Here is a 57,671-nt window from a genome sequence, read left to right as displayed (position 1 = left end):
GTGCCATTTATAAAATACGCATTACACCCAAGCAAAATAAGCCAAATGCTTTTATGAATTTTTAAATACTATAAAATAAATTTAATTAAATAAGAATGATAACTAAATCAATTAACCTATTATGTATTGTTTTGGCAGTTTTAATAACAAGCTGTTCAAAAAATAGTGTCGGCAATACTTTCGAGTCAAATGAAACGTATAAAAACATTGAATTCAAAATGGCAAAAGTCAACGAGCCATCAATTCCGAACAATACTGTAAACATAAAAGATTTTGGTGCTACCAATGGAGGATATGTTTTAAATACTAAGGCTTTTGCCGATGCAATTGCTGCTGTGTCAAAAAAAGGAGGTGGAAAAGTGATAATTCCTCCCGGAATTTGGCTTACAGGTCCAATCATTCTAAAAAACAACATCGAATTGCATGCAGAAACCGGAGCGTTAATAAAATTCTCTACTAATAAAGATTTGTATCCAATTATCGAAACCAGTTTTGAAGGATTAAATACCTGGCGATGTATCTCTCCTATTTACGGTAAAAACGTTGAAAACGTAGCCTTCACCGGCAAAGGTGTTTGGGATGGTTCAGGCGAAGTTTGGCGTATGGTAAAAAAGAGTAAGGTAACAGAAAGCCAATGGAAAAAACTGATTGCTACAGGCGGAGTGCTTAACGATAAAAAAGAAAGTTGGTATCCATCTGAGCAATATGTAAAAGGGAACCAAAATGCCGACCAAAACGTACGCCCGGATTTAAAAACTAAAGAAGAATTTGAAGCAATTCGTGATTTTCTTCGTCCTGTAATGGTAAGCATTCAAAACAGTAAACGAGTATTGTTTGATGGTCCCGTGTTTCAAAACTCTCCTGCCTGGTGCATACATCCCTTAATGGTAGAAGATTTAATTGTCCGCAATGTGACGATTCGCAATCCTTGGTTTTCTCAAAATGGAGATGGGCTTGACGTAGAATCCTGTAAAAATGTCATCATTGAAAATTCAAGTTTTGATGTGGGTGATGATGCCATTTGTATTAAATCGGGAAAAGATAAAGATGGCCGGATAAGAGCTGTTCCATGCGAAAACATTGTTATAAGAAACAATATCGTTTATCATGGACACGGCGGCGTGACTGTGGGTAGCGAAATGTCCGGTGGCGTAAAGAATATGCACGTTTCTAATTGTACGTTTATGGGAACTGATGTTGGATTGCGTTTTAAAAGTACACGCGGTCGTGGCGGTATCGTAGAAAACATCTTTATTTCTGATATTTTTATGATTGATATTCCATCACAAGCCATTTCTTTCGACCTCTATTATGGCGGAAAATCCATTGCAGAAACTTTGGCTGAAGGAGGAAATAAAATTAGCACAAAAATGGTTCCCGTAAATGACCAAACGCCGCAGTTCAAAAATATTTCGATAAAAAATATAACAATCAATGGCGCTTATCAGGCAGTATTTCTACAGGGTTTACCTGAAATGAACCTTGAAAACATCCAGATTTCTAATTTGACTGCAAAAGCAGAAAAAGGCTTTTCGATTATTGATGCCAATGGAATCAAAATCAGTAATGTAAAATTAGATATACAGGACACTACTGTATTTGACATCTATAATGGTAAAAACATGTCCTTTAAAAATATTGAATTTAATTCGACATCCACCAAAGCAGTTGTCATTAATGGAGCAGCATGCGAAAATATTGAATTAGTCTCTTCTGCAAATTTGGATTATTCTAAAAAAACGAACATTGGCAATACCGTTCCTAAAGGAGCAATAAAATTATAAACAACTAAAAATTAATATACAATCAAACGCGCCGAGTGCTCCTGACTACAGCGTAGTTTTTAGAAAATCCAATACGATATTGCCAGAGAATCAATTAAACCCTAAAAAAAAACACATTACCCTTACTTTCTACTCTTTATAAAATTCACTATTTTTGCACTCTAAAATTTTAGTCATGCCAAACAAGAAATACAAAATAGCGGTCATTCAATTGAATCTTAATGATGTTGCCGAAAACAATTTGAAAAAATGTTTGAGTTGGGTGCGTGATGCTGCCAACCTTGGAGCCGAGGTCATTTCATTACCGGAATTATACAGCAGTCACTATTTTTGTCAGAGTGAAGATGTAGATAATTTTGCTTTGGCAGAGCCTTTATACAGCACTTCGTTTATCGCTTTTAGCGCTTTGGCAAAAGAATTAGGCGTGGTGATCATTGTTCCTTTCTTTGAAAAAAGAATGGCCGGAATTTACCACAATAGTGCTTACATCATTGACACTGACGGGTCAGAAGCAGGGTTGTATCGAAAAATGCACATTCCGGATGATCCGCATTTTTATGAAAAATTCTATTTTACACCTGGTGATTTAGGTTTCAAAACTATTCCCACCCAGAAAGGAAAAATCGGAACATTAATTTGTTGGGATCAATGGTATCCGGAAGCAGCTCGTTTGACTGCGCTACAAGGTGCTGAAGTTTTGTTCTACCCAACAGCAATTGGTTGGCATCCGCAAGAAAAAGAGCAATACGGTGAGAACCAACATGGTGCCTGGATGAGTGTGATGAAAGGACATGCAGTCGCCAATGGCGTATATGTCGCTGCAGCAAACCGAATCGGATTAGAACAATATTTGCCTGATACAGCAGGAATCCAGTTTTGGGGATCTTCATTTATAGCGGGACCACAAGGCGAAATTTTGGCACAAGCCTCCCATGATAAAGAAGAAATCCTGATTGCTGAAGTGGATCTGGACTTACAGGAAAATGTACGTCAGAACTGGCCATTCTTTAGAGATAGAAGAATAGACGCTTTTGGAGATATTACAAAAAGAGCGATTGACTAAATAGCTTTCCAAAATCAAAAATCCCTGCTGAGAAATAATTCTAAGCAGGGATTTTTATTTAAATAAACTTCCGGATCTAATTCAAATCAGGTTGAAATATTTTAACGACACCATCACCTTCGCTACTGACAACAACTAAGCTCCTTTTTGTAGGACTCTTGTGCGCTGGTATAAAAAGTAATCCTTCAGGAGCATCACCCGTTTTAAAAGTCTGTAAAAATTTTGGAGCCGCTGGATTGGTAACATCATATACCATAACGGCATCCACTCTTTCTAATCCAACAAAAAGAATCATTTTATCGCCCATTTTAGCAACAACAACTGATTCTGGCTCTACTGATTTATCATCACTTCGACTATCATCATAGATACCAAATTCATGTGCTTTCTTATCCAATTCATTTTTACTGTCAAATACCATTTCTCCTGTATTTCCATTCCAAATAGAAAAAGATCGGGCTCCAAAAGAAACTAATTCGTCAAAATCTCCATCTGCATCTGTATCACCCATTTTAGTATTGATATTCAACCTACCCATACTTGCCTCCGCTTTTAAAGCTGCAGCGTTAGGAAATGCTATTGGATCAAGAACAACCGAAGAACTACTGATTCTTTTTACATCTACAAAAGCAGTATATTCTCTTGCATCGCCCTCATTTGCTGTAACGAAATAAGGTGTTTTATTAATTTCGAAATTACTGATTGCGTCCGGCTGAAACATTCCTTTTGCTTTCCATGTATTGGCCAAAACACCACCATCTTTATCACTAATATCGATTGCATTTTCAGCAAGGTTGTAGTCTTTAAAACCCAATGGAAAAAGTGCTGTAATTTTTTTTGATGCCAAATCAATTTTAGCAACACCATTATTCTCCTGCAATGTTACCCAAGCCGTTTTAGAATCAGAAGAAATCGTTATGTACTCTGGTTCAATATCAGCGGTGAAATTATTGGTCGGACTTGCAATTCTAAACCCTTTGGTTTTTAGCGTAGTTAATTGGCTGCTAAAACTTCCGAAATTTAAAGTTGTCACTGCATAATTATTATTTACCGCAATAATGGATACGGAGCCGTCAGGATCTATCGAATAGTCGTCATTTGGCTCCCCTTCATTAGCGGTCATAATATAGTTCCCATCAGGAGAAAATGTAATCATATCGGGTAAAGCACCAACCGTAATTTCTTTTATCACACTGTAATTCGTCGCATCAAAAATCACTACTTTTCCAGCATCTTGCTTATTTGGTTTTGCTTCTAATGCAACTGCTAATTTGCCATTATAAGTTGCGACACTATTTGAAGCTCCATTAAAGGGGGTTAAATCTATACTTGCTATAAAAACCGGACTTGAAGGATTCGATAAATCGATAACGTCAATCCTATTTGTATTGCTGTTGTTAACGGTGAATAGTTTTTTAGAAACTTCATCATACGCACTTATTTCAGCAGCTCCGGCACCACCAATAGTAATTGACCCAATCTCTTTAAAAGTTGCTGCATTTTCATTTACAACCAATTCCGGCTCTTTATTAAAATCCTTTTCACAACTTGACAATACCATAATTGCCGCCAGTACTATACCATACTTTTTCATAACTGTATTTTTAAAATTTTATCAAAAATAACGCGCGCCAACTCGACATGAATTAACTTAATATTATGTAATCTTTACTAAAATTATCATCCCATAAATTAATGCTGTACTCAAAAATGAATCTTTACTATCTATTTTAAAATCCTCTTGAATGTTTATATTTGTACTCCTTTATAATTAGAAATACTGTATGACTACAAATAATAGAAGATTTCCTGCCGAATGGGAAAAACAACAAGCCATTTTACTTTGTTTTCCGCACAATGGAAAAGACTGGCCGGGAAAATACGAAGCAGTTCAATGGGCTTTTGTAGAATTTATTAAAAAAGTAGCCACTTTTGAACAAGTCATTTTGGTTGTTGCCGATGAAAACCAAAAAGAAAAAGTCAATACCATGCTGGAAACAGCTCATGTTGCGCTTGCAAATATTTCCTACATAATTCATAAAACCAATAGAAGCTGGATGCGTGATTCGGGTCCGATAATCGTAAAAAACGGCAACGAAAGAGAAGCCTTAAATTTTAATTTTAATGGATGGGCGAAGTATAAAAATATTCAATTAGACAAATTTGTTCCTGCTAAAGTGGGCGAATTCCTAAATATTCCAGTTACCCAAGTGGTCTATAAGGGCAAGCCGGTAATTGTTGAAGGTGGTGCTATCGATACCAATGGAAAAGGTACTTTGCTGACTTCAGAAGAATGTCTGATGCATCCTGATATTCAGGTTCGAAATCCTAATTTCACCAAAGCCGATTATGAAGCTGTCTTCAAGGAGTATCTTGGAATTACCAATGTGATTTGGTTAGGCGACGGAATTGAAGGTGATGACACGCACGGTCATATTGATGATTTATGCCGATTTATAAACGAAGACACAATTGTAACTATTGTAGAAACAGATTCTGAAGACAACAACTACAAACCGTTGCAGGATAATTTAAAAAGATTGCAAAATGCCAAACTGGAAAATGGCAAATCACCTGTAATTGTAGCTTTACCTATGCCTAAGCGTTTGGAATTTGACGGTTTGCGATTGCCAGCCAGTTATGCCAATTTCCTTATTTTAAATAATTGTGTTTTGGTTCCTACTTTTAATGACAGTAATGACAGAAAAGCCTTAAACATCCTTTCAGAATGTTTTCCTGACAGAGAAATAATAGGAATCAGCGCTACTGATTTCATATGGGGTTTTGGGACCTTGCATTGTTTGAGTCAGCAGATTCCAGAATAAAAAAATCAGGCTTTTGCCTATAAAAAAACACCAACATTGAAAAAATATGTTGGTGTTTTTTTTTACGACTAAACTCAGAAAAAATATAAATCACTCCTTAGTAAAAGGTATTTTTTGGCCATTTGGCCATATCATTTCTACACTGTTTTTACTTTCATTGAATTTAAATGTAATTCCTGCTTGTTTAGATTCAAATGTATCCTTTGCAATGCGTTCAACAGTAAACTTTGGATAATCCGTCATCGTAACATTTAGAACAGTATTCTTTTCTGAAAACACAATTTTTATCGGTACGTTTTTGTTGGAATAGGTCCCCAAATACTCATCCAATATAATGTCAACATCAATCATACCGACTGTTGATGTCCAAATATTATTGCTTTCGTTACTGTCTGGAAATACATGGTCAGGATCTAGTGTAATGCTTTCAATTTCCTCTGTAGAATTGTGCTTGAAGGACCAGTCTATGTTTCTCTGCCAGATTTCAACTGGTAATTTAACTCTGGTTATCTTCCCGCTTTTAGTTTTTATATCTAAAACTACCGGCATTGCCATTTTTTCTAGGTTTTCAATTGAAATTACAACTCCTTGTTTTGGATCATTTTTAATATATTTAATCGAGTTAACACCTTGGTCTAAACGCCAATTATATTGAAACCAACCTCTCCAAAACCAGCTTAAATCCTCACCGGCAACGTTTTCTATTGTTCTGAAGAAATCATCCGGTGCTGGATGTTTGTATGCCCAACGTTCTACATAAGTACGTAACGCTAAATCAAACCGTTCCGGCCCTAAAACCTGCTCGCGCAAAATGACTAACCCTGCACTAGGTTTGGAATAACATAATAGACCTATGTTGGCCTCTTTCATATTATCGGGTGAACTCATTATCGTTTCATTTTTTGGATTAGTATAATAATCCGCATATAAATGTGCATCCGAAGGCTTGGGTTTGTACTCACCATTATTAAAATCAACACCACTTAGTGAATTAATAAAAGTATTAAATCCTTCGTCCATCCAGGCGAACATACGCTCGTTTGAACCAACAATCATGGGGAACCAAATATGTCCAAATTCGTGATCTGTCACTCCCCATAAATCTTCTCCTTTGGATTCCCAACTGCAAAAAACGATTCCAGGATATTCCATTCCACCTTCATTACCTGCTACATTGGTAGCCGCTGGATAAGGATATTCCAACCATCTTTTAGAATAATTTTCTATACACCCTTTAGTATATTCTGTTGAACGTCCCCAAGCATCATTTCCTGCGCTTTCTACTGGATAAACGGAGATAGCCAATGATTTTTTTCCGCTTGGCAAATTAATTTTTGCAGCGTCTAATATAAATGCAGCCGAAGAAGACCAGGAAACATCACGAGCATTTTTGATTTTATAATTCCAAGTTTTAGTCGTCTTAGAAACTGTCTTTGCCAAATTGTTAACTTCTTCAGCAGTACGAATAAAAACAGTTTTGTCACTTAGTTTCGCTTGCGTCAAACGCTTTTGTTCTTCTGCTGTATAAACTGATGCAGGATTAAGTAATTCACCTGAACAAACCACAATATGATTGGAAGGCGCCGTGATATTCACTTCAAAATCGCCATATTCCAGGTAAAATTCCGAAGCTCCTAAATATGGACTTACGTTCCACCCTCTCAGATCATCATACACACACATGCGCGGGTACCATTGGGCTATAGTAAAAATTTTACCGTTTTTAGTCTCCAAAACCCCCATACGATCCGAACCTTCAAAAGGAGCAATAAATGAAAAATCTATTTTAATTTTCACAGTTCCCCCTTTGGCATTCAATCCTTGTGGAAGGAAAACCTGCATGCGAGTATCACTAATTAGGTATTTAGCCTCCGTTTCAGTTGATTTACCTTTATTTACCGAAATCACTTTCACCGATTTAATTTTATGCCCACCGTCAAAAATCTGACCTTGTGCCCCATTTCGGCTTCCTGTAATAGGTACAACTGCATTTCCACGGGAATCTGCCTTGAATAAATTTTGGTCCAGGTTCATCCAAACGAAAGTCATTTTATCTGGACTATTGTTAGTATAGGTGATAATTCCTGTTCCGGTGATTTCGTTATTATTTTCATCCAATTTAGCCGTTAATTTATAATCGGCTCTGTTTTGCCAGTATTCAGCGCCCGGCTGACCACTTGCTGAACGGGTACTTGTTCCGTTTTTTGTATAAAAAAATGGAGCAAAAGCATCATGGTAATCGTATTTTGAAATTGAGTTACCGGATGCGTTTACAGGAGTTTGCTGCGCCCAAATACAGGTAACTCCCAATAATAAAGTCAAAGATAGTATGACTCTGAAGCGAATGTTTTTCATTTTTTTACTATTTATATCACAAATAAATGAAAAAAAAGAGGATTTTAAACTATTTCAAAGGAATTGATTGCATTTTAAATGAATAAAATTAAGTGCAATCCCAATTATTATTAAAAATTATAAAATATATTTACCAATTAAAATTAATTTTTAAATCAACTGAAAAACCATTTTGACAACTACCATTAAAAACTCAAATCTAATTGCCGAAATAAAGCATTTAGGAGCTGAATTAATTTCTTTAAAAACGAATCTCAATAAAGAATATATTTGGGAAGGAAACCCTTATTTTTGGGGTAAACACTCTCCTATTTTATTTCCTATTGTTGGAACTTTAAAAAACAATTCCTTTCATTACGATGGAATCAAATACCATCTGTCCCGTCATGGCTTTGCCAGAGATATGGAGTTTAAACTAGTTGACAAAAAGGAAAACAGCGCTACTTTTTCGATTCAATCTTCTGAAGAAACTCTAAAAGCGTATCCATTTGCATTTGAATTGCAAATCATTTACACCCTAGAGGCAAGTACTTTACTAATTGAATATAAAGTCAGTAATAAAGGAAAATCGTCATTGCCGTTTTCTATTGGAGCACATCCCGCTTTTGCTTTACCGGGGAAATTCGAAAATTATTCCATTGCATTCGAAAAAGAAGAAGCTTTGGAATATTATCTTTTGGACAATGATTTGATTTCAAATAAAACAAAAAAAATAGAAGCTCAAAACAAACAAATTCCATTGACTTACGAATTATTCGAAAATGACGCCTTGATTTTCAAAACATTAGAATCCAATTCATTGACAATTTTGAAAAATGAAAACCCAGTTTTAAGAGTACAGTTCGAAGATTTTCCAAATTTAGGAATTTGGACAAAAAGGAATGCACCGTTTCTTTGCATCGAACCCTGGTTTGGCTATTCGGATACTAATGGAAGTTCCGGAGATCTATTTGAAAAAGAAGGTATCCAAATTTTGGAGGCAAATGCCGTTTTTACATCAAAATTTAGTATCGAAATCCTTTAATTTGTGAAAAAAATCAATAAAATATGTCAACCATAAATTTTAGTCCTTTTCCAAATCTGGAAACCGATCGTCTTTTATTGAGACGCGTTGATGAAAATGATGTAAACGAAATTTTCGCTTTACGTTCCAACCCTGAAACCATGAAATATATTCCCAGACCTTTAGTAAAAACTACTAAAGATGCGCTGGAACATATTGCCCTGATTGATTCTAAAATTGAAAGTAACGAAGGAATTAATTGGGCGATTACATTAAAAGGTAGTCCAAAACTGATTGGCCTTATTGGGCATTACAGAATACGACCGGAACATTTTCGTGCAGAGATTGGGTATATGCTATTGCCTGAATTTAATGGAAAAGGGATTATCTCTGAAGCTGTTAAAGAAGTGGTTAATTATGGTTTCAAAGTAATGAAACTTCATTCTATTGAAGCAGTACTTGACCCTGAAAATTTTGGCTCTGAGAAGGTTTTAGAAAAAAACGGTTTTATAAAAGAAGCCCATTTAAAAGAAAATGAATTTTTTGAAGGCCGCTTTTTAGATTCCGTTATTTATTCCATTTTGAATAAATACTAGTCTTTAAACACTACCAATTTTCTGTTTTTTTCAAATCACAAAAATTTCATAAAAAATAAAATAGGAAATTTCTCAAACCAAATATTTTTATATTTGCCGCCAAAACTAATTTTTTTAACGAAATAGAAATTAGTCAAAATTGCCATTATGAAACACCTACTTATAATTTGCATTCTTTTCTTCTCGATACATTCTCAAAGTCAAACCTTTGTAAAGATAAATGCCTTAACAACCCCTTTCACTATTCCTAATGTAGGTATTGAAACCAGTATTGGGAAAAAATTTACTTTTCAATTTGATATTTTGGCATCGCCTTGGAAATCAGTATATGGTAAACCAAGACAATTCTATACTTTCATACCAGAAGTCCGATACCATTTTACTGAAAAATACAACGGTTTTTACGTTGGTGGCCATATTGGAGCTAGTATATTTAATTTCCAGAAATGGAATTACTTAAATACGGATCTGTACGAAAAGGGATTTGGTTATCTTATGGGAGCAACTATTGGATATCAAACTAAAATAAATGATAAGTTTACATTAGATTGCTTTTTGGGTGGCGGATCCAGTCAGGGTTTTTATAGAGGATATTCTATAAGTACAGGTGAACGCTATGATAAAGCTACCAATTATAACAAAAGCGGAGAATGGATTCCCTATAGAGGCGGTGTTATGATTTCCTATCGCATCAATTAGATTCCGTTAGTACTTTTTACAACCGTTTTAATATACAATTCTTCCACTTGTTTTCTCGCCCAATCCGTTTTTCGTAAAAAAGTCAAGCTGGATTTTATACTAGGGTTATCTGTAAAACATTTCACTTTAATGAGTTCTCCCAAGGTATCAAATCCATAATATTCGACTAATTGCTCCACAATTTTTTGGAGCGTAATGCCATGAAGCGGGTCTTTTGATTTTGAATTTTCCATTTTGCAAATTTAAGTATTTATATAAAAACAATTGGTGTTTCGTAGATTTGTTTCTACCTTTGTATTCCTATGCTGAAAACAATAAATATCTACAATAAAAGAGCCAAATTCGACTATGAAATAATCGAGACATTTACTGCTGGAATCGTTTTGGCAGGAACTGAAATTAAATCCATTCGATTAGGAAAGGCTAACATTACAGAGAGTTTTTGCGAGTTTAGTAACAACGAACTGTTTGCAATCAATACTTATATTGAAGAATATACTTTTGGTAATCAATTCAACCACAAAGCCAGAAGCGAACGTAAATTACTTTTGAACAAAAGAGAATTGAAAGGATTAATCAAAAGCGTTCAAGCCAAAGGACTAACTATTATTCCTTTGAAATTGTTTACCAATGAAAAAGGAATGGCCAAACTACAAATCGGTCTTTGTAAAGGGAAGAAAACATATGACAAGCGCGAATCACTAAAAGAGCAAGATACCAAACGAGATCTTGACAGAATAAAAAAATCATTTTAAATTTATTTCTACAATAGAATCCGTTTTTTTACCGCTATAAAATGACTAAACTTGTCAAGACAATTTAAAACATTTTCCTTAAAATGAAAACACTACTCAAAAATGCAAGAGAGCAAAAAGGGCTTAAGACGAGAGAAGTGGCACAACTTTTAGGAATAGATCAAGCCTTAATCAGTAAATTTGAAAGTGGCACCAGAAAACCCACCAGAGATCAAGTCGTAAAACTAGCATCATTATTGGAAATAGATACCGAAACTATTATGGTAGCCTGGCTTAAAGAAAAAATTCTTTATGAAATAGGCCAAGATGAATTTGCATTAAAAGCGATACTGGTTGCGGAACAAGAAATAAGATACCAAAGTAAATCTGCTAAGAAAAAGCTACCTGAAACATTGCAAAAAACTTTAGATGAAATAGATGCGTTAAAGACAAAGCTGGCTGGATTTGGTCAGTTTGACAGCCATCGTATTACTAAAGCACTAGAACTAGAATACACTTTTGAAAGTAACCGTATTGAGGGAAACACCATGACACTTTATGAAACTGTTCTGGTTATCAATGAAGGCCAGACTATTTCCGGAAAAAGTATGCGGGAGCATCTTGAAGTGATTAATCATCAGGAAGCTATTGCTTATATTAAAGATCTGATGCAAAAAAACACTTCCATAAATGAACGAGAAGTGCTTTCTATTCACAATCTTATTTTAAGAGGTATCCATCCGCAAGATGCAGGTCATTATAGAAAAGTAGAGGTGATGATTCAGGGAAGTGCCCATATGCCTCCACAACCTTTTTTAGTTCCGAAAGAAATGGAAGATTTTTTCATTTGGTTCGAAACCAATAAAAACAACCTTCATCCTATTCTTTTAGCTGCCGAAATACACGAGCGCCTCGGCACCATTCATCCTTTTATTGACGGCAACGGCAGAACTTCACGTTTGGTTATGAACTTAGTATTATTGCAACATGGCTACGTCATTGCAAATATAAGAGGAGATTCTGACACTAGAATGCAGTACTACCAAGCACTGGAAACAGCTCAAAACAAAAATAATAAAGAAGATTTTTTCCTGTTTATCGCTCAAATGGAAAAAGAAAGCTTAGAACGTTACCTAAGTATTATTGGTCAGTAAAAAAGGATTGCTCTGGTTCATTTTAATTTCTATCTTCTAATAATGGAACAAATCGAAATTCACCAAACTCGTGTTTCTCGAATTGTGTTTCATTTTTTCGGATCAGTAAAGTCATAATTTGAACGTCCTCACCTAATGGAATAACCAGCCTTCCTCCTATTTTTAATTGTGCCATCAAAGGCTGCGGAATAAATGGAGCTCCTGCCGTAACAATAATACTATCAAAAGGCGCGTAGCTTGGCAATCCTTTGTAACCGTCTCCAAATGAAAGATGTTTGGGACGAATACCCAACTTTGGAAACAAAACAGATGTTTTTTTGAACAATTCATTTTGTCTTTCTACACTAAATACTTTTGCTCCCATGGTACACAAAACAGCCGTTTGGTACCCTGATCCTGTTCCAATTTCTAAAATTTTATGCTCTTTTTTTACTTCTAATAATTGTGACTGAAAAGCTACTGTATAAGGTTGTGAAATGGTTTGGCCTGCACCAATAGGAAATGCTTTGTCCTGATAGGCATAATCTTCAAAACTGGAATTTAAAAATAAGTGTCTGGGGATTTTCTTTATCGCATCCAAAACACTTTTATCAGTAATGCCTTTTTGTTCTAAAACGCTTACTAATTGATTCCGAAGTCCTTGATGTTTGGCTGTGTCTTTCAAAATTTGATATTTTATTTTGGTAAAAATAGAAAACAATTTCTAATTTCAAATATTGAAAATTGAATTTAAAATACATTAAATAATTGTTCATTATCAATAATAAATTAATCAATTAATTGCTATTTTTGTACAAATTACATAATTATGCTGAAAATTGGAGTATTAGGTGCTGGTCATCTTGGAAAAATACATTTGCGTTTATTACAACAATCAGAAAAATATGAATTGGTTGGTTTTTATGATGAAAATCTCGAAAACGGAGCAAAAATCGCTGCTGAATTTGGTTACAAACAATTTGACACTATAGCCAAATTAATTCATGCAGTTGACGTTATAGACATCGTTACTCCCACCCTTTCTCATTACAAATGTGCTAAAGTTTCTATCAAATCAGGAAAACACGTTTTCATTGAAAAACCCATCTCTACAACTGTTGCAGAAGCAGAAGAAATAATCGCTTTAGCAAAAGAGTATAATGTCAAAGGTCAGGTAGGTCATGTAGAGCGCTTCAATCCTGCATTTATTGCTACCAAAAACATGATTGAGAATCCCATGTTTATTGAAACGCATCGTTTAGCCGAATTCAATCCCCGTGGTACAGATGTTCCGGTAGTTCTGGATTTGATGATTCATGATATTGATGCTATTTTGAGTGTTGTAAAATCCAAAGTAAAAAACATTAATGCAAGTGGTGTCTCTGTTATTAGTGAGACTCCAGATATTGCCAATGCCCGCATCGAATTCGAAAATGGTTGCGTTGCTAATTTAACTGCCAGCAGAATTTCGATGAAGAACATGCGTAAATCCCGTTTCTTCCAGAAAGACGCTTACATATCTGTTGATTTCCTCGAAAAGAAATGTGAAGTGGTAAAAATGAAAGATGCTCCTGAGATTCCCGGTGACTTTGACATCATTTTACAAAATGCAGAAGGTGTAAAAAAACAAATCTACTTTTCAAATCCTGATGTGGAACAAAACAACGCTATCCTTGATGAGCTGGAATCATTTGCTGATGCTATTAACAATAACACTACTCCTGTTGTAACGTTAGAACAAGCAACAGAAGCTTTAAGAGTGGCGTATCAAATCATTGATTGTTTTAAAAAATAAATAATAATACTTTAAAGTTCAATAGTTATAGTTGCTCAAGGGTAACTCTAACTATTGAACTTTAAACTTTAAACCAAAATATAAATGAAAACAATAGCTGTAATCGGCGCTGGAACAATGGGTAACGGAATTGCCCATACTTTTGCCCAAAGCGGTTTTACCGTAAAATTAATTGATGTTTCAGAGCAATCTTTGGATAAAGGAATGGCAACTATTGCTGCTAATTTAGAGCGAATGCTCACAAAAGGAACGATCACTGAAGAAGACAAAGCAAAAACAATTACCAATATAATCACTTATACCGATATCAAAGATGGTGTTGTAGGGGTCGATTTAGTAATTGAGGCAGCTACAGAAAACGTTGAATTGAAACTCAATATTTTCAAGCAATTAAACGAAGCTTGTTCTCACAATACGATTTTAGCAACCAATACTTCTTCCATTTCCATTACACAAATTGGAGCGGTTGTCGCGCATCCGGAACGCGTTATTGGAATGCACTTTATGAATCCTGTGCCAATTATGAAATTGGTGGAAATCATTCGTGGTTACAATACAAGTGATGAAGTGACTGAAATCATTATGAACCTTTCCGAAAAATTAGGAAAAACACCAGTTGAAGTCAATGATTATCCAGGTTTTGTTGCCAATAGAATATTGATGCCCATGATCAATGAAGCGATCGAAACAGTATACAACAAGGTCGCTGGCGTTTATGAAATTGACACAGTGATGAAATTAGGAATGGGTCATCCGATGGGCCCCTTACAACTAGCTGATTTTATTGGTCTTGATGTCTGTTTAGCGATTCTAAATGTAATGTATGACGGATTCAAAAACCCAAAATATGCCCCTTGCCCACTATTGGTAAACATGGTTCGTGCAGGAAAAATGGGCGTAAAAACTGGTGAAGGTTTTTATGATTATTCTGAAAGTAAAAAAGCAGAAAAGATTGCTAAACAATTTATTTAAAAGTCACAGTTTCCACTCGCAGTTTTAAAATTTTGCGATCAATCAAAAACTGCCACTTTCACTGAAAACTAAATCAGATGGCTAAAATAGTTCCTTTTAAAGCAGTTCGTCCTACTCGTGATAAGGTTTGTCTTGTAACGTGCAGCTCGTACGATGAATATTCAGCCGCTGAACTGGCTGCACAATTGGATTTTAATCCATTATCTTTTTTACATATTTTAAAACCTGCTTACACGAATCAAGAAACGGTTTCTTATGAAAAAAGATACCGACAAGTGCATCAAAAATATCAGGAGTTTAAGAACGAAATTATTTTGGTTAAAGATAATAAACCTGCGATTTACATTCACAAAATCATAACCAAAACCCATTCGTTTACCGGAATTATTGTCGGAACAAGCATTGAAGATTATCGCAATAATGTGATCAAAAAGCACGAAGACATATTGGCTTTTAGAGTACGCCTGCTTAAAGATTATATGAAATATTCAGGATTCAATACCGAACCGGTTTTGATGACGTATCCCGATAATAAAACAATAGAAAACTGGATTTTTAACTGTACCCAAAAATTAGCCGATTTTGAGTTTTCGACTGCCAAAAAAGAAATTCATTACCTGTGGAAGATTGAAGATTCTTTAGAAATAGATTGGATTCAGAACCTATTTGCGAAAACAGAAAATCTTTATATCGCAGATGGTCATCATCGTACCGAAGCGTTGAAATTATTATCTGAAGAAAATGAAAATCCGGAAAATACTGCGAAAGATTCTATTCTAAGTTATCTGATCTCCGAAAATAATGTCAAAATATACGAATTCAATCGTTTGGTAAAAGATTTAAATGGTTTATCGAAAGAGGATTTCATGAATGAATTGCGCAAGGATTTCATCATAGAAAATAAAAACCAGCAACCTTTTAGGCCAGGGCAAAAACATCAGTTTGGAATGTATCTTGACAATGAATTTTACAGCTTAATTTTGCGAAAAGAAAATGAAGATTTCGAAACTGCTTTAGATAGTTTAGACACACAAATTTTATATAAAAAAGTCCTTTTACCGCTGCTAGCAATCAAAGATTTACGCAATGATGAGCGCATTGAATATCTGTCAGGCAAACATTCTGTTTTAGAATTAAAACAAAAAATTGATCAGGGAGAATTTGAAATTGGTTTTATTCTCTTTCCGTCTAATATAACAGAAATTAAAGCTTTGGCAGATGCTAATTTGATTATGCCTCCAAAAAGTACGTATATCGAACCAAAGTTCAGAAGTGGTTTAGTGATTTATGAATTATAATCTCCTTTTTTTAAAATAAATTAAAAGATTAAAAATGGCAATAGCTAAAAATTTACGCTCCATAAAATCGACATTACCCGAGCATGTCACTCTTGTTGCGGTTTCGAAGACCAAGCCCGTTGCTGATTTAATGGAAGCATACCAAGCCGGCCAACGTATTTTTGGAGAAAACAAAATCCAAGAAATGGCTGAGAAATGGGAGCAAATGCCCAAAGACATCCAATGGCATATGATTGGTCATGTTCAAACCAATAAGGTCAAATTTATGGCACAATTTGTGCGCTTGATTCATGGAGTGGACAGTTTGAAATTATTACAAGAAATCAACAAACAAGCACAAAAAAACAATCGAATTATAGATTGTTTATTGCAAATTCATATTGCCGAAGAAGAAACTAAATTTGGTCTTGATAAAGAAGAACTTGTTGCTCTGTTAGCTTCAGGTGAATTTCAAGAAATGAAAAACATTCAAATCGTTGGACTTATGGGAATGGCTACTTTTACCAATAATAAAGAACAAATCAAGAAAGAATTCATGCAACTGAAATCGATTTTTGACACTTTGCAACCACAGCAAACGGAAAACTGCAAGCTAAAAACGATTTCCATGGGAATGTCTGGGGATTATCAACTTGCAATTGAATGCGGAAGCACAATGGTTCGAATAGGAAGTAGTATCTTTGGAGGAAGATAATTTTTCTTTAGATAGATTATTAACCCTTTTTTGATTTCAAATTGGACAACTGTTACTAAAAACTGATTACTGAACACTGAACACTTATTTTGTACGCAATACTCGACATAGAAACCACTGGGGGACAATTCAACGAAGAAGGAATCACTGAAATCGCTATCTATAAATTTGATGGTCACGAAGTTGTGGATCAATTCATCAGTTTAGTCAATCCTGAAATTCCAATTCAGCCTTTTGTAGTAAAACTGACTGGCATTAATAATGCTATGTTGCGTTCCGCCCCCAAGTTTTTTGAAGTAGCCAAGCGCATTATCGAAATGACAAATGATTGCGTAATTGTAGCACATAATGCTTCCTTTGATTATCGAATATTAAGAACTGAATTCAGACGATTAGGATACGATTTTGAAGCAAGAACCCTTTGTACCGTCGAACTATCAAAAAAATTACTACCAGAGCAGCCCTCTCACAGTTTAGGAAAACTGGTTCGTGCTCTTGGCATACCAATGGCCGACAGACACAGAGCTAGTGGGGACGCTTTGGCGACTGTAAAATTATTTAAGATCCTTTTGGAAAAAGATTTAGAAAAAGAAATTGTAAAAGATTTCATAAAGCTGGAAATTGAAAAAGGAATCGCTCCAAAACTACTGGATATTGTTACTAGCTTACCCGCTAAAACAGGTACCTATTACATCCATAATGAAAAAGGAAATCTAATCTATATCGGTAAGAGCCGAAACATAAAAAAACGCATCAACCAACATTTTACGGGGACTTCCACTAAATGCAAGAAAATCCAGGCCGAAGTTTTCACAGTTACTTATGATGAAACCGGAAGCGAATTGATTGCACTATTGAAAGAAAGCGAAGAAATAAAAATCAATAAGCCGATCCACAATCGGGCACAAAGGAAAAGCATTTTCCAATTGGCTTTGTATGCCGAAAAAGATGAAAAGGGGTATCTCAACTTAAAACTTCAAAAAGCGGACGGTCGAAAAAAAGAAATCACTTCATTTACATCGTTACAAGAAGGAAAAAATACATTGTTTAGAATCACTGCCCAGTATAATTTATGTCAAAAATTAACAGGCTTATATACTTCAAAAACAAACTGTTTTCAATATAGCATAAAAGAGTGTGACGGCGCATGTATTGGCGAGGTTTCTGTTGAGGAATATAACGCAAGAGTTCAGGCCTTTATTGACCAAAACAGTTTTGAGCATCAAAATATGGTACTTATTGACAGGGGTCGGACTATTCATGAGCGCTCCGCTATTTTGATAGAAAATGGGATTTATAAAGGATATGCTTTTTATGATTTAAATTACCAAATCAACAATATCGATATCCTTAAAAACATTATAATACCGATGCAAAATAATCGGGACACCCGAAATATTATTCAAGGTCATGTTCGAAAAAGCAAAACATTAAAAATCATAAGATTTTAATCCTATTTTTAGCTACCAAACAAATATGCAAAGCATAAAATCAAAAATTGACCGTTTCAGACAAAAAACCAATGTAGTAATCTACGGGACAAATACGGCTTCAGGAAGATTATTTGACCTTATTCTTTTAGGAATTATAGTTCTTAGTGTTATCATTGTTATGCTCGAAACAGTCAAAGGTTTTGATACAAAGTACCACTATGAACTTATTGTACTGGAATGGATTATTACAATTTTCTTTACTTTAGAATACATTCTTAGAATTATTTCCATAAAAAGACCCCTAAAATACATTTTCAGTTTCTATGGTATAATTGATTTGATAGCCATATTACCGATGTATTTATCATTCTTTTTTGTAGGAGCAAGTGTTTTAACACTCATCCGAACCCTTAGATTATTGCGATTATTCAAAATTTTAAAACATCCTAAATTTTCACGCCAGTCCGTTCATTTAAAAGAAGCCTTGATTGCCAGTAGAGGAAAAATACTTGTTTTCATTTACTTCATGTTAATCAGTAGCGTAATAATAGGCTCAATAATGTATCTCGTTGAAGGAAAAGAGGGTGGTTTCACCAGTATTCCGATCAGCATCTATTGGACAATTGTAACACTAACAACAGTTGGATACGGAGATATTTCTCCAATCACACCTCTTGGACAAGCCATCGCTTCAATAGTGATGATAATGGGTTACGGGATCATTGCCGTTCCGACGGGAATTGTTTCTGCTGAACTTGCTAATAGCAATCGAAAAAAAGATAACGCTGATAAAATTGACCCATGTCCCAGCTGCGGTGTTGAAGGACATGAATCCAATGCAAAATACTGCTACCACTGTGGCAAAAATTTAAAATAACATTAATTTGAAGCTAATTCCGGTTGTACCTTGCAACTCGAAGTTTCTTTTGCGCTAAAAAACATGAAATACCTAATAACCATTATCGGACCTACAGCCATAGGGAAAACGTCCCTGAGTATTGTTTTAGCCAATTATTTTAAATGCGACATTGTTTCCTGTGACAGCCGTCAATTTTTCAAGGAAATGACCATCGGAACAGCTGTACCAAACAAAGCAGAATTAGAAGCAGCACCCCATCATTTTATCCAGAATAAATCCATATTTGAAAATTATACGGTAGGTGATTTCGAGAAAGAAGCCATTGCCAAACTCAATGAATTATTCTTGGATAACGATTATGCGATTCTTGTTGGAGGTTCGGGTTTATATGTTGATGCTATTCTAAAAGGTTTTGATGAATTTCCTGAAATCGACGCAGCAGTGCGTACTGAAATAACTAGCAATTACGAAAAATTAGGAATTGGATACCTGCAGCAAAAACTAGAAAAACTAGATCCCGATTATTATAAAAGCTTGTCAATTGAAAATCCCCAAACTTTGCAAAACCCACAGCGAATGATGCGTTTTGTAGAGGTATGCCTAGGAGCTGGAAAACCGTATTCTTCTTTTTTAAACCAGAAACAAAACACCCGTAGCTTTACACCTATTTTGATAGGTTTAGAGGCTGATAGAAAGATAATTTACAACCGAATTAATCAACGTGTTGATATAATGATAAACGAAGGACTACTGGCGGAAGCCAAAACTTTATTTCCAAACAAGGAATTGAATGCCTTACAAACTGTGGGGTACCGAGAATTATTTAGTTATTTTGACAGAGAAATATCATTAGAATTCGCCATTGAAGAAATAAAGAAAAATACCCGACGATTCTCGAAACGACAACTGACCTGGTTTAAAAGAAATGAAGCTACAAATTGGTTTGATTTTGAAACTCCATATGAAGTTATTGTCGATTACATCAATTCAAAAAAATAAAACTTAAAAACGAGTACAATTTAATTCTGTTTCTCAAAAATTTTAATTCACAACTATGCCAATAGCTCCACATTTCACTTCTATTTTAACGAAAGACTGGGAAATCAATTTTACGCAATGTGCGCCAAACGGATATTTAAAATATACTGATTTGTGCAATATTTTGCAGTTAACAGCTGCAGCACATTCAGAAATTGGCGGGATTAGTTTTTTGGATATGCAGGAATTCAATCAGGCTTGGGTTTTAAGTAGAATGCGCGTTGAAATCGATAAATTGCCGAAATGGGGCGCTGTTGTAACGGTGAAAACGTGGATTAATTCTTTAGAAAACTCACGTTCTGTACGTGCTTTGGAAATGCATGTGAATGGAGAAAAAATAGTAGGTTGTGAAACTTTTTGGGCAGTTTTCAATACGAAAACCCGTCGACCGGAAGCATTGGCTTTACCGTTTGAACATTTTGACTTGTATCCCGAAAAGAGGGCCACCAACGAAGGATTTTCTAAGATTAATTTCAATCATGAAAAAGAAATTGTTTTTGAAAAAACAGTATTCTTGTCGGATCTGGATATTGTAAATCACGTCAATAATGTAAAATACCTGGAATGGTGTCTGGATTTGGTTGATGAAAGTTTAATTCTGAATCAAGCTGTTAAAAGCTTTGAAATGAATTTCCTCAAAGAATTATCTTTAAAAGATAAAGTAACGATTCATGAAAATATTTCTGAAAATGAAACGGTTTTTAGTATTACCAAAGAAGACAAAACCAGCTTCGCATTACAATTGAATTGGAAGTAATCAACTATCTTCACATTACAGCGGATTGCAACCTTTAAGAATACCCTTAATCGAAGTGAAAAACATTTTTAAACAAGTAATATTTCCTGTACAGGAAAAGTATTTCTACCTGAAAAATTCTAGGGACGCAAGCCCGCAAAAAAAAAGCTTCGATTTCTCGAAGCCTTTTTGTCTATACTGCTGTTTTGTTTTTCACAACTAATCTAAATCCTTCACCGTGAATATTTAAGATTTCGACATCTTCATCCAGTTTCAGATATTTTCTTAATTTAGCGATGTAAACGTCCATACTTCTTGATGTAAAATAGTTATCATCTCTCCATATTTTTGTCAAGGCTAATTCTCTTGGCATCAAATCATTTTCGTGCAGAATCAGCATTTTCAATAATTCATTCTCTTTTGGAGACAATTTTATTGGCTCTTCATCATCATACGTTAAAAAACGAAGTTTTGAATTCAAATGGAATTTACCAATATTAAATTCAAACTGAACCTGTTCTGCTTTTGTATCAGAAGATTTTCTTTGAATAATCGCTTTAATTTTCATCAACAATACTTCGGAATCAAAAGGTTTATTCAAATAATCATCAGCTCCTGCTTTATATCCTTTCAATACATCTTCTTTCATAGATTTAGCAGTCAGGAAAATAATAGGCACTTCATTGTTCTTTTCTCTGATTTCTTTTGCCAGTGTATAGCCATCTTTATACGGCATCATTACATCCAGAATACACAAGTCGTAAGTATCTTTTTTGAATTTTTCAAATCCTTCCATTCCATTTTTTGCCAAAGTGACGTCAAAATCATTTAGCATCAAATAATCTTTTAGTACTGCGCCAAAATTAAGGTCATCTTCAACCAAAAGTATTTTTTTATTTACATTTTCCATGTTCTAATTTATTAATGGTAATTTTATTATGAAGGTACTTCCTTTTCCCTTTTCACTTTCTACATAAATTTGACCGTTATGGTCTTCAACTATTCTTTTTACATACGCTAAACCTAATCCGTGGCCTTTAACATTATGTATATCTCCTGTATGTTCTCTGTAAAATTTTTCAAAAATTCTTTTTTGAGCCACTTTACTCATTCCCAAACCATTATCCTTTACTTTAATAATAACCATATCTTTAACATTTTCAGTAAAAACATCAATCTCCGGAACATTTGGCGAATATTTTATTGCATTTTCTAAAATATTAACAAGCACATTCGTAAAATGCACATCATTAATTAAGACTGTAGTTCTATTAGCGTCATAATGACTCGTAATTGTTCCTTGTCTGTCTTCTAAAATTAAATTCACATGCTCTATTGCATCATTAATAACATCATGAATGTTATTGGAATCCTTATTAATGTCTAATTCTTTTTTCTCTAGTTTAGAGATCCTTAAAACATTTTCAACCTGAGCATGCATTCGCTTATTTTCATCTCTAATCATTTGAAGGTACCTAAACACCTTTTCTTTGTCATCAATAATCTTTGGGTTCTTAATTGCATCCAAAGCCAAATTAATAGTGGCTATAGGCGTCTTAAACTCATGCGTCATATTGTTGATGAAATCTGTTTTTATTTCTGATATGTGACGTTGCCGAATCAATTGGTTCAATGCACTTGAATAAGCAATAATAATGATAAGCGTAAATATGATTGAAAGTACAGTTATACTAACGAGATCCGACAATAAAAATTTCTTTTTATGAGGAAAAGTCACTAACAACTGATACTTACTATTCCCTTCATTGTCCGAAAATATTGGAATCGAATACGTGCCTTCTTTATCATATTTAAAATCATTTGATTTTATTTTTGTAGCCAAATTACTACTATATATACCAAACTCAAATTTTGTATTTACACCATATTCCTCTAATTCTTTTTTTATCAGTTTCCGTAATAATTCTTTTGAAACTCTTTCTTCAAGAGGCATTGCACCTGCAATATCTTTAAAGAAAATTTCAAATTGTGCATTATCTAAAACGTCTAAATTTCCGGATTTTTCAATTCTAACATCTGGTATTAAACTTTGTTGAACTCCTGAATTATCTATGTTATTGTTATTATAAACTTCAGTAACACGTTTAGAATTAAAATTCTTAAATCTATCGCTGTCAAATTTCTTATCAAAGAACGTTGAAGATATATTGTAATCTTCTGATATAATGCTATTTGAATATATTATGGTTTTATTTGTTCTGGGATTCTTTTGAACGTAATAAAACTCTAACAGATCATTCTTTTTTGGAATCTTCCCTGTGCTGTCTTTGTAATGATTGTATTTATCATAAAAACTGTATGCTTCCTGCTGCTGAAGCTTATCCGCTACATTGCCTATAACTTGCTTAACATGAAATTTAAATTGTTCATCATTGTTTTTAAATGAGGTATTAAACCAATACACCTGAACAAGAATTATTCCTATCAGGGACAAACTCATCAACAACACAAGCAATCTAAAAAAAAGTTTATTCATCGTGACAAAATTAGTATTTTAACAATATATTAAATAATACATTAACCAAAGATTAACATCTAAGACTCGTTTTGTTTAATCTTTAAAATTTTAAGAATTTTAACAACTTCTGTTTTTGCCTTTTCAATTGAAGTATTTTCTATGACAAAATCACTTTTTGAGATGCGTTGTTCGTCAGTCCATTGTGCATTTATTCGCTTTAAAACAAGCTCACGAGTAGTTTCATCTCGCTTCATAACCCTTTCAACCCTTGATTCTATTGGGGCGGTGACGGTTATAATCAGATCACATCTTTTGTAGCCACCGCTTTCAAATAAAATGGCAGCTTCATAAATAATATAGGGCGCTGTTGCGTGCTCCACCAGCCATTGATCAAAATGTTTTTTTACGGCAGGGTGAACAATTGTATTGAGTACTTCTAATTTTTCAGGGTTACCGAATACAATTTCTGCCAATTTTTCCCTATTCAGTATATCATTTTCAAAAATAGACTTTCCAAATGCGTCTTTTATTGCAGTAATAATTTCTGAAGATTGCATAATCTTCCTGGCTTGGTCATCAGCAATGTAAACCGGAATCCCAAATGATTGAAAATAATTTGCAATGGTTGTTTTTCCACTTCCGATACCGCCTGTTAAACCAATTATTTTTGTCATATTAATTTTTGAAAAATAACTCGGGAAAAGCCTCTTGTGGCTTTTGTTTCAGAATGATGATTTTTATAAATGATTCTAAAAATCCTGTCCCATAACCATAAAATTGTTTCCAAACGGCTATTAGTGATAGATATCCAATTTTAACACTCTTGTTCTGATACGTTGACAACAAAAACAGTACCACAAAATAAACAAAATACAACTGAAGCAGCTGATCGAAATTGAAAATCAATAATAGTAAGGAAGTAAAAAATCCTATTATAAAAACAGAAGGAAAGAAAAAAGTAAGCTTGCTGTACTGTGGATACCAACTATTAAGAATAGGTCTTGCTTTACCGAACTTATTCACCTGAACAGAAAACTTATCCCAATCGATTCTTCTTTTGTGATACACATAAGCCTTTGGAAAAAGTTTGGTTTGAAAACCCAGATTCCATAAACGGATCGATAAATCAGGATCTTCTCCCGGGTGTATATTTCCGAAACCTTTTGATGCCTCAAAAGCTTTTCGAGACAATCCCATATTAAAGCTTCGGGGCTGAAACTTGTCAATTTTTTCTGAACCTCCTCTGATTCCACCTGTGGTAAGAAACGAAGTCATCGCAAAATTGATTGCTTTTTGAATATCTGAAAAACTATCTAAAGCTTTGTCCGGACCTCCAAAACAGTCCACATAATTTTGCTTTAACGCCTTGTCTACTTCACTTAAATATGGTTCAGGAATAATACAATCAGAGTCGAAAATTATAAAATAGTCTCCTCTGGCCTTTTTCATTCCATAATTCCTAGAGTCACCTGGACCAGAATTATCCTTGTAATAATAGGAAATATCAAGGCTGCTGCCATATTTTTGGGCAACATCTTTGCATGGTAAAGTTGATCCGTCTTCAATAATAACAATTTCAAAAATTTCGTTGTACGTTGTACGTAAAAGACTTTCCAAAAGTTCGTCAACTTCGTCCGGGCGATTGTACACTGGTATGATTAGGGAAAATAACATAAGTTAAGAATGTGGTATTAAAGATACTTTTTAGACTCAAAAAATTTTAACAAATATAATCTTTATCCCTAAAAAAAGCAGCAACTATTACGTGTGGTTTTATAAATGTTTTTTTGTTTTTTATTCAAACATTTCCATCACTTGCTGACTTACTCCCATATTTGAGAATCCACCATCGTGCAATAGATTTTGTAAAGTCACTTTTCTTGTCAAATCAGAAAAGAGTGTTATCGTATAATTAGCGCAATCTAAAGCAGAAGCATTTCCCAAGGGTGACATTTTTTCCGCAAAGTTTATAAAACCACCAAACCCCTTTACACCCGTAAGTTGTAAACTATACAATAAATTTAAGCCTGTTTTATAAATAAAATAATGCATCTTAATTTCGAAATGAATAAAACCATTGTGAAATTAAGATGCATTACGGAAACTAAATAACTAATTTAGTAAATTAGGATTAAGCGATACTTTCAATATTTACCACTTCGTTTGCTTCAGCTTTATAATCGACTCCTGCAACGTCAAAGCCAAACAGATTGTAAAAATCTTTTCTGTACCCTTCTAAATCACCTATTTCAGATAAGTTTTCAGTTACAGCCTCAATCCATAATTTTGCTACTTTTTCCTGAACATCAGCGCGCATTTCTAAATCGTCGATACGAATTCTGCCCTTTTCATCTACAGGAACTTCAGCTCCAGTGTATAATCTTTCTTGGTACAAACGCTGAATTTGCTCAATACAACCTTCATGAATTCCTTCTTCTTTCATTATTTTGTATAACAAAGAAATATACAAAGGAATAACAGGAATAGCAGAACTTGCTTGAGTTACCAATGCTTTATTTACAGAAACAAATGCTTTTCCGCCAATAGCAGCTAAACTGTCAGTGATTGCAAATGCAGTCGCTTCAAGATGATCTTTAGCACGACCTATTGTTCCTTTTCTATAAACTGCTTCAGTTAATGATGGCCCTATGTAAGAATAAGCAACAGTTGTTGCACCCGGAGCCAATAAATTTTCTGCTTTTAAAGCATCCATCCACATTGACCAATCTTCACCACCCATTACAGCAATCGTATTTTCAATATCATCACCACTACATGGCTCAATAGAAATTTCAGAGACTTTTCCAGAATGAAAATCAACCGTTTTGTTTGTAAAAGTACTTCCAATTGGTTTCAAAACAGAACGATGCAATACTCCTGTTGTAGGATGCATACGAACTGGCGAAGCCAAACTATAGATTACTAAATCTATCTGACCTAAATCAGCTTTGATAATATCTAATGTTTGCTTTTTTACTTCATTCGAAAATGCATCTCCATTAATACTTTTCGCATATAAACCTGCTTTATGAGCTTCATTTTCAAAAGCAGCAGAATTATACCATCCTGGTGAAGCTGTTTTTCCTTCAGAAGGTGCTTTTTCAAAAAACACACCAATGGTCGCTGCATCAGAACCAAAAGCACTTGTAATTCTGGAAGCCAAACCAAAACCGGTTGAAGCTCCAATTACTAAGACTTTTTTAGCCCCATTAATAGGCCCTTTTGATTTTATATATTCTATCTGATTTTTAACATTTTGTTCGCATCCTTTTGGGTGAGATGTCGTACAAATAAATCCTCTCATTCTAGGTTCTATAATCATATTTGGTTATTCTTTAATTTAATTTTTCGTATAATGGTTCGTAAGCTATTACAAAATGCTTCCTAAAAGGGAACAAATATAAAGCAAAATATTAGTTCAGCAAGGCTTTTGCGTGATTTAAGGCTGATTCAGAAACGATTGTTCCGGATAGCATTTGTGCAATTTCCACTACTCTGTCTTGCTCGTTTAACAACTTTAATTCGGATTGTGTATCGTCACCAACAGTTGATTTAAACACTTTGAAATGGGCATTCCCTTTTGCAGCGATTTGCGGTAAATGGGTAATAGCAAAAATTTGCATCTGCTGACTCATTTCTTTCATGATTTCTCCCATCCGAATTGCAATCTCTCCGGAAACTCCTGTGTCAATCTCATCAAAAATTAATGTTGGTAATTTTGAATACTGCGCCAATATTGCCTTAACGGCCAACATAATTCGGGACATTTCTCCCCCGGAGGCGACTTTTTTTAACAATCCAAAATCAGTTCCTTTATTGGCAGAAAATAAAAACTGAAGTTCATCCTTTCCGTTTTGAAAATAGGTTTCTGCAGTACTAATATCGATTTTAAAGCGGACATTAGGCATCCCCAAAGTTTCTAAAATCGCAATCAATTTTTGAGACAAAACCGGAATCGATTCCAATCGATTATCATGAATTATAATCGACATTGCATCTAATGTCGTTGTTTTTTGTTCAATAGAATGGGTCAATGCTATAATTTCTTCTTCGATACTCCCTAATTCTAAAACTGCATTTTCCAGTTTAGTCTGGATTTCCAGTAATTCATCTACCGTAGTAACCTGATGTTTCTTTTGCAAATTAAAAATACCCTGTAGCTTTTGGCTAACTAAATCCAATTGCTCCGGATCATTTACCAGTTTTTCTGAACAGCGATTCATCTCATCTGAAATATCATCAAATTCAATCGTCAAGCTTGAAATTCTTTCTAATAAAGAATGATAATCCGCTGAAAATGGTGCTATTTTTTGCAATGAAATTTTAATTTCCTTCAAATTATTAAGTACTCCCATCTGCTCTTCATTGGCTATAGCCAAAGCTTTATCGATAGCTTCTTTAATAATCTCAACATTGTTCAACTTCTCAAAATCAGCTTCAAGAACTTCTTGTTCTCCTGATTTTAACTGAGCTGCAACTAATTCGTCCAACAAAAAAGTATTGTATTCCTGTTCTTTCGTAGCTTCACTTTGTCTTTTCAGTACCGAATTCAATTTGGTTTTATCTGATTTGTAACTTTTCAAAAGTGATTGGTAATCCAGAATCGTTTCTTTATTATTGGCAATAGCATCTATAATATCGAACTGTACGTTTTCATCCGAAAGTTCCTGAGTTTGCTGTTGCGAATGAATGTCGATTAAGAACAAACTCAATTCCTGAAGTTCCTGAAGATTTACAGGACTATCATTGATAAATGCTCTTGATTTCCCTGAAGGCAGGATTTCACGTCTAATAATAGTTTCATTTTCATAATCCAGATCATTGGCATCAAAAAATGGCAACAAATTATACTTTGAGATTTCAAAATGAGCTTCAATGATGCATTTCTCTTCCTTATTTTTTAAAGAAGTCAAGTCAGCTCTTTTTCCTAAAACCAGCCCTAAAGCTCCTAAAATTATTGATTTCCCAGCACCGGTTTCCCCTGTGATTGTCGAAAAACCTTTTGAAAAATCGATAGCCAATTTTTCTATTAGAGCATAGTTTTTTATCGAAAGTGACGTTATCATTTATATATTTGTTTTGTGATGTAGGGCTAGGTTAAATTACTAATTGAAAATCAATTAATATTTTATTTGTACCCATTTACTTGAATTCAAAGGAGAAATTTTATTCAGATTATCGACTAAATCTGATATAGTTATACTTGGTCCACCAGAAAATATAGAAACTATTTCATCTGATTTGGCATCAAAAAAAACACGCGTTAAAAAGGCATTCGGTCTTGAAGAATTTAATTTTGCAAGATCAATTAACGACCCTTTTATTTTTTCTTTTGAAGCTTTTAAATCCTGACTCATAAGATCCATTCCGGTATGGTAGTCATACATGGTTTGTCTGACCTGTTTAAATGTTGGCGACAAAATATCGTTTATCAAAAAATAACGATTTTGATTCCCATCCGTTTGTCCCCATCCCTTAGAACCTCCTTGCTGTGCTACATTGGAGATATTTTGGGCTATTTCAAAATTTGGATTTCCAGATTCCAAAACAAAAGTATCCAAATCCATTCCTAAAATTACATAACTGTAAAAAGCAAGTACAGAAACTAAATTAGAATCAAAAGTAGTTGGATTAAAAATTAAATTTTCAAATTCCGTATATCTAAAACTAAAGTCTTTGTCATTGTAATTTAATACCGGTGAGGCATAAGAGGAATTAAAAACAGGCCTTGATGATTGTACCTGAATAGTGGCTGTAAATTGGTCCGCACTATTTGATGAAACGGTAATATACATCGAACAGTTAATCTTTTCATTTTGCTTAAAATTCTGCCCCGTCCAATCTGTTTTATTTACAAATTCACTTACGGATGTTTCTAATGTTTTAAAAACTTGCTGATTTGCATTACTTAATTTTTGTGCATTTACTGTCACGGTACAATTTAACTGTTGTGCCTGTGAAAGCCCAAAAGTCAGTAATACAAGAAAAGTAATTATTTTATTCATCTGTAGCTTTCTATTGTTTCGTATCCTATGTAAATCGCACACCATCATTGCCGTTTGAATTGCAATCTGTTAGCCCATTTGATAAAAATGTGCAATTACTTTGTTTAGTATATCATCCGCAACTGCTTCTTTCGATTTCAATTCCATGGCTTCGATAGTAAAAAACTTATCTATGAAAGTAACTTTATTTGTTGCCTTTCCAAAACCTGCTCCTTTATCTTGCAATGAATTTAGAACTATCAAATCTAAGTTTTTTTTCTGAATTTTCAACTTAGCATTTTCAATTTCATTTTCTGTTTCTAATGCAAAACCAATTAAAAATTGATTTCCCTTACTTTGACCTAAAGAAGCTAAGATATCTTTTGTTTTCTCCAGTTCAATAGTGAACTCTTCTGCATTCTTCTTTATCTTTTGCGAAGCTACTTTCTTAGGTTTATAATCTGCTACTGCAGCAGCTGCAATTGCAACATCTACATCAGCATAATACAGATGACAGGCATCGTACATTTCCTCTGCAGAAACTACAGGAATCACTTTTATCAATGGATTAGTTGCCTTACAATGCGTAGGACCAGTAACTATTATTACTGAAGCTCCCAGATTTGCAGCACTTAAGGCAATATCAAAACCCATTTTTCCAGAAGAATGATTTCCTATAAAACGCACAGGATCGATTGCTTCGTATGTGGGACCGGCAGTAATTAATATTTTTTTTCCTTTTAAGGGTAATCTGCTTTCTAAATCAGCTTCTATAAACGCAACAATATGTTCCGGTTCAGCCATTCTGCCTTCTCCTGAAAGTCCACTGGCTAATTCTCCACTTTCAGCAGGAATTATCGTATCACCAAATTGAGTCAGAGCGAAAAAATTAGCAATGGTAGACGGGTGCTTGTACATATCTAAATCCATTGCAGGAGCATAATAGACAGGGCATTTCGCTGATAAGTATGCCGCAATCAAAAGATTATCACAAGTACCATTTGCCATTTTTGACAAGGTATTTGCTGTTGCAGGAGCAATCACCATTAAATCAGCCCAAAGTGCCAATTCAACATGATTATTCCATTTTTCGTTTTCGTCGTCTTGATTGTAAAAGCTGGAAAATACAGGATTTTTAGATAACGTAGATAACGTTAATGGAGTTATAAAATCCTTAGAAGCAGGTGTCATTATCACTTGGACATGTGCACCTGCTTTTATGAAAAGTCGTACTAATGAAGCTGTTTTATAGGCTGCAATTCCACCAGAAATACCTAGTAAAATTTTCTTACCGTTTAAAACTGACATTACTACTATTACTTATTTGAATCTCTGTGGTAAATTTTACCATCTAACCATTCTTGTACTGCTAAAGCATGAGGCTTAGGCAATTTTTCGTAAAATTTTGAAACCTCAATTTGTTCTTTGTTTTCAAAAACTTCTTCAAGACTGTCATTATATGTAGCAAATTCTTCCAATTTCTCAGTCAATTCTTTTTTGATTTCAGAATTGATTTGGTTTGCTCTTTTAGCCATAATGGTTATCGCTTCATACACGTTCCCAGTAGGTTCTTCAATAACATTCTTGTTGTATGTTATTGTATTTACCGGAGCATTCGTCTTTTTTAAATCCATGACTTTATTTATTTAGTAAATTTTTGTAAATCTTTTTCAATTCTGGCTAACATTTCATCAGCTTTCTTTTTGTATTGTGTATTAGCATCAAATTTAATTAAATTTGAGTGTGACACTAATGCAACATTTAATCGCTCTTCCATTTTTGCAGGAACACTATTGATTGCTAGTTGATAAGCAGAATCAAATTTGTAAAACAAAGCACTTTCTTTGAATGTTGTTCCCGGGTAATCAGCTATAAAGTTATCAAAAGCTACTATTGCCGATTTATAATCTGAAATAGTATTATATCCTTTTGCATTTTCATATACCTTTTTCTCTATTTTTTCACTTAGCACTTTTACAGTTGCATTTGCCTCCGTTAAATATTCAGAGTTAGGATAATTGTCAATAAATGTTTGTAATTTATCTATCGCTTTCACTGTATCTGCCTGATCAAGACTGTACACCGGTGATAACATAGAATAACTTTTTGCCCCCAGATAAGCTGCTTCCTGTATTTTTTCGCTTTTTGGATAACCCGAAACAAAACTTTCAAATTGATATCCCGCTAAATAATACTGTTTGGTTTTGTAATACGATTGTGCAAACATGTAAAACAATTTTTCCGCCTGAGGTTTACCTCTGTATGCCGGAGCAATTTGTTCAAAAAGACGAATCGCTTTTGAATAGTTACCGCTATCATACAATTTAGTAGCTATGTCAAATTTTACAGCAACATCTTCGGTTTTCAATGCTTTTTGATATTCGTTACAAGAATAAAAAAGGGTAACAAGAAGCAATAGAGATATTATTTTTTTCATTTTTTTACTTTTTTTACAATTCCTGTATTGTGTTTAGTCAACAGAAAATCATACCGAAGTTTCGGTGGCAAATTTAGTTATTAATTTAGCTACTACAAAATATATTTTTGCATAAAAAAAGACACTGCTTTTTATGCTTGTTTATTCATTTTTTCAACAAATTTTCCAATTCTTCCAGCCAATGATTCATCTACTTTTACCAATGGCAAACGAACTGTATTTTCAGCGATTCCCAATGATAGAAACACTTGTTTGATCCCCGCAGGATTTCCTTGCTCAAAAATCATATCGATACAATCTGATAAAAGGTATTGTGATTTGAACGCTTCCTCCACTTTTTTATTTAAACCCAATCGGATCATTTCAGAAAATTCTTTTGGAAAACCTTGTCCAATTACTGATATAACACCAGAGCCACCTGCCAAAACCATCGGCAAAGCAATCATATCATCACCAGAAATTACAAGAAAATCCTTTGGTTTGTTCTTCAATATCTGCATCGCCTGAACAATATCTCCAGCCGCCTCCTTGATGGCAACCACATTTTCAAAATCAGCAGCTAAACGCAAAACAGTTGATGGCAGCATATTGCTTGCCGTCCTTCCAGGAACATTATATAAAATTACAGGAATCGGCGAAGCTTCAGCAACAGCTTTAAAGTGTTGGTAAATTCCTTCCTGAGTTGGTTTATTATAATAGGGAGAAACGGAAAGTATTGCAGCAAACTGAGACAAATCTCTTGTTTTAAGCTCTTCTACAACTTTCATTGTATTATTCCCTCCAACACCTAATACCAATGGCAATCTTCCATTATTAGTGTCTATTACCGTCTTGATAACTACTTCTTTTTCGTCTTGAGACAATGTTGCATTTTCAGCAGTCGTACCAAGTACTACAAGATACTCAATTCCATTATCGATCGAGAAATTCACAATTCTGATTAATGCTTCGATATCAATTGAAAAATCCTCGTTAAATGGCGTCACAAGGGCAACACCTGTTCCTATTAATGATTGCATATTGGATTATAATTTGTTTAAAATTTTTAAATATCTAAATAATTCGTGCGTGAAAACTTCATAATTTTCACAATTGGTATTAATAATCAAGTGATTTAATCTTTTGTCTATTGCTGAAAATCCAGCTTTAAATTGTGCTTTTGAATTGTGGGTAACAACCATTAAAATTGCTTTTTCAACATCATAATAACTAATCAGCAAATCAAACTTTTCGTTAACAAAATCAGTAACCTGCGGATCTGAAATCTCTCCTTTCCAATTGAGATGCTTTGCTTCAAAAGCAGGATAACTATGTGTATCACTTTTTTTAAATTTGTCTTTATAAACAATAACTTTAATATTACTTTCCGAAATTCCGTTTGCTATTAACGCCTTAATCAAAGCCTCTCTTTTCGAAAAAGAACTAGCATCTACCAGTAAGCCAACAGTTTGTATCGAAGTTGAAAGCGAACTGCTTTTAACATTATGCAAGCTGTTTTTTAATATTTTTTTTACAGAAAAATCCTTTATGTAATTTAAAAACATATTACTTTTACTTGATTACAAAATTAATTAATTAAGTCGCATTTAAAATGGTAAATCTAAAAAAGTATAACGATGTTTTAAAACTTTTTGTTATATTCTTAACATTTATTTTTATTACTTCCTGTAGTACACAAAATTATTACATTACGAAGATAGAGGGTAAAAGAATACCAATTACAGAAAAGGAAAACCAACTTCCTGAAATTGAAAACTTTATTAAACCATATCGCGAACACATTAATAAAGATTTAGATAGCGTTCTGGCCTATTGTCCGGTCACTTTAGATAAAAGTTCCGGCAAGTGGCAGACTACTATTGGTAATCTGTTAGCGGATATTACTTTGAGACAAGGAAATTTAGTTTTTAATGTCAGAGAAAAAAAGAATATCGATATCTGCTTACTGAATCATGGTGGTATTCGTTCTATTCTTCCAAAAGGAAATGTTACGAGCAGAAACGCTTTTGAAATTATGCCGTTTGAAAATAGCATGGTTGTAATTGCTTTAAAGGGAGAACAAATTTTTGAATTAGTTGCTTATTTTATCGCTGAAAAAAAACCACATCCTTTATCAGGAATAACCTTCACAATTGACAAAAACAATGCAGCCAGGAAGATCTTAGTTCAAGGAAAACCAATTGAAAAAGAAAAAGTTTATTACGTGGGCACTAATGATTATTTATCCAATGGTGGTGACAATATGAATTTCTTTAAAAAAGGCATTCAGAAGTACGTTTTAGATTACAAATTACGAAATATTTTAATTGATTACTTTAAAGAGGTGGATACAATTGCTGTTGTAAATGATATCCGAATTACTGTTGAATAAAAAAGATATTCAGCCCATACTCGTTAAAAAATAAAACAGTGCCCAGAATGTGTAGCCTAGCCCGCATGCTCAAAAAAAATAAAAATGAAAAGAAGAGATTTTATAGAGAAAACCGCTGCGAGTACAGCGCTATTGAGTTTAGGATTGCCTTTAACCAGCTTTACAACAGCGCAGACAAAACACTTGACGATTCTGCATACCAATGATGTGCACAGCTATATTGATCCTTTTCCTGCTGACCATCCCAGAAATGCTAATATGGGCGGTGTTGTAAGAAGAGCGGCACTTATACAATCAATCAGAAAAGAAAATCCGAATGTACTGTTGCTTGATGCCGGTGATATTTTTCAGGGCACACCCTATTTTAACTATTATGGCGGAGAATTAGAATTTAAATTGATGAGCATGATGCAATATGATGCTTCAACGATAGGCAATCATGATTTCGATAATGGTGTAGCAGGCTTGCATGCACAAATGCCCCACGCCAAGTTTGAATTCTTATCAGCAAACTATGATTTTAAAAATACGGTGTTGGATGGTTTTGTAAAACCGTACAAAATATTTAATAAAAACGGAATCAAAGTTGGTGTTTTTGGTCTTGGAATTGAGCTTGACGGACTAGTAGACAAAGCAATGTACATAGAGACTGTTTATAATAACCCTATCGAGAAGACGCAGGATATGGTTCGGATTTTGAAAAAAGAACAAAACTGTGATTTAGTGATTTGTTTGTCTCATTTGGGGTATAAATACAAAGATGATCCTACTAAAATTTGCGATTTAAAACTGGCTGAACTGACCCAGGATATTGACTTGATAATAGGCGGTCATACACATACCTTTCTGGATAAACCAACCGTTTCAAAAAATCTTATTGGCAAAGAAGTTTTGGTAAACCAAGTAGGTTGTTACGGAATTAATTTGGGAAGAATTGATTTTTATTTGGATAATAATAAACAGAATTCATCCATAGGGACATCAATTATTGTTTAATTTTTTGGGTATTTGAAATCAAATTTGAATTTTCAACATCGATGACAAATCGATAAAAAGCATAATACACTGTTATGTTTAATAGCATTGCCAGCGGTCTAAAAACAGTTGGTGCTAAATTAGAAAGATAGTATTTTTCAATAAAAACTATAAAATATTGCATCACTGAAAACAATCCAAAGATTAACAACCATGGATTTTTTTTGCTGTCATTCATCACATAATCAGATAGAGAGATACCGCCAAGAATGGAAATTAATATGTTTTGAAGTATTAGAATACCATAACTTTTTGATGTTAGTCCCTCCGTAATGGATAATAAATAAAAGAAAACAAACAGAAAAGGAACTATTGCAATCAGCAAAGGAATGTAATCCTTAAGTTTTGCCAATTTAACTATATAATAAATCATCAGTAATCGATGTATCAAAAGCACTATCAGTCCTAAAAAAAGCATCTTTTCCGTATTTGGAATAAAAAAGACACTCGTGATTAATGAAAAAAATATTGTTACAAAAAACAACTTATTCCTTTGGTTTGAAATGTTCCAATACAAAATCATTATCAATACCGTGAGAAGTGGCTTTAACAGAAAAAGTAACGGTTTATATCTAAATAACTCAGCGGTAACTTCTAGCAACGCAAGTGCAAAATAAAAACCTGTAATTAGATTTTCAAGAGTCTTTTTATTTTTTAAAATTACCATTTATCCTCTTTAATTATCATTCAACAATTCCATAAAATCATCTTCAGAAATTATCGGAATCTTTAGCGTATTGGCTTTTTCAAGTTTTGCCGGTCCCATATTGTCTCCTGCAACAACATAATCCGTTTTGGCAGAAATGGAACTTCCAACTTTCCCTCCATTATCTTCAATCGATTTTTTTAAATCGTCTCTGGAAAATTTCTCAAAAACACCTGAAACTACAAAAGTTTTTCCAGAAAGTTTATTTGTAGCATTTGGATTTATTTTTTCAACCACCTCAAATTGCACACCATACTTTTTCAATCTTTCGATTATAGTGCTATTTTCCTGATTTTTGAAAAAATCAATCACGCTTTGCGCAATTCGTTCTCCTATTTCATCCACCAAAATCAAATCCATCAATGTGGCCTGACGCAATGCATCAATATTTTTATAATGTTTCGCCAATTTCTTAGCTACCGTTTCACCGACAAATCGAATTCCAATAGCAAACAAAACACGCTCAAAAGGAATGTTTTTTGAAGCCTCTACACCTTTTACCAAATTTTCAGCAGATTTCTTAGCCATTCTTTCCAAAGGAAGAATCTGTTCCACGGTCAATTCATATAAATCTGCATAATTATGAACTAATCCGTTATTGAAAAGTAAGGCTACAGTTTCTCCACCAAGACCTTCAATATCCATAGCTTTTCGAGAAATATAATGCTGAATTCTCCCTATAATCTGTGGAGGGCAACCATAAAAATTAGGGCAATAGTGATTTGCTTCGCCTTCACTTCGCACTAACTCAGTATTGCATTCCGGACAATGTGTGATGTATTCTGTAGGCTGCGTATTTTCCGGACGTTTGTTCAAATCAACAGCAATAATCTTAGGGATTATCTCGCCCCCTTTTTCCACAAAAACAGTGTCTCCTACGCGAATATCCAATTTCTCAATCTGGTCAGCATTGTGTAAAGAAGCACGCTTGACAATGGTACCTGCCAACTGCACTGGCTCTAAATTTGCCACCGGGGTAATTGCACCCGTTCTTCCTACCTGATAGGAAATAGAGTTTAATTTCGTGGAAACTTGTTCTGATTTAAACTTATACGCAATTGCCCAACGTGGAGACTTCGCTGTAAAACCTAACTCATCCTGATAGTGAAAAGAATTTACTTTTACCACCACACCATCTGTTTCATAAGGAAGCTTATGCCTGTGCGCATCCCAATACTCTATGTATTGAAAAACCTCTTCCAAATTATGAGCTAATTTTGCTTCTTTTGGCGCTTTGAAGCCCCATTGTCTAGCTGTTTCTAATCCCTCAAATTGAGATTTGAAAGGCAGATTGTTTCCAATTAGAAAATACAACAAGCAATCTAGTGGTCTTTTTGCAACTTCGGCACTGTCTTGTAATTTCAAACTTCCTGAAGCTGTATTTCTAGGATTTGAGTAGGGTAATTCACCTATTTCTATTAAATCCTGATTCATTTTTTCGAAACCGGCAAAAGGTAAAATAATCTCACCACGCACTTCAAATTTATCGGGGAAATGTCCCTTTAACTGTAACGGAATTGATTTTATGGTTTTGATATTATTAGTCACATCATCCCCTTGAAAACCATCACCACGAGTTACTGCCCGTTTTAATTTTCCGTTTTCGTAGGTAATACTGATTGATGCACCATCATATTTTAATTCACAGGTATATTCTAATGGCACATTACCTAAAACTTTTTGAATGCGTTTTTCCCATTCTATTAATTCTTCTTTGGAATAGGAATTATCAAGAGAATACATTCTATGTTGGTGCGCTACAGTTTGGAAGTTTTTTGTAATCGTACCTCCTACGCGTTGCGTCGGAGAATTTTCATCAAAATATTCAGGATATTTATCTTCTAAATCTTGAAGTTGTTTTAATTTCAAATCAAATTCATAATCAGAAATTACTGGTTTATCCAACACATAGTAATTGTAATTGTGTTGATTTAATTCCTCTCTTAAAGTTTGAATTGTATTTTGAATATCCATAGAAAATAAAAATTGGCTATTTTAGTTTTTGAAAAAGTGTACTAAAATAACCAATTTAAAAGAAACTGCAATACAATTACGACTCTATAATTGAATTTATTTGCTTGTATAAAAGCCCATCACTTAAAAAAGAACCTTGTTGTATTAATGCAAAAATTGAAGTGTTACGAGGATCGGTAAACTCTTTTTTTCCAATTTTCATTTCAATCGTTTCGGTAAACATGTTATCGCTAAGCCATTGCAATCCTTCCTTGGTCAGGAAATCAGTTTCTGGAACCAATGATTTCAAAACAATCGATTGAACATAAGTATCAAAACAATGAAAAAGGAAAATGTGATTTTTAGAAAAATGTTCTAAATACACCGCTTTTTCCAGCACTCCTTCCCAAATCAAATCAGAAAAAACATCCAGTTCCTGCTCTGCTACTTCAGGTTTTTCAGTTTTAATCTTATCCCATTCCGCTTTATCTATTGCTTGTGTAGCTAAAAAATTAGTAAATTCAGGTGTTAACTCTTCAAATTGTTCTTTTGTTAATCTTGAGTATTTCATTATTATTTTGATTTTAACTTTGACATTTTATTCTCATTTGGATTCGATAGTTACTAAAAAAGCCCTCTCGAATGAGAGGGCAAATTTAATCTATTTTTTATCTTTTTTAGAAAATATATCTAATACCAAACTGTGCTTGCCATCTTGACAATAAACTTGCATCATAGTTGAACGTTTTAGTTTGAGTTCCATTAAAAGTATACGTCGGTATTTTTGTAGTTTGATTTACAGAAACTCCAATTGGCTGTACACTTGTAGGTACCTGAACTAATCCCCAATCAGAATTAATTAAGTTTCCTAAGTTTAACACATCAATGCTAAACTGAATTGTATTGGTCTTCTCAGAAGCAGAAGAAACTTTAAAGTTGTAATCTTGCATTACTTTAATATCCCACTTTCCTCTCCATGGAGATAAAGCTCCGTAACGCTCTGCATACTGACCTCTTCTTTCATTAAGATAATCATCCTGACCTATAAATGCATCAAATGCTGCGCCTTGTCCTGCACCAGAAAAAACCATAGCATTGATTTCTGCGGTAGTTGGTATATAAATTAAATCATTTGTTCCTGAACCATCATTATTGATGTCTCCCCCATAGATATAATTAAAACGGCCTCCTTGAGCATATTCAAAGAAAGTAGATACAGTGGTAGCCCATTTGTCATTACCATATTTCCATTTTTTGGAACCTACACCAATAAAACGGTGTGTATCCCCATATTTAGAATTGGATAAAACGGCATTATTCACATTACCTAAAGCAGGGTTAAAAGCGAAAGCATCACCGGTTATTTCTGCCTCAATTGAATTTACATCTTTAGATTTTAAATAGTTGTACGCTAAACTGGCAAACAATCCATTGTCAAAATTCTTTTGCACTTTAACCGAAGAATTAAACGCGCTTCCTTTATCAGAATTTGTCATTACATAAGCATTGTTGCTTTGCTTATCGGTAGCATTCTCATAGATTACTCTATTATCAACACCTGCCAAAGTCCCTGATGGTGTTCTTAAGCCCCAGTTTTGAACATGAACTCCATTAATATCTTTGTTGTAAGACATGTCAATCGTCACAATATAGTTGCTTTCCAATTTATGATCAACACCTAAACTTGTTCTCCAAACTTGTGGCCATTTATAGTCCGGATCCATAATTTGGAAAAAAGAATCATCAGCACCACTTACTTGATTTCCTAACCAAACAAAAGGAATTCTTCCTGTAAAAATCCCAGTCCCTCCACGAAGTTGTGTTGTTTTGTTTCCATTTACATCCCAGTTAAATCCAAGTCTTGGAGACCATAGTAATTTATCACTAGGCAATTTTGTTGATATCAAAGGAACTTGATTTCCTGTTTCCGGATCATAATACTGTGTAGCGTTATTTCTTGTCGCCCCGTTTTCTGTATCAATATACTTCTGAATCAATTCCGATGTATTAAAATATAACGGCTTATCAGCTCTCAAACCAAATGACAATTTAAAATTATCATTTACACTCCAGTCATCCTGAGCATAAAATGCAACTTGACCAACATTTAATTCAGATAATTTCCATCCATTATCCTCCCCTACACCAAAAGAATTTTTGGCAGCAAACTGATTTTGCGCATATAATAGATTCTGTGCTATTATACTTGTTGCAAAAGGCTTAGCAGCATCAGCTAAAAAAGCGTTAACATCTGAATAAGGGGTAAAGAAAGTTCCTGCGTAACCATTCGGATTTCCAAAATTATCATAACCCGCTAAATTAAATGAATTCTCAAACTGGAATTTTTCAAATGAAACACCAAAGGTAAATGAATGATTACCTACAGTATAATTTAAATTATCGGTAATTTGAAAAACCTTTTGATCTAAAGTATTGTTTATAGAAAATGGCTCGTGACCGGCAATAATATAATTTGACCCCGCACCATCCTGAATATTGATTACTGGAGCTGGCGAAGAAAATGGATTTCTAAAATCATCAAAATGAGTATAACCAGCCTGTAACTTATTAGATACTTTTTCATTAATCTTAGAATTCAACTCCACCAGGAAAGAACTCAATTTATTATTGATTTGATATCCAGAATTTTGAAATTGCAGCGTAGAAGCGTTAGGACCTCTAAATCCCAAAGCTGACGGGTGCGCCGGCTTATCTTTGGAAGCATCCAAAAAATTATATATAATCGCTAATTTATTATTGTCATCAATATTCCAATCTAATTTTATAATCCCTTTTCTAGAATTTGAATTATGAGAGAATCCTTGATAAGCGCCAGTGTTATAGCCTAATAAAGATAAAGCATTCGAAACATTCACCAAATCCGTTTCCAAAACCCTGGACTCGTTTACACCTGCTACACCATCGCCATTATTAGCAATAAAATTTGATCCTAAATCGCTTCTTTCATCAATTTCAAAATTGGTGAAGAAGAATAATTTATTTTTAATAATTGGTCCACCAATACTAAAACCAGCTTGTGTTTGCTCTAATGACGGTACAAATATTTTTTCTCCTTTTATTTTATTACCCGTCATATCCTGATTTCTGTAGAAAGCATAGGCGGTTCCATGAAACTCATTTGTACCTGATTTTGTAACTGCATTTACAGAAGCTCCTGTAAAACCAGACAATGTAACATCATATGGAGCTGTCGCTACCTGAATCTGGTCAATTGCATCCAATGATATTGGTTGTGAACCAGTTTGCCCACCTGGAGTTGCGGCATCTAATCCGAAAGGATTATTGAAAATCGCACCATTTAGCGAATAATTATTATACTGATCGTTTCTACCACCAAAAGAACCTCCACTAGCGGTTGGCTCTAAACGTGTAAAATCATCTGCTGATCTCGAAATAGAAGGTAATGCTGATAATTCTCTTCTACCTATTGTTGTCTCTGCACCAGTTCTTCCACTTTGAAAAACTTTATTTTTCGCCCCAACAACTTTTACTTCTTCTAACTTTTGACTTTCATCTTTCAAAACAACATCTAAACTAAACACTTTACCTAAATCAAGGTAAACATCATTAAATTCTTCTGTTTGAAATCCAATAAAAGTTACCACAATTTTATAGGGACCTCCAATTCTCATATTCAACATACTGAATCTTCCATCGGCATTTGACAATCCAGAATATTTAGATCCTGTAGGAGTATGAATAGCAAGAACTGTTGCTCCCGGGAGCAATTCTGCGCTGGTGCTTTTCACAATTCCTTTAATGCTGGACGTTGTAGTCTGGCCTAAAGCTACATGAAGGCCACATACGAAAAACAATAAAGTAATAATTTTTTTCATTTATCTGAAGATTAGTTATTTTCGACAAAATTAGCCAAAAAAAAATCACTCCTAAGAGTGATTTTAATATTTTATTAACAAAATGTTAACCGAATGTTATTTTTCAGCAACGATTTCGTAAGGCAATTCGATTATTACATCTCTGTGTAATCTAACGCTAGCAGCATATTTTCCTGTACGTTTAACGATTCCACTAGTGATAAATTTTCTGTCAATTACTTGACCACCTTTTGCTAATGCGTCAGCGATATCAATATTCGTGATTGAACCGAATAATTTTTCACCACCTGCTTTTGCGAAAATTTTAATTTCAATAGCTTTTAAAGTTTCAGCCAATGCTTTAGCATCGTTTACTACTTTTTCTTCTTTATGAGCTCTTTGTTTTAGGTTTTCAGCTAACACTTTCTTTGCAGAAGAAGTTGCCAAATGTGCATGTCCTTGTGGGATTAAAAAGTTACGACCGTAACCATTTTTCACAGATACAACATCATCTTTAAAGCCTAAATTTTGTACGTCTTTTTTAAGTATAAGTTCCATAATTTCGCTTCTTTATTATTTTAGTAAATCAGCCACATATGGCATTAATGCTAAGTGACGTGCTCTTTTTACAGCAACAGACACTTTTCTTTGGTATTTCAATGAAGTTCCTGTTAAACGACGAGGAAGAATTTTTCCTTGTTCGTTTACAAATTTCAATAAGAAATCAGCATCTTTATAATCAATATATTTGATACCTGATTTTTTGAAACGACAGTACTTTTTAGTTTTGTTTGTTTCTATGTTCAAAGGCGTAAGATATCTGATATCCCCGTCTTTTTTTCCTGAAGCCGATTGTTGTAATGTTGCCATGATAATTAAGCTTTTGTAGATTTTAATTTAGTTCTTCTTCTTTCAGCCCAAGAAATAGCGTGTTTATCTAAACTTACAGTTAAGAAACGCATTACTCTTTCGTCACGTCTAAATTCAGTTTCAAAAGCAATAAGAACTTCTCCTGCTACTTTAAATTCGAACAAATGGTAAAAACCACTTTTTTTGTTTTGAATTTCGTAAGCCATTTTTTTAAGGCCCCAGTCTTCTTTCGATACCATCTCTGCTCCTCTAGTAGTAAGAAAATCTTCAAATTTGCTTACTGTTTCCTTTACCTGAACTTCAGATAAAACGGGATTTAAAATGAAAACAGTTTCATAATGATTCATAAATATTTTATTTATTTGTTAATTTGGCTGCAAAAGTAGTCAATTATTTTAAATAAACAATGATAATTTTACTTTATTCGTTGTATGGTAAAAAAAATCGATAAAGATTAGTTTTTTTAATAAAATGTTGTTAAATTTACTATTCCAAATCTTAAAATTCAAAAATTATGAAACTTAATTGTGTAGTAGTTGATGACAGTTCCATTCAGAGGATGATCATCGCAAAGTTAGTGAATAATCATCCAAATTTGCATTTAATTGGAGATTTTTCTAATGCAATTGAAGCTAGAAGTTGTATGTCTGTACATAACGTAGATTTAATATTTCTAGATATTGAGATGCCCGTGATAAGTGGTTTTGATTTTTTAGATGGTTTAAAAATAAAACCACAAATAATCTTCATTACTTCTAAAGCGGAGTATGCTATGAAAGCATTTGATTATGATGCTACCGACTATCTGCAAAAACCTATTGCTATAGATCGTTTTAATGCATCAGTAAGAAGAGCACTTGATTTATATTCACTTAAAAAAGAAAATAAAGAAGAAGAAGGCGAACACATTTTCATTAAGAGTAATCTGAAAAAATTAAAAGTTTTCACTGCTAAGATAAAATGGATTGAAGCTTTTGGGGATTACGTAAGAGTCGTAACTGAAGAAGATAGTAACTTGGTACTTTCCACTATGAAATCTTTCGAAAATGATTTATCTAAAGAAAAATTCATAAGAGTTCACAAGTCATACATCATAAATATCGACAAAGTAGAGCGTTTCAACAGCAAGTTTGCCGAAATTGGAATTACAAAAATACCATTGAGTAGAAATAAAAAAGAAGACCTAGTAAAAGCCCTATCATTTGCATAAAAAATTACTTTTAATAAAAATCGACGTTTAGCGCAACTTTTATAGCTCTGTATTGAGCAACCGCCTCAAAACTATTCAACATTTTTTGAATAGTTTTTTTTGTGCTTACTATTGACACGTTTTGTGGAATTTTGATTATAATCGTTCGTATGTATTCATTCCTGATCCTATTTATACCTGGCTCCTCAGGACCCAATACCGGCATCTCTAGATTTTGACTCATTACTTGATACAACCACATTGACCCTTCCTTTAGTTTATCAAAATCGCGTTGTTTTAGCGTCAGTTTTATGATTCTGAAATAGGGCGGATATTTATAAATCTGCCTGTCGTACAACTGCTCCTTATACATTGCCTGATAATCATTGTTTGTTACCTGCTGTATCGTATTGTGATTGGGATTATAGGTTTGAATAATTACTTTTCCCTGCTTCTCAGAACGTCCGGCGCGACCTGCTACCTGAGTCATCATTTGAAAACTTCTCTCAAATGCTCTAAAATCAGGATGATACAACATATTATCCGCATTCATAATTCCTACTAAACTTACATTGTCAAAATCCAATCCTTTGGCAAGCATTTGCGTTCCAACTAAAATATCAATTTCTCTATTCTTGAAACTATCGATAATTTTCTCAAAACCGAATTTACCACGTGTAGTATCCTGATCCATTCTTCCCATTTTTGAATTTGGAAAAATAGAAATCAACTCCTGTTCAATCTGTTCTGTCCCAAAGCCTTTTGTAGTCAAATCAACACTGAAACAGGTATGACAATGCGTAGGTTTTGCCATAGTGTACCCACAGTAATGACACCGCAACTGGTTTTTATGTTTGTGATACGTCAAACTCACATCACATTGCTGGCATTGTGGTACATGACCACAAGTAATACATTCCACTATAGGAGAATACCCCCTTCTGTTTTGAAACAAAATCACTTGCTCCCCTAATGATAATGCCGTATTAATTTCAGTAATTAAAACATCACTGAAATGTCCCGTCATTTTTTTGCGAAAATATTTATCTTTCAAATCCACCAATTCAATATTTGGCATCATTACGTTTCCAAATCGTTTCGAGATTTCAACTAAACCATATTTTTCTGATTGTGCATTAAAATAAGTCTCTATACTGGGTGTTGCCGAACCTAACAAAACTTTTGCTTTATGCGAATTGGCCAAAACAATTGCTGCATCACGCGCATGATACCGCGGTGCCGGATCTACTTGTTTGAAAGTCTGTTCGTGTTCCTCATCTACAATTATGAATCCCAGATTTTGAAAGGGCAAGAACAAAGCCGACCTCGCTCCTATCAGCACCTGCGCTTTCTCAGAATTTGCCAAAACCTGATTCCAAACCTCTATCCGTTCATTATTGCTATATTTCGAATGAAAAACAGCTACTTTATTTCCAAAATAAGTTCGCAATCTTCCTACTAATTGAGTTGTCAAAGCAATTTCGGGCAATAAATACAATACTTGCCTTCCCGTTTCCAGATACTCTTCAATGAGTTTAATATAAATTTCGGTTTTTCCACTTGAAGTCACCCCATGCAGCAAGCAGACTTCTTTTTGCGTAAAACTGACTTTAATTTCCTCAAAAGCAGATTGTTGCGCCTGACTTAATTGAAGTTGGTCTTCTCTTATTTTTCCATTGAAATTGACGCGATCTTCCTGAAGAAAATAATCTTCGAATACTCCTTTTTCGATTAATGCCTTTATAATTGCAGCAGAAGAATTAGCAGCTTCGACCAGTTTTTTGACGGTTATGGGTTTCTTTTCGGTAGCGATCAATTGAAAATAACTCAGGACTACCTCCTTTTGTTTGTTCGCACTTTTCAAAGTTTCCAATAACCCACCTAAACCTTCATTCGAATCATATTTGGAATGCAGAGACACATAACGAACTAATTTCGGCTTGTAATTTTCTGAAATTTCTTCTTGAAGTACCAGTATCTTTTTATCAATCAATTTTTGAATAACGGGAAAGATATTTTTCTTATTTAAAATTGAGATAATGTCCTGAACTTTAAGTGAACTTTGCTGTTGCAAGGCTTGGTAAACCAAATATTCATCATCTGAAAGCTGACTTTCATCCACAAACAAATCTTCTTTTTGAGAAATTACAGTTTCACTTTCCAGCAAAAGCGCGCTTGGCATAGCACCACGATATACATCACCAATAGCACACATATAATACGAAGCAATCCATTGCCAATGTGCGATTTGGATTTCAGTAACAATCGGATTTTCATCCAGAATTTGGTGAATTTCCTTGGCCTCGTACAAAGTGGGTTTATTTTGATGTATCTCAATAACCAGTGCAGTATAAATTTTACTTTTACCAAAAGGTACCGCTACGCGCATTCCTTTTCTGATATAATGATATTCAGCTTCAGAAACACTGTAAGTAAATGTTTTAGCAAGAGAAAGGGGTAAAATTACTTCGACGAAATGCATTTATATATTTTTAGCTTTATTAGTATTGGACAGGTCTCAGGTTCATTTTATTCAAAAACATTAATTTTCCACTCTGTACCAATATTGTGTTCGTCCAAACAATGAAATTCCAATAAAACCACGCACTTTAAGTTTATCTTTTGATTCTAAGGCAATATAACATTTATAAAGTTTTCCGTTTTTAGGATCCAAAATTTTACCTCTTTTATATTCGTTTCCGTCTTTTCTTAATCCTTTTATTACTATCATTCCAAGAATAGGTTTGTTTTTATCCTCGCCTGTACAATTGCTGCAAACTTTATTTTTGTGCTCTTCTTCCAAAATCTCAATCACTTTCCCATAAATTTTTCCAGATTCCTCATAGATTTCAACAATAGATTTAGCGTTACCCGTTTCATCATCAATGGTTTTCCATTTACCAACAACAGCTCCGTTTTGACCATAAAAAATGGATACAAAAAACAGTACTATAGTAACAAATTTACTTTTTTTCATGACGCTCGTTTTTTTGCTCTCGCAAGTTACAGATCTCCTATAAAATCATTGTAAAATTAAACATTAAAAAGGAAAAGATCGTAATGAATAGCAGGAAATAGCTTCATAACTTCACCGGATTAAATCCTGATAATTATTTTTTTGAAATTGATCGGCACGTTATTCCGAAAACGTTTGAAACTTTAAACTTTGCGCTCCACATCTTTGCCACCCGAAATAAAATCAATAAATTAGCCACTTCAAATCCTTTACAAAATAACAATGAAAAATACTGCGCTTACGCACATACACGAGAGTTTGGGAGCTAAAATGCTTCCGTTTGCCGGATACAATATGCCTATTCTATATGAAGGGGTGAATGCAGAACATGAAACGGTTCGAAATGCCGTAGGTGTTTTTGATGTTTCTCACATGGGTGAATTCTTATTAACCGGACCAAATGCGTTGGCTTTGATACAAAAAGTAACCTCTAATGACGCGTCTACTTTGACCATCGGAAGGGCACAGTATTCTTGTTTACCTAACAATGACGGGGGAATTGTAGATGATTTGATCGTTTACAAAATGAAAGAAGAACAGTATTTATTAGTAGTGAATGCTTCGAATATCGATAAAGACTGGGATTGGATTTCTGCACATAATGATCTGGGTGTGGTAATGAAAAATTTATCTGATGACTATTCCCTACTGGCAATTCAAGGTCCAAAAGCTGTTGAAGCCATGCAATCTTTGTCGGCTATTGATTTATCGGCTATTCCGTATTACCATTTTGAAGTAGGTGATTTTGCAGGAATTGACAACGTAATTATTTCAGCTACAGGTTACACTGGTTCCGGAGGATTCGAGATCTATTGCAAAAATTCAGAAGTAGAACAAATTTGGAATGCCGTTTTTGAAGCCGGTGCTCCTTTTGGAATTAAACCAATTGGTCTTGCCGCTCGTGATACCTTACGATTGGAAATGGGTTTCTGTTTGTACGGAAATGACATTAACGACACCACTTCTCCACTTGAAGCTGGCTTGGGATGGATTACTAAATTCACAAAAGAATTCACCAATTCAGAAAATCTGAAAAAACAAAAAGAAGCGGGAGTTTCTAAAAAATTAGTGGCTTTTGAAATGCAGGAACGTGCTGTCCCAAGACATGATTATGAAATCGTGGATGCGTCAGGGAATTCAATAGGAATTGTAACCTCAGGAACAATGTCCCCTTCAATGAATAAAGGAATCGGCTTAGGCTACGTTACAACTGAAAACAGCGCCTTAGACAAAGACATATTCATTAGAATCCGTAAAAATGATGTTCCTGCCAAAGTAGTAAAATTACCTTTTTACAAGAAATAAAAATAAATGAAGAAAATTTCACTCGTATTATTCTTGACTACATTTTCACTATTTGGTCAAAATGATGCCAAAACTTGTGAAATACTTTCTAAAATAAATGCGTTAATTCAGCGCGAACATATTAATCCAAAACCGGTAGACGACAGTTTATCGGTTTTTGTTTTTGATCGCTTTATTGATGAGCTTGATCCTTCGAGAAATGTTTTTCTGAAATCAGAATATGATATTTTATCGCAAAAATACCGTTTGAATATTGACAATTTTATCAAGGATAGAGACTGTACTTTCCTAACCGCCATTTCTTCTGTTTACAAAAAAGATATTTTACGAAATAAGGCTATTTTAGAAAAAATTGACAAAGAAACCATCGACTACCATCTGAAAGACACGATTCGGTTTTATAAAAAAGCATTTCCAATCTATTTACAGGACAATCAAGCTGAAAAAGTTTGGCGAAAAAAAATTCGTTATGAAATTCTGGATGCTATTGTTCAGGTAAGCAAAAATCTGGATTCCATTAAAACTAATTTTAATACATTAGCACTACATTCTAAAAGCACCATTATTCAAAATGAACTGTGCAGAATAAATAGCATTTTACAAAATGAATCTGGTTTACAGGAAAGTCTTTACAATCACTTTTGCAGTTACTTTGACCCACACACCGCTTATTTTAGTGATGATTCTAAGTCCAGTTTTGTAGCTTCGTTATCAAAAGAGCATTTATCATTAGGACTGAATGTAAGCTTAAATGAAAAAAGTGAAATTATTGTAGCTGAACTGGATCCAAACGGTCCCGCATTCCTTACCGGAAAAATTAAAAAAGGAGATCAGATTATTTCGATTTCAAATCTTAAGGAAACCTTATTAGTTTCTTGTACTTCACTGGAGTCAATTTCAAATATGATTCTCTCAGAAGCCAACAAAAACATCGTCTTAACATTGCGTCGCAATTCCGGAAAAAGCTTTGAAGTCCTGGTCGAAAAGCAAGTCATAAAAGACGAAGAAAATACTGTTTACAGTTTTATTGTTGAGAAAGAGATCAAAATAGGATATATAAAAATCCCAAGCTTTTATTCTGATTTTGAAGGAAATGGAGGAAAAGGCTGTGCTCAGGATGTTGCAAAAGAAATAATCAAATTACAAAAAGATAAGATCGAAGGATTAGTTATTGATTTAGTTGACAATGGTGGCGGATCGATGGAAGAAGCGATAAAATTAGCTGGGATGTTCATTGATAACGGCCCAATATCCGTAGTAATTGATAATAAAAAAGTACAAGCAACAATTGAAGACCCTTACAAAGGAATGATTTATAAAGATCCGATTGTAATTTTAATAAATGGCAACTCGGCATCGGCAAGTGAGTTTTTCGCATCAGTCCTTCAGGATTACCATCGTGCGTTATTGATTGGCAGTACTACTTTAGGTAAGGCAACAATGCAAACCATCGTTCCATTAGCAGAAAATGACACGGAGAACTTCGTAAAAGTAACAGTCAATAAATTTTATAGAATAACAGGAAAAAGCCACCAAAGCCTGGGCGTTTTTCCAAATATAGCCCTGCCAGAAATCTATGAAACAATATTCCCGAAAGAGAATGACTTTCCTACAGCTTTCAAAAATGACAGCATCACTACTTTCTTTAAATTTACGACTTATGCAAAAAGTAATTTAATTGAAAAAGTAGTAGAAAACAGTAGGCTGAGAATTGTAAACAATGACTATTTTAATGCCATTAAATCAATTAATAAAAGAATTGAAGATTTAGTAAACCAACCGAAAAAAGCAATACCACTGACGTTAGACATGGTTTTTGAGGAACAAAATAAAGTTACTGATTTATGGGAAGATATTAATTCTTTTGATTCTGGAAGTATTGATTTGAATGTCTATAATTCTAATTTAAATAAATTCCTTCTCGCCATTCATCCTTCCGAAAAAACCAACAACCAATTTCAACTGAATGCTTTAAAAACGAATCACTATTTGAATGAGGCAATTACAATAATTGAAGATTTTAATGCTTTAAAATGAAATAAGGGTATCAATTTATTCTTAATTCGTTAAAAGAATTTAATTTGATTTTGGTAAAATAACTAATAACTGTATTTTTGCAGTTCAAAATAATAAACTAGCAATGGGAAGAGCGTTTGAGTTCAGAAAAGGAAGAAAAATGAAACGTTGGTCAGCAATGGCCAAAGCATTTACCAGAATTGGTAAAGATATTGTAATGGCAGTTAAAGAAGGCGGACCTAATCCTGATGCCAACTCAAGATTAAGAGCTGTTATTCAGAATTCCAAGGCAGTTAATATGCCGAAAGAGAATGTAGAACGAGCTATTAAAAAAGCGACAGATAAAGACACAGCTAACTATAAAGAGGTTTTATTTGAAGGATATGCGCCGCACGGTATTGCAATTCTTGTTGAAACCGCTACTGATAATAACAACAGAACCGTTGCTAATGTGAGAAGCTATTTTAACAAATGTAATGGTACAATGGGCACACAAGGCTCGGTTGAATTTATGTTTGACCATACCTGCAACTTTAGAATTCCGGCAAACGGAATTGACCCGGAAGAGTTAGAATTAGAATTAATCGATTTTGGTGCAGAAGAAGTTTTTGAAGACGAAGACGGTATTTTAATCTATGCGCCGTTTGGAAGTTTTGGAACGATTCAAAAAGAATTGGAAAACAGAGGTTTGGAAATTCTTTCTTCTGGATTTGAAAGAATCCCGCAAATAACTAAAAAACTATCTGAAGCCGAAATGGCTGATATAGAAAAACTAATTGAAAAATTGGAAGAAGATGATGACGTGATGAACGTATATCATACGATGGAAGAATAACTGTCCGATTACAATTTTAAGATTGCATAATTCACAAAAACTTCGGATAATTTTCCGGAGTTTTTTTATTTTTAAAGTACTCCATCTTTCATATGAAATAGCAATCTGATAGGCTTGAAGCTTTTAGTTCAGTATTTTTATTTGGTCGAAATTACAGACTGTCCGTATCAAAAACAAAAAACTCCAGATTTCTCCGGAGTCTTTTTATAGCTAATAGCAGAATACTCTACTTTATAAATTCAATTTTTTGAGCTTCTTCTTCGTTGATACTATCAAAGAAACCTTGTTCGTTCATCCAGTCATCACTAAACACTTTACTCATATAACGAGAACCGTGATCTGGAAAAATGGCAATTACATTACTATTTTTGTTAAACTCACCTTCGTCAGCATATTGCTTTATTGCCTGCATTACTGCTCCGGAGGTATACCCTACAAATAAACCTTCTTTTCTGGTAATTTCTCTGGCAGCATGCGCACTTTCTTCATCAGTAACTTTCATGAACTTATCGATAAGGTCAAAATCAGTCGCAGATGGGATTAGATTTTTACCTAAACCTTCTATTCTATAAGGATAAATTTCATCATTATCGAATTCTCTTGTCTCATGGTATTTTTTTAATACCGAACCAAAAGCGTCAACTCCAAGAATTCTAATATTAGGATTTTGTTCTTTTAAATATTTTGCTGTCCCGGAAATGGTTCCTCCTGTACCGCTACAAGCGATAAGGTGCGTGATTTTACCATTTGTTTGTTTCCAAATTTCAGGACCTGTAGATTTATAATGTGCATCTATATTCAATTGATTGAAATATTGATTTATATAAACCGAGCCTTTCGTTTCTTCGTGCAAACGTTTGGCTACATTATAATAAGAACGCTCGTCGTCAGCGGAGACATGTGCGGGACAAACATAAACTTTTGCACCCAAACTACGTAACATGTCTATTTTATCTTTAGATGACTTAGAACTAACAGCAAGAATACAATTGTAGCCTTTTATGATACTTACCATCGCTAAACTAAAACCAGTATTCCCCGATGTAGTTTCAATAATGGTATCACCAGGAGACAAAATCCCCCTTTTCTCAGCTTCTTCGATTATGTATAATGCTATTCTATCTTTAGAAGAATGTCCTGGATTAAAAGCTTCTACCTTTGCGTAGAAATTACCTTCTAACTCTTCGGTGACTTTATTTAGCTTAATAAGTGGAGTGTTACCTATCAATTCTAAAACATTATTATAAGCGTTTATTTCTTCTTTCATAAAAAAATAGTTAGTCGCAGGCCATTTTTAATTTAGCCACGAACGTTGCAAATTTAACAAAAAAATTCTAATTACTTTTTAATTTTCTCTAAATCTAATAAAAAACTAAATTCTTTTGCTAATTCCTTTATAGCTTCAAACCTTCCAGACGCACCTCCGTGACCTGCATCCATGTTAGTATCAAGGTATAAGACATTTTTATCTGTTTTAATTGTTCGCAATTTTGCAACCCACTTCGCTGGCTCCCAATATTGTACTTGTGAATCGTGAAGCCCCGTAGAAACATACATATTAGGGTAATTTTGTTTTTTTATATTATCGTAAGGAGAATAGGACAACATGTATTGGTAATATTTCTTTTTATTTGGATTCCCCCATTCATCGTATTCTCCAGTTGTAAGGGGTATACTATCATCAAGCATGGTAGTAATTACATCTACAAAAGGTACTTGTGCTATTATTCCATGATACAATTCAGGTGCTAAATTCACCACAACTCCCATTAACAATCCCCCGGCAGATCCGCCTTCAGCATATAAATGTTCCGGCGAAGTGTATTTTTGATCGATCAGAAATTTAGAACAATCGATAAAATCAGTGAATGTATTTTTCTTTTTTAATAATTTTCCGTCTTCATACCACTGTCTTCCTAAATCTTCACCGCCTCGAATATGCGCTATGGCAAAAATAAATCCTCTATCTAATAATGTTAATCGTGTCGAAGAGAAAGTGGCATCCATCGAATGCCCATAAGAACCATAAGCATACTGCAATAAAGGATTGCTGCCGTCTTTTTTAAGCTCTTTTCTATACACCATCGAAATTGGAATTTTAGTGCCATCTTTGGCAATTGCCCAAACCCGTTCTTCTTTATAATTGTTTTTGTCGAATTTACCGCCAAGAACCTGCTGCTCTTTTTTGACTTCTTTTTCCTTGGTTCTCATGTTAAAATCAATAACCGAAGAGGGTGTTGCCAGTGATTGGTATCCGTAACGTAAAATTTCTGTTTCAAAATCTACATTGGTCGTTGTATAAGCAGTATACGTTTCGCTTTCAAAAGGCAAATAATATTCCCCTTCTCCGCTCCAAGGCATAATTCTGATTTTGTTCAAACCATTAGAGCGTTCTTCAACCACCAAATAATTTGCGAAAATCTCGATATCTTCCAATAAAACATCTTCTCTGTGGCCAATAACTTCTGTCCAATTTTCATGTGATGTTGCTGTTTCCAACGTTTTCATCAATTTGAAATTCTCAGCCTTGTCTTTATTGGTTAAGATATAAAAACTATCTTTATAATGATTTATGCTATACTCTACACCTCTGATTCGTTTTTGAAAAATTTCAAATTTGCCATCTGGAGTATCTGCATTTAGAATTCTGTATTCTGTTGTCAGTGTGCTTCCAGACTCAATTGCAAGGTATTTTCTAGATTTGGATTTTGCGATTTCGACATTGTATGTATCATCTTTTTCAAAATAAACTAAAATATCATCCGCTTGTTTTGAACCTAATTTATGTTTAAAAATTTTATCAGATCGCAATGTAACTTCGTCTTGTGAAGAATAAAAAACGGTCTTATTATCATTTGCCCAAACAGCAGTTCCCGTAACTTTTTCTATCTTGTCTTCTAAAATCAAGTTGGTTTCCAAACTTTTAACCTGAATGGTATATATTCTCCTTCCAACAGTATCTGTGCTAAAAACGGCTAATTTATTATCCGGACTAATACTCAAACCACCTAACTGAAAATAGGCCTGACCTTTAGCCAGCTCATTACAGTCGAACATAATTTCTTCTTTTGCTGTAAGGCTTTCCTTTTTTCGGGAATAAATAGGATAATCTTTTCCGGTTTCAAAACGGGTTATGTAATAATATCCATTATATAAATAGGGAACAGATTCATCATCTTCCTTGATTCTGCCTTTCATTTCTTCAAACAATTCTTTTTGAAAATCTTTGGTATGAGCAGTCATTTCATGATAGTACTCATTCTCTTTATTCAGGTAATCAATAACCTCCGGATTTTCCCTATTGTTCAACCAAAAATAATTATCGATTCTTTCGTTGCCAAACTTTTCTAATTTTTCAGGTATTATTTTGGCAACTGGTGGTTGTATATTTTCAGGCATTGTTTGCGCTTTTTTATTTATATGAAGTTGCAAAAATAGCATAAACACATTTTAAAACGATTCAATTTTTCATCTAATTTAACATTGCTTATTAGTTCGAATGTAGTAATTTCGTAGTTCAATAATTAAAATTTATCAACATGGATTTAATGGGAATGATGGGTAAACTAAAAGAAACCCAACAAAAAATAGAAGACACTAAAAAACGTTTAGACACTGTTCTTATAGACGAACAAAGTACTGATGGTTTATTGAAAGTTACTTTAACAGCTAATAGAAAAATAAAATCAATCACAATTGACGATTCTTTATTAGAAGACAAAGAGCAATTAGAAGATTATATGATTTTAGTACTAAATAAAGCTATAGAAAAAGCTACTAAAACAAATGAAGCTGAACTTGATGCTGTTGCAAAAATGGACATGCCAATGATTCCTGGAATGGATACTCTTTTTAAATAAAAAAAATTCCTGTTTAAGGTTTAAAGTTCTTGACAATGCTAAAAACTCTAAACCTTAAACAGGAAATAAAATCATTCCAACTACTACACTAATTTCTGTAGTGTTTCCAGAACATACGTATGCATAACTTCCCGATAATCAAGATGCGTTACGATTCTCAATTTTCCATTTCCCATAGAACTGATTGAAATATTTTTTTGCTTCAATAATTCAATTAAATTCTTTTCAATGCAATTTGGAACCAATGAAAAAATCAGGATATTAGTTTCAACCGGTTCTACCGAAGCTACCCAACTTACTTTTTTTAACACCTCACCAATTTCTTTAGCTCTTCTATGATCTTCAGCAAGCCGTTCAATATTATTATCTAAAGCATAAATTCCGGCTGCGGCCAAATACCCTACCTGACGCATACCTCCACCCAATATTTTTCGGATTCGCAATGCGCGGTGAATCGTAGCTTTATCAGCCAGTAAAACCGACCCAATCGGTGCTCCTAAACCTTTAGACAAACAAACCGAAATAGTGTCGAATAATTTCCCAAATGCTTTTGGATCTTGCCTTTTAGCTACCAATGCATTCCAGATACGGGCACCATCCATATGAAATTTCAAATTATTGGCATCGCAAACCTGTTTTATTCTTTGTAAATCTTCCAATTCATAACAGGCTCCACCGCCTTTATTGGTTGTGTTTTCAACACAAACCAAACTCGTTAGCGGACTATGATAAAACTCGGGATCGTTAATCGCTCCTACTACCTGCTCAGCAGTTATCATTCCACGATTCCCATCTAACAGGCAACAGGAAACACCGCTGTTAAAAGAAACTCCTCCGCCTTCATAATGATACACATGTGCATATTTATCAGCAATTAACTGCTCCCCTGGCTGTGTATGCAATTTTATTGCGGTTTGATTTGCCATAGTTCCTGATGGAAAAAAAAGCCCCGCTTCCATGCCAAACATTTCGGCAACTTTAGCTTCAAGTTCAATAACAGTCGGGTCTTGTTTGTAAACGTCATCACCTACTTTAGCATTCAACATATGCACTAACATTTCGCGAGAAGGTTTGGTTATCGTATCGCTAACTAAATTTATTTCCATATTCTAAAAACTATATCTTATTTTTGTGCCACAAAATTACATAATACCGTTTGTTAATTCAAGCTAGTTCAGCTAAAACTAAATTAAATGAAGAATATAACGGCATTTTTTACAAATATTTGAATATAGACCTATTTAATTAATATAATTTATGACAACTACCGAACAAATTAAAGGTATTGTAGAGCGCCTTGGTGCGTTGAGGAGGTATCTTTGACGTTGATGCCAAACTAATTGAAATTTCAAACGAAGAAGAAAAAACTTTTGCGCCAGACTTTTGGAATAATCCAAAAGAAGCTGAATTAATTGTAAAGAATCTTAGAAATAAGAAAAAGTGGATTGAAGATTACAACAAAGCTGTCGAAATGACTGATGAGTTGCAACTGGCCTATGATTTTTATAAAGAAGGAGAACTTACAGCTGAAGAGTTAGACCATCAATATACCGTGACCCAAGCTCATATTGAAGCAATCGAATTCAAAAACATGCTTTCGGACGAAGGCGATACTTTGAGTGCTGTTGTACAAATAACAGCTGGAGCAGGAGGAACTGAAAGTTGTGACTGGGCCGAAATGCTGATGCGTATGTATATGATGTGGGGAGAAAAATACGGTTATAAAATTAAAGAACTGAATTTCCAAAAAGGAGAGTCTGCCGGCATAAAAACCGTAACACTCGAATTTGAAGGCGATTATTCGTTTGGCTACTTAAAAGGAGAAAACGGCGTACACAGACTGGTCCGAATTTCACCTTTTGACAGTAATGCCAAGCGTCATACTTCATTTGCTTCCGTTTATGTTTATCCGCTTGTAGATGATAGTATCGAAATTGATATTAATCCTGCTGATATTGAAATTACAACTTCACGATCCAGTGGTGCCGGAGGACAAAATGTAAATAAGGTAGAGACCAAAGTACAATTGTTTCACAAACCAACCGGAATTCAAATACAATGTTCAGAAACGCGGTCCCAACAAGACAACAGACAGCGTGCAATGCAAATGTTACGATCTCAATTATACGAGATTGAGTTAAAAAAGAAACAGGCACAACGCGCTGATATTGAAGCTGGAAAAATGAAAATAGAATGGGGCTCACAAATCCGGAATTATGTCATGCAACCCTATAAATTAGTCAAAGATGTTCGCACCGGATACGAAACGAGTAATGTTGATGGTGTTATGAATGGAGAGATTGATGAGTTTCTAAAAGCCTATCTGATGATGATGGGGCAGAAAGAAGAGCAATAGTCTATTGTATTCAGACTTCAGTGTTTCACTTCTTGTAAGTAAAAAAAATAAATTAAAAAAATTCGCTCCGCTTTCCTATCGAAATGTTGGAGCGGATTTTTTTTATTATTTCAGTAAATAGGCAGCACTTTCATTCGGCTTTTTAAACTTTCTCTTTTATAAAATGGAAAACAGTTATAAACCACTGTTTAAAACACTGAAATTACCCATAATAATAGTGGGGTTCAGTTTGGGATTTAACCAGTTTACAATCAACTTCATATTTTCCTCATCTATAGCAACACATCCAGCTGTAAAATAAGGAGCTTTTCCTTTCAAATGGAAAAAGATAGCACTCCCTTTTCCTTTTATAATTGGGTTTGTATTGTATTCTATAACCATACAATACTTGTAAGCACCTGTATTT

54 protein-coding genes and 1 pseudogene (2 of these 55 cut by a window edge) are annotated in these 57,671 nt (G+C 34.1%); 25 read left to right on the top strand and 30 right to left on the bottom strand.

The annotated features are described in order from the left end of the window. The 3 genes from ACNQGN_RS06020 to ACNQGN_RS06010 form a co-directional block, all read left to right on the top strand. Positions 1-65, top strand: the 3' portion of a protein-coding gene (locus ACNQGN_RS06020) for a LamG-like jellyroll fold domain-containing protein (RefSeq protein ID WP_417986940.1). 613 nt of this gene lie to the left of the window's left edge; only the last 65 of its 678 coding nucleotides appear in the window; its start codon lies off the left edge, out of view; its stop codon occupies positions 63-65. Positions 66-95: 30 nt separating this feature from the next. Continuing rightward, complete coding sequence (locus ACNQGN_RS06015) at positions 96-1,784, top strand: glycoside hydrolase family 28 protein (RefSeq protein WP_417986939.1); 1,689 nt, start codon at positions 96-98, stop codon at positions 1,782-1,784. Between the two features lie 175 nt (positions 1,785-1,959). Further along, positions 1,960-2,847: a carbon-nitrogen hydrolase gene (locus tag ACNQGN_RS06010; protein ID WP_417986938.1), complete on the top strand. Its 888-nt coding sequence runs from the start codon at positions 1,960-1,962 to the stop codon at positions 2,845-2,847. 76 nt (positions 2,848-2,923) lie between these two features. On the opposite strand, the gene ACNQGN_RS06005 is transcribed toward ACNQGN_RS06010, so the two are convergent. After that, the gene (locus tag ACNQGN_RS06005; protein WP_417986937.1) at positions 2,924-4,441 is read right to left on the bottom strand and encodes a choice-of-anchor I family protein; all 1,518 of its coding nucleotides are present in this window, start codon (positions 4,439-4,441) and stop codon (positions 2,924-2,926) included. Positions 4,442-4,631: 190 nt separating this feature from the next. Here ACNQGN_RS06005 and ACNQGN_RS06000 point away from each other — a divergent pair, with 190 nt between their 5' ends. Further along, positions 4,632-5,672, top strand: coding sequence for an agmatine deiminase family protein (locus ACNQGN_RS06000; protein ID WP_417986936.1), 1,041 nt, complete (start codon positions 4,632-4,634; stop codon positions 5,670-5,672). A 90-nt stretch (positions 5,673-5,762) separates the two neighbouring features. Here the strand turns inward: ACNQGN_RS06000 and ACNQGN_RS05995 are convergent, their stop codons facing one another. Further along, positions 5,763-8,027 carry a M1 family metallopeptidase gene (locus ACNQGN_RS05995; protein WP_417986935.1) on the bottom strand — a complete coding sequence of 755 codons (2,265 nt, stop codon included), beginning with the start codon at positions 8,025-8,027 and terminating at the stop codon, positions 5,763-5,765. Positions 8,028-8,199: 172 nt separating this feature from the next. Here ACNQGN_RS05995 and ACNQGN_RS05990 point away from each other — a divergent pair, with 172 nt between their 5' ends. From ACNQGN_RS05990 to ACNQGN_RS05980, 3 genes are all read left to right on the top strand, one after another. Beyond that, the gene (locus tag ACNQGN_RS05990; RefSeq protein ID WP_417986934.1) at positions 8,200-9,051 is read left to right on the top strand and encodes an aldose 1-epimerase family protein; all 852 of its coding nucleotides are present in this window, start codon (positions 8,200-8,202) and stop codon (positions 9,049-9,051) included. A 23-nt stretch (positions 9,052-9,074) separates the two neighbouring features. Continuing rightward, complete coding sequence (locus ACNQGN_RS05985; RefSeq protein ID WP_417986933.1) at positions 9,075-9,626, top strand: GNAT family N-acetyltransferase; 552 nt, start codon at positions 9,075-9,077, stop codon at positions 9,624-9,626. A gap of 147 nt (positions 9,627-9,773) precedes the next feature. Beyond that, on the top strand, positions 9,774-10,325 hold the full coding sequence (locus tag ACNQGN_RS05980) for a DUF3575 domain-containing protein (RefSeq protein ID WP_417986932.1): 552 nt from the start codon (positions 9,774-9,776) through the stop codon (positions 10,323-10,325). Here the strand turns inward: ACNQGN_RS05980 and ACNQGN_RS05975 are convergent. Next, positions 10,322-10,558, bottom strand: coding sequence for a VF530 family protein (locus ACNQGN_RS05975; protein WP_417986931.1), 237 nt, complete (start codon positions 10,556-10,558; stop codon positions 10,322-10,324). The genes ACNQGN_RS05980 and ACNQGN_RS05975 overlap by 4 nt on opposite strands. Positions 10,559-10,627: 69 nt before the next feature. Here ACNQGN_RS05975 and smpB point away from each other — a divergent pair, with 69 nt between their 5' ends. Continuing rightward, positions 10,628-11,080, top strand: coding sequence for an SsrA-binding protein SmpB (gene smpB, locus ACNQGN_RS05970; protein WP_035671685.1), 453 nt, complete (start codon positions 10,628-10,630; stop codon positions 11,078-11,080). An 83-nt stretch (positions 11,081-11,163) separates the two neighbouring features. Next, positions 11,164-12,213 (top strand): Fic family protein, encoded by a 1,050-nt coding sequence (locus ACNQGN_RS05965; RefSeq protein ID WP_417986930.1) that lies wholly within the window; start codon positions 11,164-11,166, stop codon positions 12,211-12,213. 22 nt (positions 12,214-12,235) lie between these two features. Here the strand turns inward: ACNQGN_RS05965 and ACNQGN_RS05960 are convergent, their stop codons facing one another. After that, entirely contained in the window at positions 12,236-12,877 is a 642-nt protein-coding gene (locus ACNQGN_RS05960) for a protein-L-isoaspartate(D-aspartate) O-methyltransferase (RefSeq protein ID WP_417986929.1), read from the bottom strand. A gap of 144 nt (positions 12,878-13,021) precedes the next feature. On the opposite strand from ACNQGN_RS05960, the gene ACNQGN_RS05955 reads away from it, so the two are divergent. The 8 genes from ACNQGN_RS05955 to ACNQGN_RS05920 all read left to right on the top strand — a co-directional run bounded on the left by ACNQGN_RS05955 (position 13,022) and on the right by ACNQGN_RS05920 (position 21,038). Further along, positions 13,022-13,987: a Gfo/Idh/MocA family protein gene (locus tag ACNQGN_RS05955; protein ID WP_417986928.1), complete on the top strand. Its 966-nt coding sequence runs from the start codon at positions 13,022-13,024 to the stop codon at positions 13,985-13,987. Between the two features lie 84 nt (positions 13,988-14,071). Continuing rightward, entirely contained in the window at positions 14,072-14,959 is an 888-nt protein-coding gene (locus tag ACNQGN_RS05950; protein ID WP_417986927.1) for a 3-hydroxyacyl-CoA dehydrogenase family protein, read from the top strand. A 77-nt stretch (positions 14,960-15,036) separates the two neighbouring features. Then, a complete protein-coding gene (locus ACNQGN_RS05945; RefSeq protein ID WP_417986926.1) occupies positions 15,037-16,257 on the top strand; it encodes a DUF1015 domain-containing protein in 1,221 nt (406 codons plus the stop codon). A 34-nt stretch (positions 16,258-16,291) separates the two neighbouring features. Further along, positions 16,292-16,951, top strand: a complete 660-nt coding sequence (locus ACNQGN_RS05940) for a YggS family pyridoxal phosphate-dependent enzyme (RefSeq protein WP_417986925.1) — start codon at positions 16,292-16,294, stop codon at positions 16,949-16,951. Positions 16,952-17,040: 89 nt separating this feature from the next. After that, positions 17,041-18,402, top strand: a complete 1,362-nt coding sequence (locus ACNQGN_RS05935; protein ID WP_417986924.1) for an exonuclease domain-containing protein — start codon at positions 17,041-17,043, stop codon at positions 18,400-18,402. Positions 18,403-18,427: 25 nt separating this feature from the next. Continuing rightward, positions 18,428-19,261 (top strand): ion transporter, encoded by an 834-nt coding sequence (locus ACNQGN_RS05930; protein WP_417986923.1) that lies wholly within the window; start codon positions 18,428-18,430, stop codon positions 19,259-19,261. 63 nt (positions 19,262-19,324) lie between these two features. After that, on the top strand, positions 19,325-20,242 hold the full coding sequence (gene miaA / locus ACNQGN_RS05925; RefSeq protein ID WP_417986922.1) for a tRNA (adenosine(37)-N6)-dimethylallyltransferase MiaA: 918 nt from the start codon (positions 19,325-19,327) through the stop codon (positions 20,240-20,242). 55 nt (positions 20,243-20,297) lie between these two features. Further along, entirely contained in the window at positions 20,298-21,038 is a 741-nt protein-coding gene (locus tag ACNQGN_RS05920; protein WP_417986921.1) for an acyl-[acyl-carrier-protein] thioesterase, read from the top strand. Between the two features lie 172 nt (positions 21,039-21,210). Here the strand turns inward: ACNQGN_RS05920 and ACNQGN_RS05915 are convergent, their stop codons facing one another. The 13 genes and pseudogenes from ACNQGN_RS05915 to ACNQGN_RS05855 form a co-directional block, all read right to left on the bottom strand. Then, the gene (locus tag ACNQGN_RS05915; protein ID WP_416853294.1) at positions 21,211-21,927 is read right to left on the bottom strand and encodes a response regulator transcription factor; all 717 of its coding nucleotides are present in this window, start codon (positions 21,925-21,927) and stop codon (positions 21,211-21,213) included. Between the two features lie 3 nt (positions 21,928-21,930). After that, the gene (locus tag ACNQGN_RS05910) at positions 21,931-23,514 is read right to left on the bottom strand and encodes a sensor histidine kinase (RefSeq protein WP_417986920.1); all 1,584 of its coding nucleotides are present in this window, start codon (positions 23,512-23,514) and stop codon (positions 21,931-21,933) included. Positions 23,515-23,573: 59 nt separating this feature from the next. After that, on the bottom strand, positions 23,574-24,170 hold the full coding sequence (coaE, locus tag ACNQGN_RS05905; protein WP_417986919.1) for a dephospho-CoA kinase: 597 nt from the start codon (positions 24,168-24,170) through the stop codon (positions 23,574-23,576). Between the two features lies 1 nt (position 24,171). Continuing rightward, on the bottom strand, positions 24,172-25,170 hold the full coding sequence (locus ACNQGN_RS05900) for a glycosyltransferase family 2 protein (protein WP_417986918.1): 999 nt from the start codon (positions 25,168-25,170) through the stop codon (positions 24,172-24,174). A gap of 120 nt (positions 25,171-25,290) precedes the next feature. Further along, a pseudogene (locus tag ACNQGN_RS05895) lies at positions 25,291-25,491 on the bottom strand (SDR family oxidoreductase); the annotation flags it as partial. A gap of 136 nt (positions 25,492-25,627) precedes the next feature. Next, a complete protein-coding gene (fabV, locus tag ACNQGN_RS05890) occupies positions 25,628-26,818 on the bottom strand; it encodes an enoyl-ACP reductase FabV (RefSeq protein ID WP_417986917.1) in 1,191 nt (396 codons plus the stop codon). A 91-nt stretch (positions 26,819-26,909) separates the two neighbouring features. Next, the gene (gene recN, locus ACNQGN_RS05885; protein ID WP_417986916.1) at positions 26,910-28,562 is read right to left on the bottom strand and encodes a DNA repair protein RecN; all 1,653 of its coding nucleotides are present in this window, start codon (positions 28,560-28,562) and stop codon (positions 26,910-26,912) included. A gap of 54 nt (positions 28,563-28,616) precedes the next feature. Then, positions 28,617-29,501, bottom strand: coding sequence for a type IX secretion system protein PorD (gene porD / locus ACNQGN_RS05880; RefSeq protein ID WP_417986915.1), 885 nt, complete (start codon positions 29,499-29,501; stop codon positions 28,617-28,619). Between the two features lie 69 nt (positions 29,502-29,570). Then, positions 29,571-30,788 carry a bifunctional phosphopantothenoylcysteine decarboxylase/phosphopantothenate--cysteine ligase CoaBC gene (coaBC, locus tag ACNQGN_RS05875; protein WP_417986914.1) on the bottom strand — a complete coding sequence of 406 codons (1,218 nt, stop codon included), beginning with the start codon at positions 30,786-30,788 and terminating at the stop codon, positions 29,571-29,573. A gap of 8 nt (positions 30,789-30,796) precedes the next feature. Beyond that, positions 30,797-31,114 (bottom strand): DNA-directed RNA polymerase subunit omega, encoded by a 318-nt coding sequence (locus ACNQGN_RS05870; RefSeq protein WP_035671643.1) that lies wholly within the window; start codon positions 31,112-31,114, stop codon positions 30,797-30,799. Positions 31,115-31,122: 8 nt separating this feature from the next. Beyond that, positions 31,123-31,917, bottom strand: a complete 795-nt coding sequence (locus tag ACNQGN_RS05865; protein ID WP_417986913.1) for an outer membrane protein assembly factor BamD — start codon at positions 31,915-31,917, stop codon at positions 31,123-31,125. 131 nt (positions 31,918-32,048) lie between these two features. Next, entirely contained in the window at positions 32,049-32,936 is an 888-nt protein-coding gene (dapA, locus tag ACNQGN_RS05860; protein ID WP_417986912.1) for a 4-hydroxy-tetrahydrodipicolinate synthase, read from the bottom strand. A gap of 6 nt (positions 32,937-32,942) precedes the next feature. Beyond that, complete coding sequence (locus ACNQGN_RS05855) at positions 32,943-33,461, bottom strand: DUF6913 domain-containing protein (RefSeq protein ID WP_417986911.1); 519 nt, start codon at positions 33,459-33,461, stop codon at positions 32,943-32,945. Positions 33,462-33,508: 47 nt separating this feature from the next. Here ACNQGN_RS05855 and ACNQGN_RS05850 point away from each other — a divergent pair, with 47 nt between their 5' ends. Next, positions 33,509-34,288 carry a 5'-nucleotidase C-terminal domain-containing protein gene (locus ACNQGN_RS05850; protein ID WP_417986910.1) on the top strand — a complete coding sequence of 260 codons (780 nt, stop codon included), beginning with the start codon at positions 33,509-33,511 and terminating at the stop codon, positions 34,286-34,288. A gap of 84 nt (positions 34,289-34,372) precedes the next feature. Continuing rightward, the gene (locus tag ACNQGN_RS05845) at positions 34,373-35,284 is read left to right on the top strand and encodes a bifunctional metallophosphatase/5'-nucleotidase (protein WP_417986909.1); all 912 of its coding nucleotides are present in this window, start codon (positions 34,373-34,375) and stop codon (positions 35,282-35,284) included. Here the strand turns inward: ACNQGN_RS05845 and ACNQGN_RS05840 are convergent. The 7 genes from ACNQGN_RS05840 to rpsF all read right to left on the bottom strand — a co-directional run bounded on the left by ACNQGN_RS05840 (position 35,274) and on the right by rpsF (position 43,035). Next, complete coding sequence (locus ACNQGN_RS05840; protein ID WP_417986908.1) at positions 35,274-35,741, bottom strand: hypothetical protein; 468 nt, start codon at positions 35,739-35,741, stop codon at positions 35,274-35,276. The genes ACNQGN_RS05845 and ACNQGN_RS05840 overlap by 11 nt on opposite strands. Positions 35,742-35,999: 258 nt before the next feature. Next, entirely contained in the window at positions 36,000-38,003 is a 2,004-nt protein-coding gene (gene ligA, locus ACNQGN_RS05835) for an NAD-dependent DNA ligase LigA (protein WP_417986907.1), read from the bottom strand. 76 nt (positions 38,004-38,079) lie between these two features. Then, positions 38,080-38,553 carry a DUF6495 family protein gene (locus ACNQGN_RS05830; RefSeq protein ID WP_417986906.1) on the bottom strand — a complete coding sequence of 158 codons (474 nt, stop codon included), beginning with the start codon at positions 38,551-38,553 and terminating at the stop codon, positions 38,080-38,082. Positions 38,554-38,659: 106 nt separating this feature from the next. Continuing rightward, entirely contained in the window at positions 38,660-41,839 is a 3,180-nt protein-coding gene (locus ACNQGN_RS05825) for a TonB-dependent receptor (protein ID WP_417986905.1), read from the bottom strand. 96 nt (positions 41,840-41,935) lie between these two features. Further along, complete coding sequence (gene rplI / locus ACNQGN_RS05820; RefSeq protein ID WP_417986904.1) at positions 41,936-42,376, bottom strand: 50S ribosomal protein L9; 441 nt, start codon at positions 42,374-42,376, stop codon at positions 41,936-41,938. Positions 42,377-42,391: 15 nt separating this feature from the next. After that, positions 42,392-42,688: a 30S ribosomal protein S18 gene (rpsR, locus tag ACNQGN_RS05815; RefSeq protein ID WP_007138295.1), complete on the bottom strand. Its 297-nt coding sequence runs from the start codon at positions 42,686-42,688 to the stop codon at positions 42,392-42,394. Between the two features lie 5 nt (positions 42,689-42,693). Next, positions 42,694-43,035, bottom strand: a complete 342-nt coding sequence (gene rpsF, locus ACNQGN_RS05810; RefSeq protein WP_417966467.1) for a 30S ribosomal protein S6 — start codon at positions 43,033-43,035, stop codon at positions 42,694-42,696. A gap of 167 nt (positions 43,036-43,202) precedes the next feature. On the opposite strand from rpsF, the gene ACNQGN_RS05805 reads away from it, so the two are divergent. Next, the gene (locus tag ACNQGN_RS05805; protein WP_417986903.1) at positions 43,203-43,898 is read left to right on the top strand and encodes a LytR/AlgR family response regulator transcription factor; all 696 of its coding nucleotides are present in this window, start codon (positions 43,203-43,205) and stop codon (positions 43,896-43,898) included. Between the two features lie 10 nt (positions 43,899-43,908). Here ACNQGN_RS05805 and priA read toward each other — a convergent pair whose 3' ends face one another. Together priA and ACNQGN_RS05795 are read right to left on the bottom strand one after the other, a co-directional pair. Next, a complete protein-coding gene (priA, locus tag ACNQGN_RS05800; protein WP_417986902.1) occupies positions 43,909-46,359 on the bottom strand; it encodes a replication restart helicase PriA in 2,451 nt (816 codons plus the stop codon). Positions 46,360-46,419: 60 nt separating this feature from the next. After that, positions 46,420-46,854 carry a DUF2147 domain-containing protein gene (locus ACNQGN_RS05795; protein WP_417986901.1) on the bottom strand — a complete coding sequence of 145 codons (435 nt, stop codon included), beginning with the start codon at positions 46,852-46,854 and terminating at the stop codon, positions 46,420-46,422. A 261-nt stretch (positions 46,855-47,115) separates the two neighbouring features. Between ACNQGN_RS05795 and gcvT the strand changes: the two genes are divergently transcribed. From gcvT to ACNQGN_RS05780, 3 genes are all read left to right on the top strand, one after another. Beyond that, positions 47,116-48,198: a glycine cleavage system aminomethyltransferase GcvT gene (gene gcvT / locus ACNQGN_RS05790; RefSeq protein ID WP_417986900.1), complete on the top strand. Its 1,083-nt coding sequence runs from the start codon at positions 47,116-47,118 to the stop codon at positions 48,196-48,198. 6 nt (positions 48,199-48,204) lie between these two features. Beyond that, positions 48,205-50,235 carry a S41 family peptidase gene (locus tag ACNQGN_RS05785; RefSeq protein WP_417986899.1) on the top strand — a complete coding sequence of 677 codons (2,031 nt, stop codon included), beginning with the start codon at positions 48,205-48,207 and terminating at the stop codon, positions 50,233-50,235. A gap of 103 nt (positions 50,236-50,338) precedes the next feature. Then, complete coding sequence (locus tag ACNQGN_RS05780; protein WP_417986898.1) at positions 50,339-51,049, top strand: YebC/PmpR family DNA-binding transcriptional regulator; 711 nt, start codon at positions 50,339-50,341, stop codon at positions 51,047-51,049. A 226-nt stretch (positions 51,050-51,275) separates the two neighbouring features. Here the strand turns inward: ACNQGN_RS05780 and ACNQGN_RS05775 are convergent, their stop codons facing one another. Next, positions 51,276-52,316, bottom strand: coding sequence for a cysteate synthase (locus ACNQGN_RS05775; RefSeq protein ID WP_417986897.1), 1,041 nt, complete (start codon positions 52,314-52,316; stop codon positions 51,276-51,278). A 71-nt stretch (positions 52,317-52,387) separates the two neighbouring features. After that, positions 52,388-54,448, bottom strand: a complete 2,061-nt coding sequence (locus ACNQGN_RS05770; RefSeq protein WP_417986896.1) for a S9 family peptidase — start codon at positions 54,446-54,448, stop codon at positions 52,388-52,390. 140 nt (positions 54,449-54,588) lie between these two features. On the opposite strand from ACNQGN_RS05770, the gene ACNQGN_RS05765 reads away from it, so the two are divergent. After that, the gene (locus ACNQGN_RS05765) at positions 54,589-54,909 is read left to right on the top strand and encodes a YbaB/EbfC family nucleoid-associated protein (protein ID WP_417986895.1); all 321 of its coding nucleotides are present in this window, start codon (positions 54,589-54,591) and stop codon (positions 54,907-54,909) included. A gap of 83 nt (positions 54,910-54,992) precedes the next feature. On the opposite strand, the gene ACNQGN_RS05760 is transcribed toward ACNQGN_RS05765, so the two are convergent. Further along, positions 54,993-56,015, bottom strand: coding sequence for a threonine aldolase family protein (locus ACNQGN_RS05760; protein ID WP_417986894.1), 1,023 nt, complete (start codon positions 56,013-56,015; stop codon positions 54,993-54,995). A gap of 151 nt (positions 56,016-56,166) precedes the next feature. Here ACNQGN_RS05760 and prfB point away from each other — a divergent pair. Then, positions 56,167-57,265, top strand: a protein-coding gene (prfB, locus tag ACNQGN_RS05755; RefSeq protein WP_417986893.1) for a peptide chain release factor 2 whose coding sequence is annotated in 2 segments (ribosomal slippage) — positions 56,167-56,229 and positions 56,231-57,265 — 1,098 coding nt in all. Because the reading frame shifts where the segments join, the coding sequence is not laid out codon by codon here. A gap of 174 nt (positions 57,266-57,439) precedes the next feature. Here the strand turns inward: prfB and ACNQGN_RS05750 are convergent. Further along, positions 57,440-57,671, bottom strand: partial view of a L,D-transpeptidase family protein gene (locus tag ACNQGN_RS05750; protein WP_417986892.1) — the final stretch only. 485 nt of this gene lie beyond the right edge of the window; 232 of the gene's 717 nt are visible here — the last part of the coding sequence; the start codon falls outside the window, past its right edge; it ends in the stop codon at positions 57,440-57,442.

Origin of the sequence: Flavobacterium rhamnosi (assembly GCF_048286515.1) — a bacterium.
Taxonomy (GTDB): Bacteria; Bacteroidota; Bacteroidia; order Flavobacteriales; family Flavobacteriaceae; genus Flavobacterium.
The sequence above is the reverse complement of the archived record's forward strand: the minus strand, read 5'-3'. Positions and strand labels throughout refer to the sequence as shown.

Coding starts and splice junctions, on each gene's coding strand:
- fabV (WP_417986917.1), bottom strand. CDS start 26,818: ATGATTATAGAACCTAGAATGAGAGGATTTATTTGTACGACATCTCAC.
- ACNQGN_RS05870 (WP_035671643.1), bottom strand. CDS start 31,114: ATGGATTTAAAAAAGACGAATGCTCCGGTAAATACAATAACATACAAC.
- ACNQGN_RS05940 (WP_417986925.1), top strand. CDS start 16,292: ATGGCAATAGCTAAAAATTTACGCTCCATAAAATCGACATTACCCGAG.
- ACNQGN_RS05775 (WP_417986897.1), bottom strand. CDS start 52,316: ATGAAAGAAGAAATAAACGCTTATAATAATGTTTTAGAATTGATAGGT.
- rpsR (WP_007138295.1), bottom strand. CDS start 42,688: ATGGCAACATTACAACAATCGGCTTCAGGAAAAAAAGACGGGGATATC.
- ACNQGN_RS05830 (WP_417986906.1), bottom strand. CDS start 38,553: ATGAAATACTCAAGATTAACAAAAGAACAATTTGAAGAGTTAACACCT.
- ACNQGN_RS06010 (WP_417986938.1), top strand. CDS start 1,960: ATGCCAAACAAGAAATACAAAATAGCGGTCATTCAATTGAATCTTAAT.
- ACNQGN_RS05920 (WP_417986921.1), top strand. CDS start 20,298: ATGCCAATAGCTCCACATTTCACTTCTATTTTAACGAAAGACTGGGAA.
- ACNQGN_RS06005 (WP_417986937.1), bottom strand. CDS start 4,441: ATGAAAAAGTATGGTATAGTACTGGCGGCAATTATGGTATTGTCAAGT.
- dapA (WP_417986912.1), bottom strand. CDS start 32,936: ATGCAATCATTAATAGGAACAGGTGTTGCCCTTGTGACGCCATTTAAC.
- ACNQGN_RS05900 (WP_417986918.1), bottom strand. CDS start 25,170: ATGTTATTTTCCCTAATCATACCAGTGTACAATCGCCCGGACGAAGTT.
- ACNQGN_RS05980 (WP_417986932.1), top strand. CDS start 9,774: ATGAAACACCTACTTATAATTTGCATTCTTTTCTTCTCGATACATTCT.
- ACNQGN_RS05930 (WP_417986923.1), top strand. CDS start 18,428: ATGCAAAGCATAAAATCAAAAATTGACCGTTTCAGACAAAAAACCAAT.
- ACNQGN_RS05915 (WP_416853294.1), bottom strand. CDS start 21,927: ATGGAAAATGTAAATAAAAAAATACTTTTGGTTGAAGATGACCTTAAT.
- ACNQGN_RS05985 (WP_417986933.1), top strand. CDS start 9,075: ATGTCAACCATAAATTTTAGTCCTTTTCCAAATCTGGAAACCGATCGT.
- ACNQGN_RS06015 (WP_417986939.1), top strand. CDS start 96: ATGATAACTAAATCAATTAACCTATTATGTATTGTTTTGGCAGTTTTA.
- ACNQGN_RS05965 (WP_417986930.1), top strand. CDS start 11,164: ATGAAAACACTACTCAAAAATGCAAGAGAGCAAAAAGGGCTTAAGACG.
- ACNQGN_RS06000 (WP_417986936.1), top strand. CDS start 4,632: ATGACTACAAATAATAGAAGATTTCCTGCCGAATGGGAAAAACAACAA.
- coaBC (WP_417986914.1), bottom strand. CDS start 30,788: ATGTCAGTTTTAAACGGTAAGAAAATTTTACTAGGTATTTCTGGTGGA.
- ACNQGN_RS05845 (WP_417986909.1), top strand. CDS start 34,373: ATGAAAAGAAGAGATTTTATAGAGAAAACCGCTGCGAGTACAGCGCTA.
- ACNQGN_RS05945 (WP_417986926.1), top strand. CDS start 15,037: ATGGCTAAAATAGTTCCTTTTAAAGCAGTTCGTCCTACTCGTGATAAG.
- rpsF (WP_417966467.1), bottom strand. CDS start 43,035: ATGAATCATTATGAAACTGTTTTCATTTTAAATCCCGTTTTATCTGAA.
- coaE (WP_417986919.1), bottom strand. CDS start 24,170: ATGACAAAAATAATTGGTTTAACAGGCGGTATCGGAAGTGGAAAAACA.
- ACNQGN_RS05780 (WP_417986898.1), top strand. CDS start 50,339: ATGGGAAGAGCGTTTGAGTTCAGAAAAGGAAGAAAAATGAAACGTTGG.
- porD (WP_417986915.1), bottom strand. CDS start 29,501: ATGAATAAAATAATTACTTTTCTTGTATTACTGACTTTTGGGCTTTCA.
- ACNQGN_RS05955 (WP_417986928.1), top strand. CDS start 13,022: ATGCTGAAAATTGGAGTATTAGGTGCTGGTCATCTTGGAAAAATACAT.
- ACNQGN_RS05785 (WP_417986899.1), top strand. CDS start 48,205: ATGAAGAAAATTTCACTCGTATTATTCTTGACTACATTTTCACTATTT.
- ACNQGN_RS05840 (WP_417986908.1), bottom strand. CDS start 35,741: ATGCTTTTTTTAGGACTGATAGTGCTTTTGATACATCGATTACTGATG.
- ACNQGN_RS05805 (WP_417986903.1), top strand. CDS start 43,203: ATGAAACTTAATTGTGTAGTAGTTGATGACAGTTCCATTCAGAGGATG.
- recN (WP_417986916.1), bottom strand. CDS start 28,562: ATGATAACGTCACTTTCGATAAAAAACTATGCTCTAATAGAAAAATTG.
- ACNQGN_RS05865 (WP_417986913.1), bottom strand. CDS start 31,917: ATGAAAAAAATAATATCTCTATTGCTTCTTGTTACCCTTTTTTATTCT.
- ACNQGN_RS05850 (WP_417986910.1), top strand. CDS start 33,509: ATGGTAAATCTAAAAAAGTATAACGATGTTTTAAAACTTTTTGTTATA.
- gcvT (WP_417986900.1), top strand. CDS start 47,116: ATGAAAAATACTGCGCTTACGCACATACACGAGAGTTTGGGAGCTAAA.
- ACNQGN_RS05975 (WP_417986931.1), bottom strand. CDS start 10,558: ATGGAAAATTCAAAATCAAAAGACCCGCTTCATGGCATTACGCTCCAA.
- ACNQGN_RS05825 (WP_417986905.1), bottom strand. CDS start 41,839: ATGAAAAAAATTATTACTTTATTGTTTTTCGTATGTGGCCTTCATGTA.
- rplI (WP_417986904.1), bottom strand. CDS start 42,376: ATGGAACTTATACTTAAAAAAGACGTACAAAATTTAGGCTTTAAAGAT.
- ligA (WP_417986907.1), bottom strand. CDS start 38,003: ATGGATATTCAAAATACAATTCAAACTTTAAGAGAGGAATTAAATCAA.
- ACNQGN_RS05950 (WP_417986927.1), top strand. CDS start 14,072: ATGAAAACAATAGCTGTAATCGGCGCTGGAACAATGGGTAACGGAATT.
- ACNQGN_RS05995 (WP_417986935.1), bottom strand. CDS start 8,027: ATGAAAAACATTCGCTTCAGAGTCATACTATCTTTGACTTTATTATTG.
- smpB (WP_035671685.1), top strand. CDS start 10,628: ATGCTGAAAACAATAAATATCTACAATAAAAGAGCCAAATTCGACTAT.
- ACNQGN_RS05795 (WP_417986901.1), bottom strand. CDS start 46,854: ATGAAAAAAAGTAAATTTGTTACTATAGTACTGTTTTTTGTATCCATT.
- ACNQGN_RS05765 (WP_417986895.1), top strand. CDS start 54,589: ATGGATTTAATGGGAATGATGGGTAAACTAAAAGAAACCCAACAAAAA.
- ACNQGN_RS05760 (WP_417986894.1), bottom strand. CDS start 56,015: ATGGAAATAAATTTAGTTAGCGATACGATAACCAAACCTTCTCGCGAA.
- ACNQGN_RS05770 (WP_417986896.1), bottom strand. CDS start 54,448: ATGCCTGAAAATATACAACCACCAGTTGCCAAAATAATACCTGAAAAA.
- ACNQGN_RS05855 (WP_417986911.1), bottom strand. CDS start 33,461: ATGTTTTTAAATTACATAAAGGATTTTTCTGTAAAAAAAATATTAAAA.
- ACNQGN_RS05910 (WP_417986920.1), bottom strand. CDS start 23,514: ATGAATAAACTTTTTTTTAGATTGCTTGTGTTGTTGATGAGTTTGTCC.
- miaA (WP_417986922.1), top strand. CDS start 19,325: ATGAAATACCTAATAACCATTATCGGACCTACAGCCATAGGGAAAACG.
- priA (WP_417986902.1), bottom strand. CDS start 46,359: ATGCATTTCGTCGAAGTAATTTTACCCCTTTCTCTTGCTAAAACATTT.